A 56197-nucleotide genomic window follows, 5' to 3' on the forward strand; every position below is an offset into this window, starting at 1 on the left:
CGGGGTCGGCCGCGATGCTCGTCGTCCTCCCGGTGGCGCTCCGAATCGGCGGCGAAATCGGACTGAACCGACTGTTCCTCGCGCTCGCCGTCGTCCTCGTCGTCGGTTCGACGACCGTCTTCCCGTTCAACACGACGGCGGTGCTGGTGTCGATGGAGGAGGGTCCCCTCGACGGATTCGACGTGCTGGCGTTCGGCCTCGTGACGATGTTGTATTCCTTGGTCGTCGTCGCCGTCGCGTGGGCCGTCTACTGGCCGGCCGTGACCGCGGCTCTCGGGTGACTCAGGAGGGAAATGACCGGTGTAGAGTGCGTTCGATGACGGATCGCATCTCCCCGGAGAGACCCGAGATAGCGGCGATAGCAATCCGGCTAGTCGCTGGAGCGCGCGGGTAGCGTCACTCGGAAGAACCGGTGCCCGGCGACGCCGAACTATCGTACATCTCTTCGAACTCCTGCTCGCCGCGGATGAGCTCGTCGACGCCCTCGGTGAGCGTCACGTCTCCGAAGACGGTCGCTCGGTAGTACGTGTGCAAGCCGTCTTGACCTCGGTCGGTCCGCTGGCGTTTCTCGACGAGACCGACCTCGACGAGTTTGTTGAGGTGGTAGTGGAGGGTGCTATCGTCGATGCCTATCGCTTCCTCCAGTTCTTTGGGACTCATGTCCCCGCTATGGACGAGTCGGTAGAGAATCTCGTACCGCGTCCGATGCCCCACAGCGGCGTGCATAGCGAGATACTCGTCGAGACCGAGGACGCTCTCCTCCGAGAGCAGATCCCGCGGGTCCTCCGGCGGGTTGCCCTCGGCCGACTGGGGGTCGTTCGTCGCCATTGTAGGCTATGATAGGGACGGGTGATTCTTAGGTGTTCTCGAGCCGAGGGTTCTAAAAAACTCCCTCTTTTAAGTTCCCGGTAGAGATAGATGATCTATGACCGCGGTGATCACGCGCGACTTGATCGTCGACCGATTGGGGAACGTCCCGTATGACCGGTTTCTCTGCTATCTGATGGGTCCGTACAAGTCGTTTAATCTCGAGTACGTCCTCAGCGAAGAGGAGCGACGGGATATCGACGTCGAGGAACTCCCGGGTCCATTGCGACGACTCTTTCAGAGCAAGGACGACATCGATGCGGCGCAGGCGCTCTTGCGTCGCGTACAGGGCGAACTTCGCGTCGATCCGGGGGTGAACGCGTTTTTAGCTCTCGACGTCGACGTGGACACCGACGACGTAGACGCGGCGACGCAGAGCGTCGAGTACACGAGATGCAGTAACGCGACAGCCTTCGTGCTACCGTTTCTCGGGCATAACTTCGGCGTCGGCGAGGAAGCCGGGAGTATCCTCGAATCACTCTCGGAGACGCACGGCGAGCGGTTGCTCTTCGTACGCGAGCGTGACGTCACGAGTGCGATGATTCGGTCGGCAAACACACGCTGGGACCTCCGTATCGAAACGTACGACACGGAAGCGGAGCTCGTCGAGAAACTCCGACTGTTCGTCGGTGGTATTATGCATCGAGAACGACGGGGCGAACTCGGTCGGTTGGACTAACTCTACTTGTTCGCCGTCGCAAACGTGTGAGGAGAGCTTGACCGGACAGCTATCGAGTCAGTTTCGACCGCGTTCCGAAGCCACTGTCGAGTGGAAACGGCGGTGACGGATACCAGACATATCAGATATCGAGTACCGAGAACGGAGAATCCAGTTGGCGTACACCCCCGGTTTCCCCGGAGTGTGGCTTGCTACGTAAGGTGTAGCGGGAATCTCGAGCAATCTCCAAGCGCTATCTCTCCTCGACTGGAAATTGAGGTCGTCTATTCCTAATACTGTCGTTTCAGTGTCTGTCTCGGGTACTGTCGGTGGTCGACGAACGACGCGCAGCAAGCAGTGAGTGCCAACTGGGGTTTTTCCAGACTACGATTCGGTCGATACACCCCGATTTTGATGGGGTGTATCGGGATTTCAGTGTTCGCAGAGTGCCGGTCTTCCGTCGCGGCGCCGGTTGGAGGGCTGGAAGACGATCGGACACGTAGTCCGTAGACGGACCACAGAGGGTTGAATTCGGCCGATCTTGGAAGTTCCACGAAGCGAGAGCCGACCGTCGAATCGAGCGACTAGCTCCAAGGGTTCTACACCCCCTCCACGCCCACTACTTGCGGGGAGCGGTGTCAGTGTACTGTGTCGAAAACGCGTTACAGGCGCCTCGTACCGCTGAAACGCTCGTTCGACGGGGTGTACGGCTATCCCACCGCGAAAAAATGACAGCTTCAGTATCTAACTCTCGATGTGAGCCACACGGCGATGTTGCCGACCTACCGGCGAAGACGAGCGACCGTTCCCGAGGGGAAGAAAATCGGTATTAGATACCGACCGTCTACCACTGCCACTCCTCGCGCGGGTCGACGCTGTCCTCCGCGCGGTCGAACACGTGTTCGCCGTCCACGAAGACGTGCTGGGCGCTCGTGTCGAACTGGTGGAATGGACCGTCCCAGACGACGATATCGGCGTCGGTTCCCTCTTCGAGTGTGCCGACGCGGTCCTCGATACCCAGAATTTCCGCGGGGTTGCGCGTGACCACGTCCAAGGCGGCTTCTTCGGGCAGACCCTCGCGGACGGCGAGGCCGACGCAGACGTCGAGATGTCGCTGGGGGACGACCGGCGCGTCGGTCTGAACGGCCACTTTCACGCCCGCCTCGTGGAGGATGCCCGGCGTCTCGAACGTGATGTTCCGGAGTTCGTACTTCGCGCCGGAGTACAGCGACGGGCCGCAGACGGCGGGGACGCCGTGCGTGACGAACTCCTCGGCGACGAGGTGACCCTCCGTCGCGTGCTCGATAGAGAGGTCGTCGATACCGAACTCCTCGGCAATGCGGAAGACCGTCACGATGTCGTCGGCGCGGTGGGCGTGGACGCGCAGGGGGAGGTCGCCCTCCACGACGCGGGCGAGGTTCTCCATACCCAAGTCGCGGTCGAACGGGTCGCCCTCTTCGGCGGCCTTCGAGCGCTTGTCGACGTAGTCCTCGGCGTTCATCAGCGCCTGTCTGAGCGTCGCGGCGACGCCCGGTCGGGTCGAGGGCTGGCGGTCCTTCCGTTCGCCGTGGAAGCGCTTGGGGTTCTCCCCCATGGCGGCTTTCATCCCGTCCTCGCGGATGAGCATCCGGTCGGCGATATCGCCGTACGTCTTCATCGAGCAGATGACGCCGCCGACGACGTTCCCCGACCCCATCCGCGCGGAGACGCTGGTGACGCCGTTCTGGAAGGCGTACTTCAGTTCCTCGTCGCGCGGGTGGAAGCCGTCGAGGGCGTTGACGTGCGGCGTGACCGGGTCGGTCCCCTCGTTGTAGTCGCCGTCCTCGGGTTCGCCCCATTCGGCCATCCCGGCGTGACTGTGCGCGTCGACGAGGCCGGGGGTGACCGGCGCGCCGTCGACGTCCAACTCGGTTGCCTCGTCGGGTGCGTCCACGTCGCCAACAGCGGCTATCTTCCCGCCTTCGACGAGTAAGTCCCCTTCGACCGTTCCCCGGTCCGTCGCCGTGTGGAGCGTCGCGTTGCGAATGATGTGCATACGGCCCGGTCGCGGGGGGTGTACAATACGTTTCGGTTCGAAATACGCCGGTCGATCAGCCACTGCCTCGAAGTACGGGAAGCTGCATTCCCGTATTTACACGTGGATCAAAACAACTTGATAACGAGACAGAGGCCTGTGTTCGGTTACAAATGAAGTTCAGCGGCGTATAGAGTCGAATATCGATATTTGGTAGTGGTTCATCTGTTGTATATCTACTTTTCCTTACTGAGAATACGTATCCTAGTTTTTCGTAACTAGATACCGTCGTATTCCCCGTACTGGTCGTACGCTGACTCTATCGATTTCGCCAACGGGCGAGCCGCGTATAACGGCTGTGTAGCTGTAACGCCGGAGAGAATCAGTCGACCGACGAAGACAGGTGCATCCGCGAGGCGAGCCCTTCGTCTGCGAAGACCCCGTTAGACAGAGGCGCTCGAAGGGGTTGATCGGCGTTCCCACAGAGAACGGCCTATCGCTCCGGTCGCCCCTGTTCGGCACCGAACCCGACGACCTCGGGTTTCACCCCTCCCATGATAGAGAGCGGATGAACGATAAATCCACCATGGAGAGCACGAACCACCTCGGCCCGGACGGAACGATAGACTCAACGTACGCGGTCCGACCGGTCGTCATCGGCCGCACGGGCGGTGACGAGTCCGGCCGAGGAGAGAGCGACGGCGACTCCGAAGAACGCTGGCGCTCTGACGGTAAGCCGGGTCTGCCTGACGCCATCGAGGTATGGAGTGTGAGGAACAGTACAAAAGAGGACCGCCGAACGAACCCGTCCAGTAAGGGGGAAAACGGCGAAGTGGTCGGCCCCCCGTCTTCGGGAATTCGCGCTCGTGGCCTCCTGATTACCTGCGTCACGGGACGAAGTCGAGCACGCGCTCGACCGTCGCCGCGGCGTCGGTCGACGGCGAGTACTCGAGGCCGACGTAGCCGTCGTAGCCGGCGTCATCCAGCGCCTCGAAGATTCGCGCGTAGTTGAGTTCGCCCGTTCCGGGTTCGCGTCGTCCCGGCACGTCGGCGACGTGGACGTACCCGACGAACTCGACGTGTTCGGTCAGGTTCTGGATGACGTTGCCTTCGGTTATCTGCTGGTGGTAGACGTCGAAGAGGACTGAAACTGCGGAGCTGTCCACCGCGTCGACGATTTCGTACGCCTCGTAGGAGGAGTCGAGATAGTACCCGGGGTGGTCGACCGGATTGTTGAGCGGTTCGACGACGAGGTCGATACCCGCCGCCTCCGCGGCGGGCGCGGCGTCCCGGAGGGCGTTGACGACGGCGCGGTGTTCGGCGCCCGGCGGCAGGTCGTCCCGCTCGGGGCCGACCGTGACCACCAAGGCGTCGACGCCGACCGCCTCGCCCAGTTCGACCGAGCGTTCGAGGTCCGAGACCCCCTCCTCGTGCAGCGAGGGGTCCGTGAGGCCGGGTCCCTCCCCCTGCGTGTTGGCCGCGACGCCGACGCACGTCGACGCCGACACGGAGACGCCGTGTTCGTCGCAGCGGTCGCGGAGGGTTTCGGCGTCGACGTCCTCGATACCCCAGAACTCGACCGCTTCGAGTCCGAGGTCGGCGACTTCCGCGACGGCGTCCACCGGGTCGTCGACTCCGAACACCATGTTGGCGTTCGCGCTGACGGTGAAGCTCATTCGGCCACCCGCTGTGATTCGCCCGTCTCCAGGGCGCGCTCGACCGCGAGGGTCGTCTCGAACGTCTTCCGCGCGTCCTCGTACGGCGACCGCAGGAGCGACTCGTCCCGCGTCTCGACCGCCTCGACGAACGCCCGCATCTCGGTGTCGTACGGGTCGCCGTCGCCCTCGAAGGCTACCTCCTCGCCGTCGACGGTGCCGACGAGGGTGTCGGCGCCGATGTCGAGTTCGAGCGAGAAGCCCTCGCCGGTCAGACTGATCCCGTGGGAGAACCGCGCGGAGGTGGACGTGGCCGAGACGTGGCTGATCGCGCCCGTCTCGTGTCGCATCGACGCCGAGGTGGAGTCCTCGAAGTCGAGTTCCTCGTCGTGCACTTCCTCGCCGCCGACGGCCGACACGGACTCGACGTCGCCGGCGAAGTACCGGACCGCGTCGTAGGTGTGTGTCGCCTGCTCGACGACCTGCCCGCCCGAGAGGTCCTTCTTCCGCCACCAGTGGTCCGCATCGCCCGGGATGCCGCACCACCAGTGCCCGTCAACGAGCGCGACGGTTCGCTCGCCGACGAGTTCCGTCGCGCGCTGAACCAAGTCGACGTATCGGACCATGTGACCGACCTGCGCGAGGCGGTCGGACTCGGCGACGGCCGCGGCGTTCTCGCGGACGGTCTCGCTGTCCAGCGCGAGCGGTTTCTCGACGAACAGGTCGGCTCCGTGCTCGACCGCGAGCCGCTCTTGATCCTCGTGTGCGAACGGGGGAATCCCGACGACGACGGCGTCGAAGTCCGCTTCCGCGTACATCTCGCGGTGGTCGGTGAACGCCGCCGCGCCGTGCGTCTCCGCGGCGGCCGTCGCCCGTTCGTCGTCGATGTCGCAGACCGCGACGACGTCGGCCCGCTCGTTCGATTCGAGGTTGTCGAGGTGGACGGACGCGATACCACCCGCACCGATAAACGCCAGTTGAACGGTCATCGACTCTCACTATCCGATGACGTGTTATCAAGTTACTGTATCTCACGCGCCGACTGGTCCACTCCGGCCTCCCCGTTCCTCGCGACTCCGATGGTCCGCTCCTGACCGCCGCGCACGGTGCGAGGAGCCTTCGCAGGACCGCCTCCATCGAGTGCTCGTCAGGCGCGTTCGTCGCTGCGCCTGTCGGATACGTCGGCTACCTCGTCTGGTATCGTTCCGGCGCCTGGGCTGACGGTCGGCGCCTCGACGGACCCGTCGTACGGAATAGGCGCGAACAACGAACCCCTCGGGCACCCCGTTCTCAGTCGGGATGAGCGCCGACCAGTCGAAAGAGCGCTCTGCCACGGGATGCGGCGGCAGCGTCACTGGCTTCGAACCCGTCGGCGTTGTCTAAAAGACGGTCCGAAAAAGCGTCCGGTTCCGGTATTACCGGATAGGTGTGTTGGTCCCCGTTTGGGACTCGCCCGAAAACATCGACTCTTCGAAGATTACTTTCAGGCGTCTCCGAGCGGTCTCCCCAGTCTGACCGTCGCGAACCTTTCCACCGACGACTATCGTTCGACTTCCTCTATCAGTCGGTGCGAATCGAACCGGCGAGTGCGGAGGTGTTTCGCGTTTCCGACGATACCGAAAGAACCTCTGACCATCGAGAACAACACCGATGTCGAGAACCGAGCGACGGACACGAGGCAGGAGAGTTCTCTCGAAGTCGAGGAGCGCCGTCGAGAATCCGTCGGCCCCCGAGATGGGCATCGTTACGCTCTTATTACTGTAACGACGCTGCCGAGGCGGAACTGCGGGATCCCGCCGGACGCGACGATTCGAATGCATCGGGAGATCAACCCCGCGACGTTCGGTACGGTTCGAAGCGCGCTTACGTTCGCGACCGTAGACCGGCGCGATCACTTCGGACTCGCGCCGCCAGCGACGCCGAATCCGGGGCGGCGGTGACCGCTCCTCCGAAGGGAGATATCTCGACGACGGTTCGGTGGAGCTAACAAGTGGCGGCGAATTTCCGAACGTTTCGGTATGAAACTACGCTCGATGAGCTCACAAGCAGAAAAGGCGGAAATATACTAAAAGATTTGAGTCTATCTCTCCCGAGAGGGGTCTCTCGAACGGAGTCGTCTCGACGAAGACCATACAGTCCGTCGATACAGGTGGCAACGGAGTGCTCGCGACGTCTCCAGCGACCTATGCTCCGCGAACGCATCTCGCGAGCGCTCGGTGACGTGACGTCGCGGCTAACCCTTACAATGAAAGCCGGCCATTTTAGGGGTGTCAGGTCGATGTTTTCGCCGTATGTCCGATAACCGCGGGAGACGGCGTTTCGAGAAACCGGTCGAGAGCTCCGGACGCTTCGGCCGAACTTCGAGACACGGCGATTTGGTGACTATTAGCCGTCGTTCGGGCGGCGGCCGGAATCACGAGGCGAGTGGGGGGAGAGAGTATGACTGAAATGCGGCGGACCGCGGTCGCACCGCTCTCCGGGGGCGGACGAAACCGCTCTCTGGCGCCCTACCTGCGAAATCGGCGACGGCGCCTAGCCGTTTCAGCCGTCGACGCGGCCGGCGGGTCGATGGAGTTGAGCGCACTCGCTCGATGGGTTACGGGGGTCGAAAAGGGCGTTCCTACCACCGTGGTGTGCGAGGAGACGGCGCGAGAGGTGTGTCTATCCCTCTACAACAACCACCTGCCCGCTCTCTGCGCACCCGCCGTCCTCGACATCCGTCCGCGGGAGTCCGTCGTCGTCGCCGGAGAGCGGTTCGCGGAGGCCGTGGGCTACCTCCGGCAATCGCGGTAGATTCGGTAGTAGGCCACGGTTACACGAACGTATTTTCATATCTCCGAGCGTAATTCCTTCTCGCGACGGTTCGGAATTATAATAGAGGGATATGAGAAATACTGCACTGATGTGGCATCTGTATCTCCAAGAATCGCAGATCCGGGCACATCCGCGGCATCACCTCCGAAGAGAAAGAGTCGGACCGGAGTTACAATATTAGCTATGTAATGCCACGACGCCCGTTTCTAAATGGTACGCTTCGGCTCGGCTATCCTCAATATATCCGACGATATCGGATAGTTGCGTTCGGTCGAGATCACTCGCTGAGGTAGCCGCCGTCGACGGCGACGGACTCGCCCGTCATCCACGCGCCCTCTTCGGAGAGGAGGAGGACGACGACGTGTCCGACCTCCTCCGGTCGCCCCATCCGGTCGAGGACGTGGTCGTCGAGGGCGTCGGTGAGGACCTCTTCGCGGGTCCTCTCGGACTGTTCGGCGTGTTCGTCGAGCCACTGTTCGACCATCGGCGTCTCGACGGTCCCCGGTTTGACGGCGTTGACGGTGATTCCGTGGTCGCTCAGTTCCTTCGCCAGTACGGTCGTGAACGCCAGTACGGCGGCCTTCGAGGCGCCGTACGCGCCCTGTCCGGGGAACGGGCGCTCCGCGCCCACCGAGGAGACGTTCACGATGCTTCCGGCGACGCCGCGGTCGACCATCGAGGCTGCGACGGCCTTCGAGACGAGGAACGTTCCCTTGGCGTTCACGTCGAAGTGCGCGTCCCACTCCGCTTCGCTCGTCTCCAGGAGCGGAGTCGCTCGCTGGATGCCCGCGTTGTTGACGAGGCCGCGTATCGGGCCGAGTTCGTCCGTCGCCGACCCGACGGCGGCCTCGACGGCCGACGCGTCCGTCACGTCGACCTCGTACACCGCCGCCTCGGACCCCGTTTCGCGGACGAGCGAGGCCGTCTCCTCGGCGACGTCCGGTTGCGTGTCGAAGACGGTCACGTCCGCGCCGGCGCGGGCGCAGCGAACCGCGATTCCGCGTCCGATACCCTGCGCGCCGCCGGTCACGACCACGTGTCTGTCGCTCAGACGGTCGTCTGTCTGCGTCGTCATAGTACCACTATCGAGAGCGACTATAAATAGATGCGCGGGTCGCCCCGCTTCTCCTTACTCCCGTTCGGCGACGACGGGATTCGTCAGCGTCCCGATTCCCTCGACCTCGATTTCGACGGTGTCGCCGGGTTCGAGCAGTTCGGGCGGGTCGCGGAAGATGCCGACGCCGCCGGGCGTCCCCGTCGAGATGACGTCGCCGGGTCGCAGCGTCGTGATGCCGCTGATGTACTCGACGACCTCTCCGACGTCGAAGATGAACTCCTCGGTGTTCGACTCCTGCTTCGTCTCGCCGTTGACCCGGCAGGCCACGTCGAGTTCGTTCGGGTTCAGTTCGCCCTCGGGGACGAGCGTCGGCCCCATGGGGGCGAACGTGTCGTAGCTCTTCCCGCGGAAGAACTGCTCGTCCTCGAACTGGGCGTCGCGTGCGCTCACGTCGTTGACGGCGGTGTAACCGGCGAGGTACTCGGAAGCATCCTCCGCGGAGACGTCTTTGGCCGTCCGGCCCACGACGATGCCCAACTCGACTTCGTAGTCGACCTGGTCGACGTCGGCGGGGTGGACGATGGGGTCTTCGGGGTTCGTCACCGACGTGTCGGACTTCCCGAACAGGAGCGGTCGCTCGGGTATCTCCTCGTCCTGCTCCTCGGCGTGGTCGTGGTAGTTGAGGCCGACGCAGACGATCTTCCCCGGACGCGGGACCGGCGCGAGGAGCTTCGCTTCGGACGTCGGAATCGCCTCGTCCTCGGCGGCTTCGACGGCGTCCTCGACGAGGCGGAGGAAGCCGGGGCTGGTGAGGTTCTCGTAGGAGACGTCCTCTCGGAGTCCGGCCAGCGGTACGATGTCGTCGTCGCGGCGCACGCCCCACTGCGGACCGCCGCCGTTCGTGTATCGGGTGAACTGCATCGTGCGTGAGTGACACCGCGCGGTACCTAACTGTTGTGCTCCCGGTCGAATCCGGGGCTACGAGTAGGTGAGGTTCACCTCGACGACGTTGGCGCTCCGGAGTATCTGCTCGGGGACCTCCTCGGTGAAGCGCTCTTCGCGCATTCGGCTCTTGGGGCCGGAGACGCTGACGGCCGCGATGGCGTACCCGTCCTCGTCCGTTATCGGCGCGGCGACGCAGCGCATCCCCTTGACTCGCTCCTCGTCGTCGTAGGCGTACCCGCGCGCTCGGACTTCCTCCAAAACGTCGAACAGTTCGTCCCTGTCGGTTATCGTGCTGTCGGTCACCTGCGGCAGACCGTGTCTGTCGAGTATCGCCTCCACCTCCTCGCGCGGCCGGTTGGCCATGATGGTCTTCCCGAGCGCCGTCGTCTGGAGGGGGACGCGCATCCCCGCGTGCGTATCTAGCTGAACGGCGTCCGGACCGCGGGAGCGGTAGAGGAACACGCCCATGCCGTGCTCTTCTATCATCAGATTCGCGTGCTCGCCGGAGATCTGCGCGAGTTGGTTTATCTCCGGACGCGCTATCTTGAACACCTTCTTCCGGGAGCGCGCCTGGTCGCCCAACTGGAGGAAGCGCGTGCTCACGTGGTAGGTGTCCCCCTCCTTGATGAGGTACTCCTCCTGTTCGAGCGTGCGGAGGTGGTCGTGCACGGTGCTCGTCGGCTTGTCGAGCCGCTGTGCGACCTCCGAGACGCCCGCCCCGTCGAGCTCCCGCAGGAGTTCGATGAGCTCGAAGGAGACTTTGACCGCCTTGATTGGTGCCGTGCCTGCCGTGGTCTCTATCACGATTGTTTCGATAAATCGTTCCGTCATCGTCGGACAAGTAGGAGAGACGGAACCAGAATATTAATCGGGGAGGTACTCGAAATCGAAATAAGCATGACAGATTCCGGCGGACGCGTGGAAGAGCTGGTCGACGCGCTCACGCGCGAGGAGAAGGTGAGCTTAGTTCACGGCGCCGTGGACCCAGAACGAACCGCGACGGGATACCTACCGGGCGTCGAACGGCTCGACATCCCCGAACTGAAACTGGCCGACGGACCCCTCGGCGTTCGCGTTCCCGGCCAGACCGCGACGGCCTTTCCGGCCTCCATCGCCCTCGCGGCGACGTTCGATTCCGAACTCGCCGGACGCCAGGGCGTCGCGATGGGCCGCGAGGCGAAGGCGCGGGGGCAGGATTCGATACTCGGACCCGGTCTGAACCTGGTTCGCGTTCCCCACTGCGGGAGGAACTTCGAGTACTACTCGGAGGACCCCGTGCTGACCGCCGACTTCGCCGCGGCCGCGGTGGAGGGCATCCAGTCCGAGGACGTCATCGCGACGCCGAAGCACTACGTCGCCAACAATCAGGAGACGAAGCGACTGCGCGTCAGCGCCGAGATGAGCGAGCGGACGCTTCGGGAACTCTACCTCCCCGGCTTCCGGGCGGCCGTCGAGGCGGGCGCGGGGTCGGTGATGACGTCGTACAACCGCGTCAACGGGACGCACATGAGCGACCACCGACGCCTGCTCACGGACGTGCTGAAAGACGAGTGGGGCTTCGACGGCTACGTCGTCTCCGATTGGTTCGGGACGAACAGCGTCGCCGGGTCGGCGAACGCCGGTCTCGACCTAGAGATGCCGGGTATCACCTTCGAGGAGTTGAAGGACGCCTTCCAGATGGACTCCGACACCGACCTGTTCGAGGACGCCGACGGCGAGGCGCTTCCGGGCCCCGACGCGAAGGCGGGACTGTTCGCCGCTTCGTTGGCAGAGGCCGTCGAGTCGGGCGAGGTGCCGGAGTCACGGCTCGACGACATGGTGACGCGCGTCCTCCGACAGATGGAGCGCGTCGGCCTGCTTGACGGTGAACGCGACGATGGCGCCGTCGACACGCCCGAGCACCGGGAACTCGCCGAGACCATCGCTGCGCGGGCGACCGTCCTCTTGGAGAACGATGGCGTCCTCCCCCTCGACGCCGACGCGGACGTGGCGGTTCTGGGCCCCGGCGCCGAGGACGCGATGCTCGGCGGCGGCGGGTCCTCGGAGGTCGAGTCGGCGCACGAGACGCCGACGCTGGACGGAATCCGAGCGCGCTCCGAAGGGATCGTGGAGTACGCGCAGGGCGTCGCGAAGATTCGGACGCCGTCGTTCTTCGACCGCGAGTCGGAAGAGGAAGCGGAGACCGGCGACGACGAACTGAGCCTCGACGAGGCCGTCGAACGCGCCGCCGCGGCGGACGTCGCCGTCGTCGTCGTCCGGGACGCGAACTCGGAGGCCGAGGACCGCGAGAATCTCCGACTGCCCGGCGAGCAGGACGAACTGGTCGAAGCGGTCGCCGAGGCGAACGACCGGACGGTCGTCCTCGTGCAGTCCGGCGGCCCCGTCGAAACGCCGTGGCGCGAGGACGTCGCCGCCGTCGCGGTGACGTGGTACCCCGGACAGGCCGACGGCGACGCCGTCGCCTCGGTGCTGTACGGCGACGCCGACGCCGCAGGTCGCCTGCCGGTCACGTTCGCGCCGGAGGGGTCGTACCCGGCGAACACCGAAGAGCGGTTCCCGGGCGTCGACTACGAAGCAGAGTACGACGAGGGCGTGTTCGTCGGCTACCGCCACTTCGACGCCGCCGAGGAGGAACCGACGTACCCGTTCGGCCACGGCCTCTCCTACGCCGAGTTCGCGTACGGCAGCGCCGAGATGGCCGACGAATCGACGGTCGACGTCGAGGTGGAGAACACCTCGAACCGCGACGGCCGCGAAGTCGTGCAGGCGTACATCTCGGCGCCGGCCGTCGACGGCGTCGAGCGACCGACGCGCGAACTCGCGGGCTACGCCTCCGTAGAACTCTCCGCGGGTGAAACGGCAATAGTGAGCGTCTCGCTGGGCGAACTGGCATTCCAGCGGTACGACGAAGACGACGGGTGGACGACCGACGAGGGCGAGTACGCCGTCGAAGTCGGACGGTCGTCGCGGGACATACAGGCGGAGACGAGCGTTTCGCGGTAGTAGGACCGCGTCGGCGACGAATCCTCCTTCGTCCTCGTCCGCATCGAAGCGGAGAACCGAAACCGGACGGCGAGAAGCCGTCCGAACCGAACGAGCGGGAAAAGCGAAAATCGAGACGACGGGCTACCGGTCGACGGGGAACGCGTGCGACCCGGCTCCGACGTTGAGGAGCGACGTCCCACACCTTTCCGAGTCGACGGACACCGGAGACGTAGTTGCAGATGCAGTGGTCGATCGGGACGATCGAATCCTCGAACGGACAGACCGGCAGGCGTTTCCGTCGTCCCGTGGTGCCGAGGAGCGATGTCGCGGGCGCCGTTCTCGCGGATGACGGAGAACCCGAGCACGGATCGCAACTCCTCTCGGAACGTCGCCCGCCACGCGTCGAACGCTGATCCAGTCTCGCCGTCGTAGCCGAGGGGTCGGTCGTGGGTCCGGAGGACGCGGGCCGTCCACCGGTCGTGGTCGTAATCGAACGGTCGGTCTGTCATGCAAATCTCGCTCTCCATCGACAGTGGCGAGTCGAACTATTAGTCGCTATCGCTCGACCGGTGGGGTCGAAGGGCGGAGCGAAGCGAAGCAAATCGGGAACCGGAGGACGCGCGGTCACGCATCCGACGGCGGCCGCCTCCTTCGCGCCTCTTCAGCCCTCGACCAGCCATCCGATGGCGTTGCGGAGGAGGCGACGGTACGCCTCGTTCTCGAACGCCTCCTCCGTGTGTCCGAGCGAGGCGTAGCAGACGCGGCCGTCGCCGTACGGGCGGACCCAGACGACCGGGTAGTCGTCGAGGTCGGGGTGGTCCATCCGGGCGAGGACGGTCACGTCGTCGTCCGCGGTCACTTGGTAGGGTTCGTCGAACACCTCGAAGTCCGTAACGCCGTCGACGACGGGGTGCTCGGCGACGACGTCGACGCCGAACTCGGACTGCTCGGGGTGGGTGAGAAAGTGCCCGCCGACGAGTTCGCGGAGTTCGGGGAACGGTTCGTCTCTGTGAGCCAGTTCGCCACCGCCGGCGTGCACGCTCGTGAGGTCGGCCGCGCAGTGGAGGCCGAGGTAACCGCCCCCGTCGCGGACGAAATCGAGAAGTCCCGCCAATTGGTCGTCGGTCAACTCGCTGTCGGTCAGGTAGTCGACGACTAGGTCGTACCCCGAGAGGTCGATGAGGTCGTCTCTGTCGGTCGAGCGGGTCACCTCTGCCGCGTCGCCGAGGGCCGATTCGATGTGCGGACCCATTTCTTCGAGGTCGTGGAACGGGAACGTCATCTCGCCGATCAGCAGTGCGGTCGGTCTTTCCATGGCGCCCGGTTCGCCGCCCGCCGAAAAAGTCGTTTCGATGCCGCGAACTGCGGCTCCGACGGCCACCCTTCGCGTCACCGAGTCGGGCGTCGAGTGTTACGGGACGCCGAAGCGGCCGAATCAAAGCCGCCGCCGCGGGAAAAGCTACTTGTCGCTCCCCCGTGACCCTCCGGCATGGAACCAGTATCTGTCGGTGTCGTGGGTTGCGGAGCCATCAGCGACGTCTACTTCGAGGCGTGCGAGCGGTTCGACGCCCTCGACGCCGTCGCGTGCGCGGACCTCGACGAGGACCTCGCCGAGTCGAAGGCGGAGGAGTACGGCGTGCCCCGCGTCCTCTCGACCGAGGAACTGCTCGAAGACCCCGACGTCGACGTCATCGCCGTTCTTACGCCGCCGGCGTCGCACGGCGACCTGCTGTTGGCGGCGCTCCGAGCGGGGAAGCACGCCTACACGGAGAAACCGCTGGCGGCGGCGCGCGAGCAGGGCGAAGCGGTCATCGAAGCGGCGTCCGAGCGGGAACTGACCGTCGGCGTCGCGCCGGACACCGTGCTCGGGACGGGCATCCAGACCTGCCGGGACGTCCTCGACGACGGCGTCATCGGCGACCCGGTCGGCGCGGTGGCGTTCTGGGCGAACCACGGCCACGAGAGCTGGCACCCGAATCCGGACGGCTTCTACCGTGAGGGCGGCGGCCCGCTGTTCGACATGGGGCCGTACTATCTCACGTCGCTCGTGACGCTGCTCGGGCCGATTCAGTCGGTCGCGGGCACCTCGCAGACACCGTTCCCCGAGCGAGAGATAACCAGCGAACCGCGGCGCGGCGAGCGGATTCCCGTCGAGGTGCCGACGCACGAGACGGCCGTGCTGACCTTCGAGAGCGGCGCGACCGGAACGCTCCTCACGAGTTTCGACGTCTGGGGCTCCGAACTTCCGGGGTTCGAGATACATGGAACCGAAGGCACGCTGAGCGTGACGGACCCGAACCGCTTCGACGGGTCGCCGCGCGTCCACTTACGTGACGACGAGGAGGGCGAGTGGCGCGAGGTGTCCGTCGAGCGCAGCCACCCGGGCCAGCAGCGCGGACTGGGCCTCGTCGACCTCGCGCGGTCGCTGTCGTCCGACTGGGAGCACCGCACGAACGGCGAGGTGGGCTATCACGTGCTGGAGGCGATGGCGGGCATCCGCGACTCGGCCGGCGAGGGGGAGTACGTCGACCTGTCGGCGGGGTGTGACAGACCGGCGCCCGTCCCGGACGGGTTTCCGAGGGTCGATTCGACGTCGAGTGTGGGCGGACGTCGGGAGTAGCGGGGCCCGTTGAACGGGGCTACGCCGCCAACAGCGGTTCGAGTCGGGCGGCGAGCGCCTCGCCGATTCGAATCATCGCGTCGTCGCCGGGGTGAACGAGGTCCGTCGTCATCCCCGCGGCCGTCGGGAGCAGGTCCGGTCCCTCGACGAGGTGAACGTTCTCGTGGCCGCAGTCCGCGACGGCGTCTCGGAGCGTCTCGCGGAACTCCTCGGCCAGCGCCGCCTCCCCGTCGTCGGCGAGATAGTCCCGCGCGTGGGGGAACAACGTGATGCAGGCGACGGGCGTCTCGGGGTGCGCCGCGGCGACGGTGTCTATCATCGACGCGGCGCGCGCTCGGAACTCCTCGACGGAGAATCGGCCGACCATGTTCACCGATAGCGACAGCGTCGCCACGTCCCAGTCGTCGCGGGCGGCGATGTGCTCGGCCATCGCCGGGTCGCAGTACGCCGTTCCGCAGGAGCCGAGGTTCACCGCGTCGGCGCCGAGGCGGCGCGCGGTCTGGTTGACGTACGTCAGCGTCTCGGCCGACGGCGCCTCCCCTTCGGTGATGGACGTTCCGTACGCGAGATACCGGCGGTCCGGCACCTCCTCGGCCGTCGGCGGGCGCGCGTCGCCCTCGACGCCGTGGAAGTAGACGTGACCGCCGCGGTGGTCGCCGGGGAGAACGAGTCGGCAGACGTTCGGCGCGAACCGGAGACCCTCTTCGACCGCCGGGCGCAGGTTCGAGAGTTTCTCGGGCGGAGACAGCGTCACCGTTTGCGGACCCTCACCTATCACCACCTCCTCGCCCGCCGCTTGGAAGTCGCCCCAGAACGGTCGGACGAGACTGTCGCGGACGTCCGAGGAGAGCGTCACCTCGACCGGACCCTCGGGGACGAATCGGAGTTCCGCGCCCGCCGGGTGACACATCCGCGTCCGCGCGCCCTCGTTCAGTTCCGTCCGGACCGACTCGGGGACCCGTTGGAGCCGACGGCCCTCGCGCGATTCGACCCGTTCGAGCGCCGCCACGTTGTGAAACCGGATGCCGTCTGCCTTCATCGGAGTCACGTTCCCGGCCGGAGCACTTAGCGGTACCTCCGGGGAGGCCGAGGCGCGGACTCTGGCGTCAGTCGCGGAGCGACGGCGCCGCGAACTGCCCCTCGTCGAACTCGATTGGCGACGCCTCCTCGACGACGCGCAGGTCCTCGCGCTCTCGCGCCTCCTCGACGAGCGCCGTCGAGGCGTACACTCGGTGGAGGTGCATTGTGTCGGCCGCGCGGACGACGCGGACCGTCTCGGGGTCGACGACGCCGATGGTCGACAGCGACGCCACCAGACCCGCGCGGTCCGTCGCGACCACCGGCGGGAGTCGCACACCCCGAATCGTCGAGGCGGTGAGCGCGTTGATGAGCGTCGTCTGCGCGTCCAGTTCCGCGGCGATGTCCTCGTGAATCACGTCAGCCGACCCGACGCCCATCGCGTTCCCGTGCGTCTTCTCGGTCAGCCCCCGGGTGTAGATGCGCTTGATGTCCGGGCTCTCCGGCGCGGGTTCGTTGATGGCGAAGGGGCGACGGCCGATGACGTTCGTGTCCATCCCCTGCCCGCTTATCTCCTTGCCCTGCCGGTCGAACACCACGACGTCGAGTTCGTCGAACGGCAGTTTCGGCATGAGGTCGTAGGCGAGTTCCAGCAGTTCCCGCTCGCGGTCGAGAAAGCCCGACGGCGGGACGCCCTCTACCAGCGTGGTGTCGTCGTGTTGGTCCTCGACGACGGCGACGCCGCCGACGATAGGTAGGGAATCGAGGAGTTGCTCGGTTATCTCCGGAATCATGTTCCGGAGCGACCAGTCGACGGCCCACTTGTGGGCTATCTGCGCGCCGCGCTGTTTGCCCATGCCGATGACGAGCATCTTCGAGAGACCGCTCTCCACCTCGCCGTCGAAGTCCGTGTGGGGCTTGACTCGATTGATGGGGATTATCGCGTCCGCGTCGGCGGCGTTGGCGTCGGCGACGACAGGCACGTCGCGGTCCGGCGTTCGCCCCACCTCCACCACGTCCATGCTGGAGCGAATCTCGCAGCCGATACGCTCCTCGGTCACGCCAAGTTCGTTCAGCATCCCCCGCTGTCCCTCGCCGGTCGCGCCGCCGTGACTCCCCATGGCGGGGAAGACGAACGGCTCGTACCCGGCGTCCGAGACGGCTTCGACGACGCCCGCGACGATTTCCGGGAGGTTCGCGATGCCGCGGCTGCCGGCGCCGAGAGCGACTTCCCCTCCCTCGGGAACGTCCGCGAAGGAGAGCGATTCGACGGCGGCCGCGGCCGCCGCGGCCACCTCGTCCGACGGAATCGGGTCCGTCTCCCACTGCTGTTCGATAACCCCCATCTCGGGGAGGGGCGGGTCGCCGCACGCCTCGACGATGACGTCCTCCGGGACCGACAGCCACTCGCTCGGGTTCGCGTCGTCTGTGTTCATGCTAGGCGCGACGGTCGAGTTCGACATAAAACTGCGGGAGGGGCGCGGGGCGGGCGCGAGCGGGGTCGTCCGCGGGCCGCACCGCGCGGACGCGTTCAGTCAACGTTCAGTCGAGGTCGAACACGTCGAGACCGGTTCGCTCGTCCAACTGGTGCGTCAGCGGCGTCTCGCCTCTCGTGAGCACCATCTCGAACGTCCCCGAGACGCGCGCACCCGAGCAGTGCCCGCCGAGCGACTCGAACTCGCGGTCGGCGACCTGGATGTGCGTGTGAATCTTGTCCGGGCCGACGTTGCCGAGGAAACTCGTCACCTCGAACTGCCCGGTGAACTCCTCCTCGGCGTACTCCTGTTCGTCCACGTCGTAGTGGCCGAGCGTGACGGTGTCGACGGCGCCGATACCGGTCAGAAAGGCGTTCTCGATATCGAGTTCCTCGCGGACGGTCGCCAGCGAGTCGAGCACCCGTTCGCCCGGGTCGAGTCGCACGACGACGCGGTCACCTTCTTCGACGTAGTCCATGCGGTCTCCTCTCGCGGGTCTGCATAAAGTGTTTTGCCGGCGACGAGTCCGAAAGTCGGTCGCCGTCCTCGCGTTCGAAGCCGTTCGGGCGGGACCACGGGAGCGTTTTCCGAAAGGCCTTCGTCGGACAAGTCGACCCAGTATCGTCGTAGCGAAGTTCGATTACACCACTACGCCTGTAACGAGTGCGGAAATACGATTATCTCGGATTTTTGGTCACGCGCCGACCGACGTTCCGGGAGGCCGAACGCTCCGTGGGTCTCGTTCCCACAGTATTATACTGGTGGCACGCGACCGTAGTCGTATGACGGCAGAAGAGGGGTCGAAGTACGACGCAATCGTCGTCGGCGTGGGAGGCGTCGGGAGCGCGGTGGTCTACGAACTCGCGAGGAGAGGGAAGAACGTGCTCGGACTCGAACGGTACGACATCCCGCACTCGCGGGGGTCTTCGCACGGTCAGACGCGAATTATCCGGCGGGCCTACCACGAGCATCCCCAGTACATGGCGATGATCGACCGGGCATACGACTACTGGGAGCGACTCGAGGACGAGTGCGGCGAGCAACTGCTGTTCAAGACCGGGTCGGTCGCCGCCGGCCCCGCGGCGAGCGACCTGGTGTCGGGGGCGCGGCGGACCTGCGAGGTGCACTCGATTCCGCACGAGCGAATCGGCGGCGCGGAGGCCTCCGAACGGTTCCCCGGATTCACGCTCCCGGAGGAGTACGAAGTCGTCTACCAGGCCGACGGAGGGTTCGTGCGGCCCGAGGCGGCGACCGTCGCGCACGTCAGACTGGCGCGGGAACTCGGAGCGACCGTCGAAACCGAGACGGAAGTCACCGACTGGCGGTCGACGCGGAACGGCGTGCAGGTGACGACGGAGAACGGACGGTACGAGGCGGACCGCCTCGTCGTCGCGGCGGGTCCGTGGCTCGGGAAGGTGGTCGACTCGCTGGCGTCGGCGGTCAGTCCGGAGCGGCAGGTCCTCAGTTGGTTCCGACCGAAGCGAGCCGAGGATTTCGCCCCGGAGACCCACCCCGTGTTTCTCGTCTCCGACGGCGAGGACATCCACTACGGCTTTCCGACCTACGGCAGGCCCGGCGTGAAGTTCGGTCGCCACTACCACCTCCGCGAGCGAATCGACCCCGACGGGATGGACCGGGAGGCCACGGCGCACGACGAGGCGATACTCGCGGAGGCGGCGGGGCGATATCTCGCCGTGGACGCCGACGAACCGCTGGGCTTCGAGACGTGCATCTACACGAACACCGCCGACCGGGACTTCATCGTCGACACGCTTCCGAACCACTCCGACGTCGTCGTCTTGGGCGGGTTCTCCGGGCACGGGTACAAGTTCGCCGGCGTCCTCGGCGAACTCGGTGCGGAACTCGCGAGCGGCGAGGAACCGTCTCTCGATATCGGTCCGTTCGCCATCGGTCGGTGACCGGCGGGTGCGGTCTCCGTTGTCGGTAGGTGGCTCAGGGATAGGAATTTGAAACAATACCTTGCATAGAAGGGCTTTATTCGTGGATTTAGCCGAATTGGGGAAGGAAGTGTGTTCCAGTTCCCGCTCTGATAGTCGGGTTGTTCTCCGAATCCAGCTAGCCTTGGTAGACTCCGAGTGTCAGGAGAGACCTGTTGCTCACCACCGGACAGACGTCGAAATGAGGAGGTAGTCTATCCAATTCTTGTCCGTGTGATTGAGTGGAGTCCTGTCACGTCGTGAAATCTCCGTGAAACCAATCGTCGAAAGCTCCCGATATCGCGCTGGCGTCAGGTGACCCATTCTCGCTTGGCCCCCAGAATAATGGTTACAGCATCAACCTTGGTGTAGTTATCGTACTCGCTTTTGATACCGCAGTCTCAACTAAGAGTCTATTCCGGTTTGTTTGGATGTTAGTTATAAATACCTCGAACGGATATGGAGAGGTTGCGGTATTGTTCGCAACAATTTGAACAGGCACAGTCTGCTTCGATGGGGCGTCTGAACAACACCAACGCAACCCGCAGTCAAGAGAACGGGAGTGAGTACGACTGCACTAGTTTTCAGCGCTCACATTACGTTGATCTCTCATCTTGGCTAACTAAGCTATTGGTTCTGCCATACAATGTATATTTGACACTACTGAGCAAGCACAAACTCGTCTACTGAAGTTCTTCGACGAGCCTTGATACTGCCTCATCGACGATACCATCTCGGAGCCGACCCTGCCAGAAGTCGATGTCCTCGTAGCTAATCGACTGGATGCCCCACGGGACGATTCGACTCTCCTCGGGCATCCCACCATACACCCAACTCTCGGCGGGAACGTCGAGTAGCCCGTCAATCCACGACTTCGTCGTGAGCGTCAGTGCGATGTACTGCTCGCCGTAGAACGGGCGTCCTTCGTGGTTTGACAGGATAAGCCAGGGTCGAGAATTCTCTGCGCCTTTGAACGGGTCGTCACCGTGGACGACGTCGCCCCGCTCGAAGACCGGTTTCGGCTCTTCGTCGGTCACGACTCGTCCTCGACGCTCGGGTGTGGTTCCTGCGGTGCATGCTCGCGCCAGGATTCTGTATCCTCCGCACCCAGTTGCTCGTTGAACAGAGCCGTTGCTCGTTCGTACCCGCTATATCCGGCGAGGCGCTCAGCGTCGTCGGTCACTGCCCAGTACGTCGCCTTGTGTTCGACCAGACCACGATCCTTCAATCGTGAGAGGGCTGTACTGACGGCCCCTTCGTCGAGTTCGAGTTGGGAGGCAATCTCGCGTGCCTTGAACGCGCGGTCTTCGTGTGCGGCGAGGAACCCGAGAACGTGGTCAGGAGTGGAGAGGTCCTTTAGCTCGTCTTCGGAGGCGTTCTCGAACGTTTCTCGGTCGATGGACATGGTCACTCGTAACTGGGCGTTCGAGTGATATAGGAGTTCGGTATGAAAACACTGAAAATACCGTAATATATGAGACTGAGTGGGTGCTGCTAACCGCTATTGGATAGCTTTTGCGCTTCGATTCGAGTCCGCACGCATTGAGAACCGCAGTCTCAACTACTGCTCAGAGAGAGACCGAACGCGGCCCGCTCTCGTCACGACCCGGAGGTGAGGGCGATGCCGACGAGGACGACGACGCCGCCGGCGACGGTGAGTTCCGTCGGCACCTCGCCGAGGAGGACGAACGCCAGCACGGTGCTCCCGATGGGTTCCGCGAGGAGCGAGACGCTGACCACGCTGGAGTCGACGTGCGCCAGCGCCCAGTTCAGGACGGTGTGACCGAAGACGCCGGGGCCGACGGCCATCGCGAGGAACAGCAGCCACTCGTGCGGGGGATAATCGACCACGGGAGTGCCGGTGGCGACGACGAGTGCGAGTAGTACGACCACGCAGACGGAGTAGACCAAGACGGCGTACGGGAGGAGGGGAACGCGCTGGCGGAGGGAGCGCCCGGTGAGGAGGTAGCCGGCCATGCAGACGGCGGCGGCCAGCGCCAGGGCGTTGCCGTAGAGCGGCGCTCGTCCGGTGACTGCCACGCCGGCGACCGCATCCCCCAGCGACATCACCGCGATACCGCAGAGCGCGAAACCGACGCCGAGCACGGTCCCGCGCGTGACGCGTTCGGAGAGGAAGACCGCCGCGCCGGCGGCGACGAAGAGGACCTGGGCCTGGACGATGGTGACCGAGGCTGCGACGCTGGTCCACGCCAGACTCTCGAACCACGAGGCGAAGTGGAGAGCGAGGGCGACACCGGCGGCGCTCGCCGCGAGCCAGTCCGTACCCGAGAGGCGACGAAAGGCGCCTCGATGCCGCCGAACCGCGAACGGAACCAGTAGAACGGTCGTAAATAGGACGCGGTAGAGCGCGACGACGAGGCTCGGGGCCGAGCTGTACCGAACGAGAATCGCGCTGGTGCTGACCGCGAGAACCGCGAGTGCGATCATCGGAATCGGCGGAAGCCTGTCCGCGAGTCCGGAGACGGCACCAGTGCGCACGGGCGTAGGAACGGCGACCCGGCGCATAAGCGTGTGGATACCGTCCGGCGCTCTCGACCCGATGGACGGTCCGGGGTGGCGTTCGAAACCGGCGTTGGGATTCAAACGGCATTTGAGCACGTATTCGCACGATATATGTCTGTACATTCCAGGTATGAGCGCACTTTTAGAGAATATACTACCACTTCACCGACCGTTCTCTGCGGGCCTATCGCTCGGCGCTCCGTCGAGTCGGCACGGTCCGCTCGAAGAACGGATTCGAGGGGTCAGCGAAAGGTGTTATGTCGCTCGACCGCCGAGGACCGCTATGCAGCGGTACCACTCGTGCGCGGAATCGCCCCGAACGACGGGCGAGAGGGCCCGGAATTCGGGCGAGGAGGAGGCGTCGTGACCGACGGACGCCTCCCGGCCGAATATCTCTCACCGCTCGCCGTGCGCGTCGACGACGTCCTCGCGGGCGTCGGTTACGAGATGGCGGCCGCTACGGAGGTCATCGACGGCGCCGTTCCCGGCTACGGCGGCCTCTTCGAACCGTCGACCGAACCGACCGAGTTGCGGCGGGCGCTCGAAGAACTGTCGGCGTCGGAACTCGCCCGGCCGCCCGCCGCCGAACCGGCAGGCGACGCCTTCGTTCTCTACGTCGACGGCGGGTCGCGCGGCAACCCAGGGCCCGCGGGGGCGGGAGCCGTCATCGTGGACTCCCAGGACACCCAACTCGCCCGCCTCGGTCGGCCGGCCGGCTCTCGAACCGGGAACAACGTCGCCGAGTACGTCGCTCTCCGACTCGGACTCTCCGAACTGCTGGCCCGCTACGAACCGCGCAGCCTGGAGGTGCGCATCGACTCGATGACGGTCATCCGGGACGTCTGGGGCGGCGACGACCCGACGGAGTCGGGCGTCGAGGAGTACAGCGAGGCCATCGCGGCGGCGCTGTCGGACGTTCCCGACCACCGCTACACGCACTTGGCGGACAGCGACCCCAACCCGGCCGACGCGCTGGCGACGGTGGGCGCCGACATCGCCGCGCTCGGCCCCGGATAGCCCCTCGGTCGCACCCCGCGCGAGGCGAACGCTTATCTACGGTTTCGGTCGAGACGGGTCGCTAATCCGAGGTCCAACGTTTCGACGCCGTCGAGAATCAGGTCGGCCATCCGGCGGGCGCCGGCCCCGCTGAAGTGCGTGTCGTCGATCACGCCGTCGGGGTAGTTCGGATGGTCGCCCGGCGGGAGGTGGTTGTAGAGAGATTTCGACGCCTCGGGGCCCAGTTCGCGCAGGAGGGACCGACTCCGCTCGTCCGCGTCGACGAGCGGTACGTCGTGCTGCCTCGCGACCCCTCGGGTGAGTTCCGAGTAGACTCGGTGCGTGTCTTTCAGGTCACCCCCTTCGTCGAAGTGACGCCGCGCGATGGGCGTGAGGAGCACCGCCTCCGCCCCTCGGTCGCGCGTCTCTCTGACGAACCGTTCGAGGTTGGCCTCGAACTCTTCCTCGGGCGTGTACTGCTCCTTCGAGGGGACCTCGTCGTTGTGTCCGAACTGGACGAACACGTAATCGCCCGCCTCCAGCGCGTTTACGACGGGCCGCCAGCGTCCCTCTTCGAGAAAGGTGCGGGTACTGCGCCCGTTGCGGGCGTGGTTCTCCACTGTCACCGAGTCGTCGACGCGCTCCGAGAACGGCGTTCCCCACCCCGTCTCGGGACGCTCGCTCGCCGCCTTCTCGGCCGCGGTGGAGTCTCCGATCAGATGGACGGTTATCGGCTCGGACGTCATTTCGGTAGCGATACGCGAGGCGGGGCATAGAGGCATCGGTGCCGACGAGAATCAGGGTTCGACCCGAGCGACCGGCTCGGAGCCCGGGATTTCGCTCCGATGGTACTCGGCTAGCCCCGCTCTCGGTGACTCACTATACGTCTAGATGGAGCTGTTAGGCGACGAGCCGCGAATCCCGAAGTATGTCCGTACTCTACGCGGTAGCCACGATGGCCGTGCTCAGCGTCGCACCGGCGGTCCTGTTCCTCGCCCTCCTCGCCGGTCTCCGGCGGCGGCAGCGAACGTCGATGATGGCGGTCTACGGCGCGCAGGCCGGCGTCGAGATACAGGAAGTAACGCTCCGGGACGCCGTTCGAGGGTCGTTCGGCCTGCAGTCGGACTACACCGAACGGCCGTCGGAGGACGGCTACCGATTCTGACCGTCGTCTCCGTTCCGGCTTCCGGGGTGTAGTCCACGGAATCGACGGCCACCGCCGCCGGTTCAGTCACCTCCATGTGCGTGGGGCCGCGGTATCCTCGTATCCGAATGACCGAGAACCGCGGCGTTTCGACCGAATCCTACGCGTTGCTCGCACTCGCCACGCTCGGCTACTTCCTGTACACCTTCTCGTGGTTCTCGCTCGCGGCGTATCTCGTCCCCGTCATCGACGCGCTCGGCTTATCGGGAACCGAAGCCGGCATCGTCACCGGCGCCGTCCAACTCAGCTACATTCCGCTGGCGCTCGTCTCCGGACTCGTCATCGACCGCCTCGGCTCGCGGGTCTCGCTCGGCGTCGGACTGCTCGTGGTCGGCGTCGCCCACGTCCTCCGAGGGTCCGCCACCGGGTTCGCGACGCTCGTCGCGCCGACGCTCCTCCTCGGCGTCGGCGGGACCGCCGTCACGTTCGGCCTCCCCAAACTCGTCTCCGAACTGTTCCCCGCCGAGCGCGCCGGCACGATGTCCTCGGTGTACACCATCGGCTCGACGCTGGGGAGCGCGACCGTGTTCGCGGTCGCACAGCCGCTCGTCGACCCGCTGGTGACCGGATGGCGACAGTTCTTCACCTACACCGGCGCGTCCGTCGTCGCCTTCGCGCTGCTCTGGTTCGCTGTCTCGTGGGGTCTCTGGGACCGCGTCGAGCGATTCGGCGACGACGACGGGCGGACGTTCGCGCTGGCCTCCGTCACCGGCGACCTCGCGCGCGTGCTGACCCACCGCGGCCTGTTGCTGCTCGTCGTCGTGGGGACGGTACAGTTGTTCATCAGCCACGGGCTGTCGAACTGGCTCGTGGCGATACTCCGGGCGCGCGGGATGGCGCCCGCGCTGGCGGGGACGCTGGCGAGCCTGTTCGTCTTCGTCCGGATACTGGGAATCGTCGGCGTTCCCGCGCTCTCCGACCGATTCTCGACCCGCCGACTCCCGATAATCGCGTGCGGCGTCGCCGGTACGGTCGGGATGGTCGGACTGCTCGCCGGCGGTTCCGTCTGGACGCTGTCGGCCTCGCTCGCGCTGGTCGGCGTGTTCGCCATCGGCGGACTCGCGCCGCTCGTCCGCGCGATTCCCATCGAGATGGACGGTATCGGCCCGGGCCTCACCGCCGTCGCGACGGGCCTCATCTTCACCGTCGGAGAGGTCGGGGGGTTCCTCGGTCCGTTCACGGTCGGCGTCGTCTACGACCGCACGGGGACGTTCGCCCCGGCGCTGGTCGCGCTGGCGGCCGCGAGCCTCCTCACGGCGGTCGCCGGGTACGTCATGGAGGAACCGGCGCGAGCGGGCGCGTCCGACCGGTCCGGCGAGGCTTCGGGCGACTGACCGAAGCTATCTCCGAGGCCGACGCCCCGCCCGGCCACCCCTCAGCGGTGAATACCACAGGTTATATTGTTCGCACTAACTATTACCAAGGCGAGTACTCAATGACAGCGAACGACGACCGAATCCGCACGACGCACATCGGAAGCCTCCCACGGCCCCCGGAACTGCTCGACCTCCTAAAGAAGCGCCAAGACGGCGAGGAGGTCGACGACGAGGAGTGGGAGGAAACCGTCGCGGACGCCACGCGTCGCGTCGTCGAGCGACAGGCCGACGTCGGCATCGACGCCGCCAACAACGGCGAGCAGTCCCGCGTCTCCTTCAACTGGTACGTCGCGGACCGACTCAGCGGCATCGAGGGCAAGCGCGAACAGGAGCTCTGGGCCGACCTGCAGGAGTTCCCCGACTACGCCGAGGAGACGTTCAAGACGGACATCATCGACCTCTCGATGCACCCCGTCGTCGCCGACGCCGTCGAGTACACCGGCCACGACGAGGCTGAGGCCGAACTCGCCGCGTTCGACGACGCCCTCGACGCCGTCGGCGCCGACTTCGAGGATACGTTCGTTACCTCGGCGTCGCCCAGCGTCGTCACCGCCACCCACGTCAACGACTACTACGACTCCTACGAGGAGTTCCTCTTCGCCGTCGCGGACGCGATGGCCGAGGAGTACGAACTCGTCGCCGACACGGGGATGACTCTCCAGATAGACGCCCCCGAACTACTCACCGTCGGCCAGACGGCGGCGTACGCCGACGAATCCCTCGAAGACATCAAGGGCGCCACGCGCCTCCACGTCGAGGCGCTCAACGAGGCGCTGTCGAACGTCCCCGAGGAGCAGGTTCGGCTCCACACCTGCTGGGGAAGCTACGAGGGCCCCGGCCACCTCGACACGGACTTAGTCGAGATGCTCCCGGAGATATACGAGGCGGATATCACCGGCCTCAGCGTCGAGCAGGCCAACCACCGCCATCAACACGAGTACCGCGCGTTCGCCGAGCACCCGGTCCCCGACGGGTGGACGCTCATCCCCGGCGTCGTCGACGTGAAGACGAACATCATCGACCACCCCGAGACCATCGCGGACCGACTGGAACGGGTCGCCGACGCCGTCGACGACGGGACGCCGCTGGTGGCCGCGCCGGACTGCGGGTTCGGCACGCAGGCCGGCATCGGGATGGTCGACCCCGAAATCGCGTGGGCGAAACTGGAGGCCCTCGTCGAGGGCGCCGAAATCGCGACCGAACGGGTGTACTAACCGTTCGGCGAGTAGAACTATCCGAGGGTCGTTTGTACCGTGTCGTGCGAGGGGGAATCTGCCTGTCCCGGTTCGCCTCACACCCCTCGAGCCGCTCGAATCCGCGCGGAGTTCTCGCCTCGCTGTCGTGTGATTTGCACTCGAACACCGCGCCGTCGGCAACAATCTTTACCCACCGGTGGCGGCTTGGAAGAAAGAGAATGGCTACGGTTGCAACAATCGGACAGCTAGCTGCCGGCCTGGGGCTGTTGCTGGGCAACGGGTATTTCGTCACGGTCGAATTCGCGATGACCCGCGTCCGGCAGTTCGAGGAGTCGGAGTTCCAAGGCTCCCGGGGGCTCGAACGTGCCTGGGAGATGACAGAGCGGCTGGAAGTATTCCTCTCCGGCTGTCAGCTCGGAATCACTATCTGCAGCGTCGGGCTCGGCGTCATCGCCGAACCCGCGCTCGCGGCGCTGCTCGACCCGGCGCTCGCGGCGCTGGGAATCGGGGGACTGCTCGGACCGGGGAGCGGCGGTCACACCGCGCTCGCGGCGCTGACGGCGCTGGCGATAATCAACCTGCTCCACCTGACGGTGGGCGAGCAAGCGCCGACGTACCTCGGCATCGAGCGCTCAAAACAGATCGCGAAGTACGGCGCGCCCATCCTCTACTGGTGGACGCGCGTCTTCTCGCCGGTCATCCGACTGGCCGACTGGATGGCGAAGGCCATCCTCTCGGCGTTCGGCGTCGAGATGACCCGCTCGTGGGCCGAAGAGGAACGCGAGGACGGAGAGGTAGAAGCGACCTCCCGGGGCGAACTCATGAACCGGATGGGCAGCGTTCTGGGTAACCTCGACGTCTCCGAGGAGCGACGCGAGGAGATAATCAACGCCATCGCCATCGACCGGATTCAGACGTCTGACGTCATGATCGACCGCGACGATATCGTCGCGCTCTCGACCGAGAAGTCGGTCGCCGAGAACGTCGAAACGATTCGATCCAGCCCCCTCACACGGTTCCCGCTCGTCGGGGGGAGCCTCGACGACGTCGTCGGCGTCGTCTACCTCCCGGCGTTCGTCCGCTCGCAGGACGCCCTCGAATCGGGGGACGCCGACTTCACCGACATCTCCTCGCCCGCGCTGACCGTCGCGCCGGACCTCCCGATCAGCGACCTGATCGACGAACTCCAGGAGAGCGACCAGGAACTGGCCGTCGTCACGGAGGACGAGCGGACGGTCGGGTTGATCACCGCGACGGACGCGTTCGAGGCCATCGCGGGCCAGTTGGAGGACCCCTTAGACTCGAAGTCGGAGTCGCAAGCCGTCCGCAAACGGCCGTAGCAACCGTCGGCGGCGACGCCCGACCCCGCGGTCCGGCGTTCACCCGCCGAGGAACTGCCGGCGCACCTCCTCGTCGTCGAGCAAGTCGTCGCCGGAGCCCTCGTAGCGGTTCTCGCCGTTGGCGAGGACGTAGCCGCGGTCGGAGCGCCTGAGCGCCTCTTTGGCGTTCTGTTCGACCATCAGTATCGCGGTGCCGGCCTCGTTGACGGCGTCGACGCGGTCGAACATCTCGGTGACGAGGTCCGGCGAGAGGCCGGCGGACGGTTCGTCCAACAGGAGCAGGTCCGGGTCGAGCATCAGCGCACACCCCATCGCGAGCATCTGCTGCTGACCGCCCGACAGCGTCCCCGCGTTGGCGTCGAGTTTGTCGCGGAGGACGGGGAAGCGCTCGAAGACGGCCTCGCGGCGCGCCTCCGGTTGCTCGTCGAGGATGTAGGCCCCGAGCCGCAGGTTCTCCGCGACGGTCAGCGAGGGGAACACGTTGTCGACCTGCGGGACGTAGCTCAGACCCTCCCGGATGACTGACTCGGGCGGGCGGTCCGTGATGTCCGTCCCGTCGAAAGTGATGGTGCCGCCCTGTCGGTCGGCGAGGCCGAAGACGGCCTTCATCGCCGTCGACTTGCCCGCGCCGTTCGGACCGACGATGGCGACGTACTCACCGGGGTCGACGTGCAAATCCACGTCGTCGAGCACCCGCAGGTCGCCGTAGCCGGCGTCCAACCCGGAGACGTCGAGAATCGTCACGTACGACCCTCCGAACTCGCGGGTTCGTCCTCGCGTCCGTCTCGTCGTGTCGTCTCTCTCATCTCATTCTCCCAGGTAGGCCTCGATGACGCGTTCGTCCGACAGGACGGCCTCCGGGTCGCCCTCGACGAGCAGCGACCCCTGCTGAAGGACGACCAGTCGGTCGACCAGTTCGGTCAGCGTCTCCAGTTCGTGTTCGATGACGACGACGGTCATCCCCTCGTCGTTGAGCGCGCGGATGCGCTCGGCTATCTTGCGGGTGAGCGTCGGGTTGACGCCCGCGAACGGTTCGTCCAGCAGGAGCAGGTCCGGGTCGAGCATCAGCACGCGGGCGAGTTCGAGCAGTTTGCGCTGCCCGCCCGAGAGGCTCCCGCTGTACTCGTCGGCGAGGTGGTCGAGTTCGAACGTCTCGACGAGTCCGTCCGCCCGCTCTCGAACCGCGCGCTCTCGGTCGCGCATCGACTCCGTTCGGAAGAGCGCGGAGAGAGTGCGCTCGCCGGGTTGGTCCGGCGCCGCGAGACGCACGTTGTCGCGGACGGTCATCGTCTCTAGCTCTCTCGTGTGCTGGAACGTCCGGACCATGCCGGTTCGGGCCAGCGACTCCGGCGACTCGCCGGTCACGTCCGTACCGTTCAGGAGGACGCGGCCTCCATCGGGAGCGACGACGCCGCTGACGCAGTTGAAGAACGTCGACTTGCCGGCGCCGTTCGGTCCCATCACGCCGACCAGTTCGCCGCGGTCGACCGAGACGGAGAGGTCGTCGAGGGCGCGGAGGCCGCCGAACGTCTTGGTCAGGTCCTCGACGGCGAGGAGGCTCACGTGTCCACCCCCAACTCCTCGGCGTCGCCCCAGATGCCGGCCGGCCGGTAGCGGATGACGGCGACCAGTATCAGACCGACGACGACGAGGCGGACCGACGCGAACGCGTCGGCTGATATCGGCGTCACGCCGAGGGCGAACCGCGAGAGCAGGCGCAGCCCCATGATGACGGCGAGGCCGGCCAGCACCCCGCGGTGGTTGGCGGCGCCGCCGAGCAGCATTCCGATCCAGACGGTCACCGTCACCTGAATCGTGAAGTAGCCCGGAGCGACCGCGCCCGTGTAGAGGGCGAACAGCCCCCCTGCCAGCCCCGCGAGTGCGGCGCCGTACACGAACGACTGCATCTTGTAGGTGATGACCGACTTGCCGACCGACCGCGTGACGAGTTCGTCCGCCCGAATCGCCCGTAGAACGCGCCCGTAAGGCGCCTCGGTCAGCCGCGTCACCGCCGCGAGCGTGACGAGCGTGACGCCCCCGAACAGGAGGAGAGTCGCCAGCATCGCGGTGTCGGCGTCGCCCGCGAGGTCCGAGACGGGTTGCGGGACGCCGCCGATGCCGACGTTGCCGCCGAAGATACCCTCGAAGCTGACGAACAGCGAGTGGACGATTTCGGCGGTCGCCAGCGTGGCGACGGCGAGGAAGTCGTCGCGGAGCCGAATCGAGGTGGCGCCGACGGCGGCGCCCAAGAGTGCGGCGACGACGACGCCGCCGAGGAGGGCCACGGGCCACGGGAGGCCGAGGCTGACGCCCGCGAAACTGTCCTGCGCGGACAGCATCGCGACGGCGTACGCGCCGACGGCGAAGAACGCGACGTGCCCGAAGTTCACGAGGCCGGTGTGGCCGTACTGGAGGTCCAGTCCGAGCACCAACACGCCGTAGAGGGCGAAGAGGATGCCCACCTCGAAGAACACGTACAGCGACCCCGGGAGCGAGACGACCAGCGGCGTCAGCGCGAACACCGCCGCGAGGAGCACGCAGACGGCGCCGAGGACGAGCGCGCCGTTTCCCTCGACGTCTCCGAGCGGGAGTCTGTCGGCGACGCTCACGCCTCGCGCACCTCCCGCGCGGCGAGTCCGCTCGGCTTCACGAGGAGGACGACGACGAGGATGAGAAACGCCATCGCCGAGGAGAGTTCGGCCATCCCGCCGGGGAGAAACGCCGTCGAGAGCGACAGCACCAGTCCGATGATGTACGACCCCGCGATGGCGCCGTAGGGGCTTCCGGCGCCGCCGAGGATGGCGGCCGCGAGAATCTGCAGGATGTGGCTGTAGCCCGTCCCGGCGCTGACGTTCGTCTGAATCGCGATGAGCACGCCCGCCAGTCCGGCCAGAACGCCGGCCAGCACCCAGACGCTGTCGCGAATCCACTGCGTGTCGACGCCGCGGACGCGCGCGAGGTCCTCGTCGTCGCCCATCGCCCGCATGGCGATGCCCACGTCCGTCCGGGTCAGGAGACCGTGGAGGAGGAGGAAGACGGCCACCGCACAGCCGACGACGACGAGGTGCTCGGAGGTGACGAAGAAGTCGCCGAGCAGGTCGAACGGTCCGACCGGCACGTCGGGAACGCCCGTGAGTCGGAACGTCGCCGTCTCGGTGTCGAAGTAGCGGGCGTTCCGCCCGGCGGCGAGTCGGATGAGGTTGCGGAGGGCGATGCCCAGTCCGATGGAGGTCAGAAGCATCGGCACCGGGCCGGTGTGGTTGATGGGCGTGAAGAACAGGCGCGCGAGCACGAGGCTGGCGACGCCGCCGCCGACCATCGCCACCAGCACCGCGACGGGAAGCGGCAGGGGGAGCGTCACCGCGGTGAGCAGCCCCACGAACGCGCCGACGGTGAGGTATTCGCCGTACGCGAAGTTGATCATGTTCACGATGCCGTAGATGAGCGTGAACCCGATGGCGGCGATAGCGATGTACGACCCCGTCACGAGGCCGAAGATGACGTTCTGGAGGAGTCCCATCGCTCAGTACTCACCCTCCTCGACGAACCCGCGAACCTCCTCGGCCGGGATGACCTCCGCTTCGGTGAACGCGCCGTTCTCGGCGACGCTGATGGTCACCGAACCGAAGACGTTGCCGTGCTGGGTGAAGTTCGTCGGGGTGGCCGCGCCTTCGAAGTTGACCTCCTCCCCGTTCGCCAAGGCCTCCTTCCCCTCCGCGAACGTCGACACGGCGGTTCCCTCCCCACTACTTACGGGTCCGAGGTTCCGCTCGATGGCCTCCGGCGTCGCCTCGCCGGCGCGTTCGATGGCGAGGGCGACGACGTGCATCGCGTCCCACGCCGGCGGCGACCACGCGTTGACCTCCGCGTCGCCCGCGTTCTGGAACGCCTGCTCGAACGTGTCGTAGTTCGGCCCCGACTGACCCGGCGAGGCGGCCCACGCGCCGTTCAGCGCGTCGCCCACTTGGTCGATGACCGCCTGCGTGCCGAGCGTGTCCGAGAGGACTGGTTGGCCGCCGTAGCCGCCGTCGGCCCAGTCGCTCAGCATCGTGATGGCGGACTCCTGCGGGAGGCTGACGAGGAACGCGTCGAAGTCGGCTCCGAACAGGCGTTCGAGCGCGGACTGGTAGCTCGACTCCCCGAGACCGACCTCCACACGTTGGGCGACGCTGCCCCCCTCCGCCTCGTACGGCGCGAGGAACCCCTCGACGTAACTCCGCTCTCCCTCCGTGTTGCCGTTGATGACGCCGATGGTCTCGTAGCCCTCGTCCAGCGTCCGCTTTGCGTTCCCGGCAGTGTGGACGGTGTCACCGACGACGGTCCGCCACACCCACTCGTCGTCGTCCAGATTCTCGGGCGTCCCCTTGTCGCCGCCGCGCGTGTCGAGGAACGTCGACCCCGGCCACGGCGTGACGACGGGCGTCTGCTGCTCCTGTAAGAAGTCCCAGAGCGGATTGATTTCGCTCGAAAAGAGCCCCAGGATGGCCGACGCACCGTCGTTCTCCACGAGTTGGGTGACCACCGTCCGGGCCTCCTGCGGGTTGACGCCGGTGTCGCGGCGCACGAGTTCGACTTCGGTGTCCAGCGGACCGCCGGCGTCGTTGATGTTTTGCAGCGCGGCGTCGGTCGCCTGCGAGACGCCCGGTTGCAGGAAGTCCCACTGACCAGTCTGCGCGGCGGGTTGCCCGAAGGCGATGCTGTCCGGCGAACCGCCCCCGCCCCCCGTCCCCCCGCTCGCGTCCGTGCTTCCGCCGCTTCCCTCCGTCCCGCCGTTGCCACTCCCGCCGTCTTCGACCCCGAGACATCCCGCTAGTCCCGCGATGCCGCCCGCACCCACTCCTTTCAGAACTGCTCTCCGCGTCGCATTGCTGTTACCACTCGCCATGAGTGAGTGTCACACATCCGCAGGAGGTCGTATAACCCACCCCGACCATGGACGCCCGGATGTCACTCAGGTGAATGCTCGTCGGTGATTATCGTCGGATTCGTTCGATACGCTCACGACGATGCCTCGAATCGATCATACGTCCGAAAATGTGTCATGTACGATGTCGTCGCCCCGGTTCGGAGACGTTCGAGAGCGGTCCGGCGACGGACGGCGGCGTCCCGAGCGGCTCTCGTCGACCACGTCCTTGTATGCGAGAGTAGGTCTCTATTTTCAGAAGTGAATCCCCTTGTACGTGTTTTGATATCTCTAAGTCTATTTGAGATTCATATCGTATACTGTGTTTCCATAGTGACCAAAAAAGAATCTAAGTCGGGACGTCTGACGATGCTACACGGACTTGGTGGCTCTACCGACCGCTCGGTGTCGCCATCCGCTGGGCCGGTTCCGTGAACTACGCCGTCTGTACTCTCGACTTCCGAATCGCCTGCCCGCCGAAGCCCAAGATGAGGGCGCCGATGCCGACCACGATGGCGAGGAACTGCGTCGGCGTGCCGTCGAGCACGCTGAACCACGGGTGATAGAGCACCCACAGCAGGGCGCAGAGGCCGACGGTCGCGCCGATACCGACCCACTCCCAGGGTTTCACCTCGACCGGTTCGCCGTCCACCTCGGGGAAGGTGATGAGGATGTTGAACCAGCCGAGGAATCCGCCGAAGACACCCGCGAGGCTGATCCAGACCCAGCGAATCCACGGATTGACGAGCCACGCGAGGTCGCCGGAGACCAGCGGACCGCCGCCGGTGCCGGGACCGCCGACGATGCCCGCGAAGTAGAGGACGAGGAACATCGACAGCCCGTTGAAGTACGCGAGGCTCTTGTCCATCCCGTTCGGAATCCGGGTGAGCAGGTACGTCGCCGCGGCGACCATGACGAACAGCAGGACCGCCGAGGACGCGACGAGGTTGACGCCCATCACGTCGACGACATAGTTGTTGACGGTCCCGAAGACCGCCATCGTGAACGCCCCCAAGGGGAACAGCCCGTAGATCCACTTCAACTGCCCCGGCGAGGAGCCGAAAGTGAAGTACTCGGCCCACGCGATGAACGAGGCCCAGACGGGGATGCTGTACACCCCGAGAAGCGTTCCGAAGGGGACTGAGACGAACGCGGTTATCGCGACCGCGAGCCAGAGCGGGACGCGAGGGGTCTCTTCAGGCATCGGACTCACCTCCCACAGCGGCGGAGTCGGGGTCGCCCGCCCCGACGAACTGCTCGACGCGTTCGGCCAGCGCCAGCGCGAACGACTCGTCGTTGATGGCGGCGTCCATCTCGACGAGGTCGACGTCCGAGTCGAGGCTCTCTCGAAGCGCGTCGAAGAGGGCCTCGTCGGCCTCGGGGTCGTGGAAATCCTCGCCCTCGACGTCGATCTGCGAGACCCCTCGGAGCGGGAGGAACACCGCGACGGGACCGCCCGCGTCGTTGAGTTTGCCGGCGATTATTTCGCCGATTTCGCGGTTCTCCTCGGAAGTCGTCCGCATCAGCGTCACCTGCGGGTTGTGGTGGTGGAAGGTGCGGCCGTCGAACTTCTCGGGGACCGAGTCGGGCGGTCCGAAGTTCACCATGTCGAGGGCGCCGACCGAGACGACGTGCGGGATACCCATCTCGCCGGGGGCGTCCAGGCGGTCCGGCCCGGCGCCGAACACGCCGCCGACGTGCTCGTCGGCCCACTCGGTCGTCGTCACGTCGAGCACGCAGTCGACGATGCCCTGCCTGACCAACTCCTCCATCGCCCGGCCGCCGGTGCCGGTCGCGTGGAAGACGATGGTCTCGAAACCGCGCTCTTCGAGGTACTCGCGCGCGGTCCGGACGCACGGCGTCGTGACGCCGAACATGGTGATGCCGACGGTCGGTTTCTCCTCGGTCTCGAAGTCCGCCTCATTGGCGACCATGCCCACCGTCGCGAGCGCGGCGTTCGCGATGATACGCCGCGAGAGCTGATTCAGCCCCTCGATGTCGGCCACCGAGTACATCATCGCGATGTCCGTGGCGTCGACGTACGGTTCGGTGTCGCCCGAGGCGACCGTCGAGACCATGAACTTGGGAACGCCGACCGGCAGCGCTCGCATGGCGGCCGTCGCGACGGAGGTGTTGCCCGACCCGCCGAGTCCGAGGACGCCGTCGAGAACGCCGTCGTCGTGGAGCCGCGAGGCCACCTCGGCCGCCCCGCGTCCCATCGCGTCCATCGCCGCGCCCCGGTCGCCGTCCTCCCGAAGGCGCTCTAAGTCTTCCCCCGCGGCCTCGGCGACGGCGGCGGCCGGGGTGTCCGGTTCGAACTCGGGGTCACCCATCACGCCCACGTCGACGACGTGGACGCCGACGCCGCGGCCCTCGATGATTTCCTTTGCGAACTGTATCTCCTCGCCCTTCGTATCGAGCGTTCCGATCAGTACGATAGTATTCTGAGACATCGTCTCATTCCGTCGCGTCCTCGGTCTCTCTCTCGGCGGGGACCTCGCCCGCGGGGACGACGGTGCAGTCGGGGTCTTCCCGCAGTTCCGACTCGGGTCCTGGCGGCGCGTAGACGGCCAGAAGCGTCATCGGCTCCCACCCGGTGTTGACCGTCCCGTGCTCGACTCCCTCGGGAACGTACACCACGTCGCCCGCGGCTATCTCCCGCGACTCGTCGGCGACCTCCTGTTCTCCCTCCCCTCGGATGACGTAGAGTATCTCGTCGCTGTCGGGGTGGGTGTGGCGTTCGTGGCCCTTGCCGGGTTCGAGCTTCACGACCCCGGCGCTGAAGCGGTCGCCGCCGGTGACCTCGGGCGTGCTCATCCACTTGAGCGCACCCCAGTCCATGGAGAGGGTCTCGACGCTGTCGGGTTCGACGAAGTACGGTGATTCCGTCATCGGCTCACCCGAGGTCGATGTCCTTGAACTCCGCCGCCTGCCGTTCGATGGCCTCCTCCGTGGGGAGGCGTTCGATGCTGGAGGCGCCGAAGAAGCCGACGACGCCCTCGGTGTTTTCGAGGACGTAGGCGGCGTCGTCGGGCCACGCGATGGGGCCGCCGTGACAGATGACCATCGTCTCCTCGTCGACCTCCGCGACGGCGTCGCGAATCGACTGGACGCGGTCCGACGCCTCGTCGAGGTCCATCGCGGTTTCGGCGCCGATATCGCCGGACGTCGTCAACCCCATGTGCGCGACGACGACGTCGGCCCCGGCCTCGGTCATCCGGCGCGCCTGGTCGGGGTCGAAGACGTACGGACAGGTCAGCATCCCCTGTTCGCTGGCCTCACGTATCATCTCGACCTCCTCGTCGTACCCCATGCCGGTCTCTTCGAGGTTCTGCCTGAACTCGCTGTCCTCGTCGATGAGGCCGACCGTCGGGAAGTTCTGGACGCCGCTGAACCCCCGGCGCTTGAGGTCCTCGATGAACACGTCCATCTGGCGGAACGGGTCGGTGCCGTTCACGCCGGCGAGCACCGGCGTGTCCTCGACGACCGGGAGCACCTCGTGACCCATCTCCACGACTATCTCGTTGGCGTCGCCGTACGGGAGCATTCCCGCGAGCGACCCCCGTCCGTTCATCCGGTACCGACCGGAGTTGTAGATGATGAGGAGGTCGACGCCGCCCCGTTCGGCGAACTTCGCGGAGATGCCGGTGCCGGCGCCGGCGCCGATGATCGGTTCGTCCTGTGCCGCCGTCTCGGAGAGTCGTCTGAGCGACTCTTCGCGATCTATCTTCATCGCTGTACGCCTCGTTCTAACGCGTGGCACATAAGTGTCACTATCGTTCCTTCGAGACTGTCCGGAAGCGTCGTCAACGTCCACGTCGGAGCGAGATTCCGACCCCGTCCGAACGCTCAGATTGCCCGAGGCCGCTTCGTGAGCCCGATTCGGGTGAACGCCTCGGCGCCGAGTTGCCCGAGGAGGCCCGCGGCTTCGAGGTCCGCCTCGTCGAACGCGTTCACGACGACGTCCCCGGCGCTCAGGACGCCGTGGCTCCCGACGGGGACGTACAGCCCCGAGCGGAGTTCGCCGCGGTCGTAGTCGTCCTCGGTCGCCCGGTGGTCGGTGTGGAGTTCGGGGTCGCCGGTTCGGTACGTCCGCGCGGCCGGCGTGGCCTCGCTTATCGGGTAGCTTGGGCGCTCGCCCGCCCGTTCGACGCACTCCTCGGTCGCAACGACGGGGCGGAGCGTGTTGTCGCGTCGGTCCACCAGTCTGACCGTCGTGTTGACGAGTCCGAGGATGTTCTTCGAGGCGTCGGCTAAGATGTCGGCGACGCCTTGCCGGGAGTCGGCCTCCTTCAGTCGCTTGCTCGTCCGACGGAGAACCTCGATGCGTCGCTCCGTGCGAACCTCGTCCGTGATGTCCTCGACGACGCCGTAGAGCGCGACACCCCCCTCGCCCGTCTCGCGGGGCTCACAGCGCAGGCGTATCGTCCGCCGGGTCGACCCCTCGCGGGCCAGTTCGGCTTCCACCTCGAACGGGCCGTCCCCCTCGGCCGCGCCCGTCACCCAGTCCTCGACGGCCGACCGGTCGGTCCTCGTGTGCCGGTCGACCAGACCCGCGACGGTCGGGTGCGTCCGCCCGATGCCGCAGATTTCCCGCGCGCGCTCGCTCCACCGGGTCTCGTCGGTCGCCGGGTCGTGACACCAGACGCCGACGCCCGCGAGCCGTTGAACGCTAGCCACGAACTCCCGGTGCCCCGTCGGCGCTTCGAGGCCGTCGAACGGCGTTTCGACCCCTCGCTCGCGTTCGGTCTCTCGGGTCATCACTGATAGTAAATGACAGTCGAGGCGTAGTAAAGCTTCTGTGCCGTCGAATCCCGAACTGGGTGTCGCCCGTTCTCTCCTCTCGACACCGATTCGAACCGTGGACCGAGAGAAGCCAGCGAGCAGGAGACCTCCGTTCGCATTATGCAAACATCTATTGTGTCGCTCCGATTACGAGTCGACATGAAAGACGAGAGCACGGGTCGAATCCTGAAGACGTCTCGAACGTCGCTGCGGGTGTTCGAGTTGGTTCTCGAACGCGATGGACTCACGCTCGCCGACCTGGACCGACTGGTCGACAAGCCCAAGAGCACGCTCCACAGCCACCTACAGACCCTCCTAGACGGTCGGTACCTGGTTCGCGAGGGCGACCGTTACAGGGTGAGTTTCAGAGTGGCGCTGTTCGGCGACGTGGTCGCCGACCGGTTCCCCGACTACGACCGCATCCGTGCGGCGGTCGAGGGGTTAGCCGAGGAGACGGGCGAGGAGGCGAACTTCACCGTACTCGAACACGGGCGACTCCTGTTCGCGCACGGGGCCGCGGGCGACTCGGCGGCCGCCGAGAAGGACGCGAACTTCAGGACCGACTACCACCTCCAGAACACGGCCGCGGGCCGGGCCATACTCGCGGAGATGGACGGAGACAGAGTCGAGCGAATCCTCGACCGGTGGCCGGTATCCGAGGAGTCGGAGGGCACCGTCACCGACCGCGACCGATTCTTCGAGTCGCTCGACGAGACGTCGGACCGCGGGTACGGCGTCTTCGACGACGAGTCGGCGCTGGGACTGGTCGCCGTCGGCGTCCCCGTGCACCGGAACGGTGGCATTCTCGGTGGTTTGAGCGTCGGCGGGCCGAAGTACCGAATCGACTCCGACCGCTTGCACGGCGAACTCGCGGACACGTTGGTCGAGGCGGCCGCGGCGTTGGAGCGGAGTTTCTGACTCGGTCGTTCACATTATGCGGACGAACGTGGTCCGCCCCTCTCGGAGATAGACGAACAGTCGAGGACGGATAGGAGCATCATCCGTTCTTACCCCAGAGGCATCCGGAGTGCGTTCACAATCTGCGAATCCGTCCGTTCGGGCGACGCGGGCGCACACTTCGGTGTTACACACGTAACTCTGTAATGTCAATGAGTCTCTCGGGGCGTTCTCGAATCCCCTTCCGATTTCGCGTCGGCGATAGCGGCGAGGGAACCGATTCGAGGGCGTCTCGGCAGTTCGACGGGACCCGAGTCGATATCGACCCGCCGTAGAAACGTGTCTGGAGAAATTTACGAACGGTATTCATCTCGTCTCCCTTCTCTATCGAATCGCGAATATGTCTGCGAAAATGTGAGTTTCGATACGTAAGTATTACACTCTGTTCGAGCCCCAGCCCCACCGTTTGACCTATTCAACGAATATAATCGAGTGGCTATCTGACTATAGGCAAATTACGGAGAGAAAAGCCGCAGATTTCCGCGCGTTCTAGCGGTCGATAGTCTCTAGTTCCGCAATCTGTTCGTCGGACCAGTCGTAGTAGGGTTCGTCGACCTCTCGCAGCGTCCGGACGCACTCGTTGTACCGCTCTCGGGCGTCGGCCGCGTAGGGGTCGTTCGGGTGGGCCCGAATCCACTCTCGGAGGTCGGCCAGCGCGCGCGGGGAGTAGCTGTCGACGCTCCCCTGCGCCCTGAGCAGTTCGAGCTTCCGCTCTTCGGTCCGGAGCGACCTGACGAGAACGACGCTCGCGACGCCGGGGAGCACGAGCACCGAGAGGAGCATCGTCACCCAGGCGACGGTCGAGAGCGCCATCTCAGTCACCCCCCTTCGAGGCGGGGTCCGGTGAATCGCCGACGCCGTCGAGAGCGCCCATGAGGGCCGTGCTCGCGGCGACGAGCGCGACCATGAGCGCGACGCCGACGACCATCAGCGTCTGGTTCTCCGTTCCGATGCTCGTGACGACGCCGTAGCCGACGATGAACACCATCACGACGGGGACGACGTACTTGACGACCGGACTCCACCACTGACCGATGTAGACGCCGGTGTTGCGGTTGAGGTCGATGACGCGCGCGCGCTCCGGGCCGAGCTTCCACCCGACGAGCGCGATGATGGACAGCGTCGCCAGCGGGAGTCCGAAGCTCCCGATGATGAAGTCCATCTGGCCGAGGAAGGACGACGAGTAGGCGCTCGGAAGCCCGAACAGCCAGATGGCTCCGCAGACCGCGAGCACCGCTCCGGTCCGGGAGAGCCTCGTCTCCTCGGAGACGGTCGTCACGCCGACTTCGGTGATGCCGAGACCGGAGGTGAACGTCGCGAAGAAGAACGAGACGAAGAACACGACGGCCCACAGCGCACCGCCGGGGAGCTCCGGGAACACCTGAACGAGCGAGATGAAAAGCAGGTTGGACCCGGCGCTGGGTTCGAGTCCGAACGCGAAGACGACGGGGAACGTCGCGAACACCGCGAGCAGTCCGATGCTGGTGTTCCCGATGGCGGTGAACAGACCGCCGCCGAGCGGAACGTCGTCGTAGCGGCCGAGGTAGCTCCCGTACGTGAGCGCGATACCCCAGCCCAGCCCCGTCGAGAACAGCGCCTGACTGAGCGCCGCGACCCAGGTGCTCCCGCGGGTGAGGTACGTCCAGTCCGGTGTGAAGACGAACGCCAGCCCCTCCGCCCCGCCGGGGAGCGTGACGCCGCGCGCCGCGACGGCGACCAGCGCGAAGACGAGCAGCGGAATCATCCACTTCACCACTCGTTCGATGCCGCGACGGATGCCGAAGACGAGGACGCCCGCGAGGCCGGCCATCGTCACCGTGTGCATCCCGACGACCAGCGCCGGATTGGAGATGAAGCCGTCCCAGAACGCCTCCGGTCGGAAGCCCGATTGAGTGAACGTCGCGAGCAGCGAGTGGCCCGCGTAGTAGAGCGCCCACCCGATGATCGGCGCGTAGTACGACATCAGCGCCACGTTGACGACGAGGACGACGATACCGAGTCCCCGCGCGCGCTTGCTCTCGGTGAGCCGTTTGAACGCCCCGATGACGCCGTGGTTCGTGTACCGACCCACCATCGTTTCGGCCATGAGACCGGGCACCGCGATGACGTACAACAGGAGAATGTAGGCGACCAGAAACGCCCCGCCGCCGTTCTGTCCGGTCGTGAACGGCATGCGCCAGATGTTCCCGGCACCCACCATTGCCCCGAGCATCGCCATAAGGAAGCCGAATCGGCTCCCCCACTCTTCTCTCGCCGTTCTCGCCTCGGAGTCTGCCATGATATTTCAACCCATGCTATTCGAGAGAGCCGGTTATATCGGCGCCCTCCCATGGGAGGGAACTCACAGATATCGGACACTATTCCCGTGGATAACGTGTCTGACGCCTCCCATCTCCGGAGGGGCCGTGACCGTCGAACGTCACCCCCTGTCCCCGACTACGGCCGATTGCAGGTACGCGTAGTGCGGACGGCACGGTTGCCTCCTCCACTCCCGACGCCGTGTTCGACTGCGAGCGCTACGGAACCATGACGTGGGAGTTCCCGTAGAGGCCGGCTAGCAGGTCGACATCCGTCCCTTTGTCGGTGACTCGTACGTCGGTAGACGAGCGAACCGGGAGAGCGCGAGTTCGACGTCTCCGTCGAGGGCCAGCAGGTGCTCTCGAACTACGACCCCGTCGCGGACGTCGGCCACGCCACCGGGACGACGAAGGCGTTCACCGCGACCGACGAGGGCGAGGCACCGTCACGGTGACGTTCGAGCAGAGCGCGGTCGACAATCCACCGGTCAACGCCACCGAGGTTCTCGGCCCGAGCGAAACCGCGACGGACGGGTAGCAGTTCGACGACCGACAGTCCGATGGCGGAGCAGGGTGTCGATACCCCGTTTTAGCTGGCCACAGATTCGCTATCCCGGAGCCCGAGCATCGGGTAGCAGAGACGGGTCGAACCGGAGCGTTCGGGATTCGACTCACTCTCGGCGTCGGGACGGATCGAAGCGTATCAACTATCGATGCTCGCGCCGAGTTCGCGCACCGCGTCCCGGACGTTCACGACTCGGGTCGAAAGCTCCTCGTTGTCGCCGGCGAGCGCCCGCACCTCGTCGGCGACGACGTCGACGCCGTCGACCGTCGCGTTGAGCATGCTCACCACCTCTTCCGCGCTGCCGGCCTGCTCGTCGGTCGCTCGGGCTATCTCGTCGACGCTCGTGGAAGTCACCTGGACGGTCTCTCTGATTTCGCTCTGGTTGTCGCTCAGCGACTCGACGCGGTCGACCGCCCGTTCGACGCGGTCCGTCGTCTCCGCGACGCTCTCCGTCGTCTCGGTGGTGTTCTCCGTGACGCGGGCGACGACCGTCTCCACGTCTTTGACCTCCGTCTTCGACCGGTCGGCGAGGCGTTTTATCTCGTCGGCGACGACGGCGAAGCCGTTCCCCTCGACGTCGGCGCGGGCGGCCTCGATGGAGGCGTTCAGCGCGAGCAGGTTGATCTGACCGACGATGGAGTCGATGACGTCGACGATGGAGTCGATGTCGTCCACCCACGACCGGAGTTCCTCGTGGTCCTCGCTCATCGCGCGACTCGCCGCGGCCACCTCGCGCATCAGGTCCAACACCTCTTCGGCGGCGTCCTCGGACGCCTCGGCGCGGTCGCCGGCGGTCTGGACCCGGCGGCTGACCTCCTCGGCGCTGGAGGCTATCTCCTCGACCGTCGCGCTGAGCGACTCGACCTCGGCCTGAACCGCCCCTAGGTGGTCGGCCTGCTCGTCGGCCGCGGCGTCTATCTCCCTGCTTCGGTCGGCCACGCGGCGAGAGGTCGAGAGCAGTTCCTCGACGCTGCCTTCGACCTCCTCTTCGATCCGCCGCCCGACCCGTTCGACCTCCTCGCGCTGTTCGACCAGCGCCGTCACGCGGCTGACGAACTCGAAGGCGCCGACGACGGCGCCGTCGGTCGCGGTCAGCGGTTGGCCCGCGGCCCGGACGTGCCACGGCGCGCCGTCGGCGTCGGTGCCGGAGCGGACCTCGTCCTCGCGGATGACTTGGCCGGTCCGAACGACCGTCTCGGCCAGAATCTCCTCGACGCCGTCGGTGCCGATGACCTCGCCGGAAGGTTCGCCGACGACGTCCGCCGCCGACCGGCCGATGAGTTCGGCCATCGGGTCGTTCCAGTGGGTGAGGTCGCCGCGACCGTCGACGACCATGGCGGGTTCGGGAAAGCGGTCGACGAGTTGGTCGAACTGGTGTCGCCAGAAGTCACGCTCGTGGCGGAGTCGCTCGACTTCCGTCGCGCCGGCCGGCGGCGCGTACAGCGCGTCGGACCCGGTCGGGCGCTCGTCCCGCGGTGCCGTCTTGCTCATACGCTCCGAGCGAACGAATCCCTAATGAATGTACGGTTTCGATTATCACTCCTGAATATGTCGGTCGGATGGAGTACCGGGGACGAGCCGTCAGCCGCGAGCCCGAATCACGAATTCGGATTGTTCCGCAGAAATACGCGTTTTCTAAGCTCTTTCGTCGGTTTTCTGTGATTTGATGCCGAGATACCTTTCACGCCAACAAAGTGTAGTATATCGAACGTGTGTGGCGAGTCTCGTTCCGGTGTGTGATATCGACAGAGAAGCTCCTCGGACGCCGTTCGATTTCGTAACACCTCTAAAACTGTAACGCAGAGGGGCAGAAAGAGTTGAATACAGATGTGTATACAACTCGCATCAACCTATATCTTCACTATTTGTAGTTAACGTTCGGCGTCGGTCGTCGGACGCCGCGGCGGTTGGAAGAAGGTGAAATCGGTCGAAGTCACTCCGCGAGCGATCGAGACCGGAGGAAGATGCGACGGGGAGATAGCCGTCTGTCGTATACGAAGTTGTAAACGTTGAATCCTCGGGAGCGAAATCCGGTTCCTCGGGTTGGAGAACGCGAGCGGTCTGCGCGGAACACGAATTATTAATAATTCGGACCTCGTGGAGTATACCGAATGGAGTACAGCGGCCCCACACAGTTGTACGTAGACGGACAGTGGACTGACGCGGCGTCCGGCGAGACGATTCGAACGGTCGACCCGGCGACCGAGACGGAGTACGCCACCGTGGCGACGGCGGACGCCGAGGACGTCAACCGCGCCGTCGACGCCGCCTCACGCGCGGCGGCGCGGGGGAGCGAGTGGCGCGAGATGGACCCCGGCGACCGGGGGGCGGCCCTGCGGCGGATGGCCGACGCCATCGAGGAGCGCAAAGACGAGATATCGCTCGTCGAGTCCCACGACAACGGCAAGACGCCGTTCGAGGCGGGCATCGAGGTGCAGATGGTCATCGATACGTTCCGGTACTTCGCCGGATGGACCGACAAACTGACCGGCGAGCACAACCCCGTGCCCGGCGAGCGCCTGAACTACACCACGCGGGAACCGCTGGGCGTGACGGGACACATCGTCCCGTGGAACTACCCGTTCCAACTCGCCGGTCGCTCCCTCGCGCCGGCCCTCGCGTGCGGCAACACCGCCGTGATGAAGCCGTCGAGCGAGACGCCGCTGTCGGCGCTGTACTACGCGGTGGCCGCCGAAGAGGCCGGCCTCCCCGACGGCGTCGTGAACGTCCTCCCCGGGTCGGGGTCGGGCGCGGGCGCGACGCTCGCCCAGCACCCCGACGTAGCGCACATCGCCTTTACCGGAAGCACCGAGATAGGCAAGGGCGTCATGGCCGACGCGGCGCAGAACGTGACGGGCGTGACGCTCGAACTCGGCGGGAAGGGCCCGCAACTCGTCTTCCCCGACGCGGACCTCGACGCCGCCGCCAAGGGCGTCCACTACGGCATCTTCATGAACGCCGGGCAGATGTGCTGGGCCGGGTCGCGACTGCTCGTCCACGAGGATATCGCCGACGGGGTGGTCGAACGCGTCGTGCAGGGCGCGGAGTCGACGCCGCTCGGGTCCGGTATCGACGACGACGGCCGCATGGGTCCGATGGTCAGCGCGGACCAGCGAGAGACGGTGCTCGACTACATCGAGACGGGGAAGGAGGAGGGCGCCACGGTCGCCTGCGGCGGCGGCGTCCCCGAGGACAAGGAAACGGGCTACTTCGTCGAACCGACCGTCCTCACCGACGTGACGAACGATATGGCCGTCGCCCGCGAGGAGATATTCGGCCCCGTCCTCGTCGTCATCGAGTTCTCCGACGAGGAGGAAGCCCTGGAGATAGCCAACGACTCCCCGTACGGCCTGCTGTCGGGTATCTGGACGAACGACCTCTCGCGCGCCCACCGCGTCGCGGACCTACTCGACTACGGGATGGTCAGCGTCAACGAGTACCCCGTGACGTTCCCGCAGACGCCGTTCGGCGGAACGAAGGAGAGCGGCCACGGCCGCGAGCAGGGCCTCGAAGCCGTCGGCGAGTACACGCAGACGAAGAACGTCAACGTCAAACTCGAATAGCGGGCGGCCTCGGTCCAGACCGGCCGCGCTCCGACCAACGTTTTGTACCGTCTCCCCGTACCCGACGCCATGCGAATCGAAGACACGGACGGCGTGCGCCGTCTCACGTTCGACCAGCCGGAGGTAAAGAACGCGCTCACCGCGGATGCCGCCCGCGAACTCGCCGCGGCCGTCGAGGAACTGGAACCGGAGACGCACGACGCGGCGGTTCTGACGGGGGCCGGCGACGCGTTCTGCGCCGGCGGCGACATCGAAGCGATGGCCGAGCGCGACGAGACGGCCCACGAGGCCTACGAGCGCGTCCGGGAGACGCTGGGGCGCGTGGCCGAAGCCCTCCTCACCGCGCCGGTGCCCGTCGTCGCGCGCGTGAACGGCGACGCCACCGGCGCGGGACTGTCGCTCGTCGCCGCCTGCGACTTCGCCTACGCGGCCGAAGACGCCCGGTTCGCCGCCTCCTTCGTCAACGTCGGCCTCGTGCCGGATTTGGGAGGAACGGTGACGCTCTCCCGACTCGTCGGCCTCCGCGCGGCGAAGGAACTCGCTTTTACGGGAAAACTGATATCGGCCGACGAAGCCGCGGAACTCGGTCTGCTCAACGGCGTCGTCCCCGCCGACGAACTCGACGCCGCCGTCGGCGAGACGGTCGAAACGCTCGCGAAGCGCCCGACCGAGAGCATCGGGTTGGCGAAGGAGGTCATCCACGCGAACCTCGGCCGGCCGTGGCGCGACGGCCTCGAACGCGAGGCGCAGGCGCAGACGCTCGCCTACGACACCGACGCGCACGAGGAGGGGGTGAACGCCTTCTTGGAGAACCGACGGCCCGAGTTCGAGTGAAGCAGGGAGTCGGGTCGACGGCCTACCGCCCGCGCCACTCGGGGTCGCGGTCCTCGAAGAACGCGTCGATGCCCTCGTCTTTGTCCTCGGAGGCGAACAGTTGGACGAACAGGTTCGCCTCGTAGTCGAGGCCCTCGTCCATGCCGAGGCGACTGCTCGCCTTGACAGCCTCCTTCCCGAGTTCGAGCGCGAGCGGCGATTTGTCGGCGATGGAAGCGGCGAGTTCGTTCACGCGCCCGTCGAACTCCTCGTCCGAACAGACGACGTCGACGAGGCCGATGTCGGCCGCCTCGTGGGCGTCGACGAGTTCGCCGGTCAGAATCAGGCGCATCGCCTGCCCCTCGCCGACGAGGCGCGGCAGTCGTTGGGTGCCGCCGCCACCGGGGATGAGCCCCAGGTTTATCTCGGGCTGACCGAGTTTCGCACGCTCGTGGGCGATTCGGATGTCACAGGCGAGGGCGAGTTCGCACCCGCCGCCGAGGGCGTGCCCGTTGAGGCGGGCGACGACCGGTTGGGGGAGGTCCGCGACGGCCTCGTACACGCGGGGGCGACGGCTCGCTTCGCGCTGTTCGAACGTGTCGCGCTCTCGGAGTTCGGAGACGTCCGCGCCGGCGACGAACGCCTTCGCCTCGTCGGACCCGGTGAGGACGACGACGCGGGCGTCGCTATCGGCGATGCGCTCGACCACTCGCTTCAGTTCTGTGCGGACCTGCGCGTTCAGCGCGTTCCGCGCGTCGGGTCTGTCGATGGTGACGGTGACGACGTGACCGTCGACTGAGGCGCGGACGAACTCGCAGTCGTCGGCGTGCGGCGCCGTCATGGCTCGCCTCCCTCGCCGTCGGCGGGCCGGACCGCCTCGCCGTCCTCCCACACGTAGAACCCCTCGCCGCTCTTCTTCCCGAGGTTGCCCGCGCGCACCTTCCGCTTGAGCACCTGCGGCGGGCGGAACCGCTCTCCGAGTTCCTCGCGGAGATACTCCAGGATGTCGAGGCGGACGTCGAGTCCGACCACGTCCGTCAGTTCGAGCGGCCCCATCGGATGCCGGTAGCCGAGTTCCATCGCCGCGTCGATGTCTTCGACCGACGCCACGCCCGTCTCGACCATCCGCATCGCCTCGCATCCGAGCGCGACGCCCAGTCGGGAGGAGGCGAACCCGGGCGAATCTGTCACCTCGACGGCCGTCTTGTCGATGTCGGCGACGAACTCGCGGGCGAACTCGCTCGTCGTCTCGTCGGTCTGTTCGGCGACGACTATCTCCACGAGCCCCATGATGTGGACCGGGTTGAAGAAGTGCAGTCCGACCGCCCGCGAGGGGTCCGAGAGAACGCTCGCCACCTCCGTGACCGACAGCGACGACGTGTTCGAGGCGATGACCGTCTCCTCCGAGACGTGCGCCTCTACGTCCTCGAACGTCTCCTGTTTGATGTCCATATCCTCGGGGACGGCCTCTATCACGAGGGCCGCGCCCGACACCGCCTCGCCGAGGTCGGTGTAGCCCTCGATGCGGTCGAACGCCGCGTCGGCCTCCTCGGCCGTCAGTTTCTCCCGTTCGACGCCGCCGTCGAGGTTCGAGCGGATCGCGTCGAGTCCGTCGTCGACGAACTCCCGTTCGACGTCCCGAAGGCGCACGTCGTGTCCCGCCGTCGCCGTCACCTGCGCGATGCCGTGACCCATGGTCCCGGCACCGAGTACGCACACGTTCATCGTCTCTCGATACGGTCGGACAGCGGTAAAAAACCCTACTCCTCGGCTGCTCCCGAAGGAATCGCCCCGGTTACTCGACCGGCGCGAACTTCGCGCCGTACCGCGGGACGCCCTCCTGCACGTAGATGCGCCGGACCGTCCGCCGGACCGCGTCGCCCACGGCGACCGACTCCGGGTCGCAGTCGGTCAACTGCGCCGGCATGAGCGCCGACCCGTCCCCGTCGGCGGCGTCGACGCGGACGAGGACGGCGCCGTACGCCCCCTCGCGCTCTTGGAGTTCGACGAACTCCGGCGGCGCGCCGCCCTGCCCGATGACGGTCCGCGCCGCGACGGTCCCTTCGGAAGAGAGCGGCGCCCGCTCGAAGTCGACCCGCTCGAAGCAGTCGTCGCACGCCCCCTCGCCGGGGAACGACAGCGCGCCGCACGCCGGGCACCGACCCGCCGTCAGCGCGTATCTACTGTCGAGCGTCCGCCGCCACGTCGGCAGCGAGACGTTCGCGCCGCCGCCCGCCACGTCGCCGTCGACGACGCGGCCCCGCTTTCTGAGCGAGGCGACGTAGCTCACCGCCTCGCCGCCGTCGACCGCCGCAGCCTCGTCGCCGTCGAGTCGCCCGGAGAAGGCGAACGCGACGGCGCTCCCGCCGCTTCCGAAGAACGCTGCGAGGACGGGCCCGTCGGTGTCGGACTCCAAGGCGGCGACCAGGCCTATCGGGACCGTCGCCGCCCCGGCGTCGCCGATGCGGTCGACCACGATGCCCTCGGCGACGGCCTCGTTCGAGACGACGCCCTCGCCGGCGATGCGGTACGGCATCGACCCGTTCGGCTGGTGGAGCGACGCGGCCCCGATGTCGTCGGCGGCGAGGTCGAGCCCCGAGATGGCGCTCCGCGTCGTCTCCCGCACGGCCGCCCGCTCGTAGCCCGTGACGTCGAGCGACGTCACCTCGTCGCTGTCGGCCTCGCGGAAGCGGACGCCCGGCGACTCGTCCGTCGCCGCGGCGACGCCGTCGAACGAGACCGGAGCGTCGTCGGCGACGAGGAACGCCGCGGCGCCCGCGCCGAGAGCGTGGTCGTCGCCCGCGAGGTCGCCGCTGGGCGCGTCCGCGGCGACGGCCAGGACGGTTCCCTCGGCGTTCAGCGCCGTCTCCAGGGCGTCCGCGCCGGCGGCGGCGCTCTGGCCGTGGTGCCACGCGCGCGTCTCTCGGGGAAGTCCGAGCGCGCGGACGAGTCGGGGGACGAGTTCCTCCTCGGCCAGCGGCGGCGTGGTCGTGGCGAGGGCGACGGCGTCGACGGACGCGGGGTCCGCGCCGGCGTCGTCGAGAGCGCGCCGCGCGGCGGCGACGGCCATCGTCACCGCGTCCTCGTCGCCCGCCGGGACGGCCGTCGACTCGATTCCCCGGCCGTCGAACGTCCCCCACGCCTCGGCCACCTCGTCGGCGCTCACGCGGCCGCGCGGGACGTAGACGCCCGCCGCCGCGATGCCGCGGTCGCTCACGACTCCACCTCCGAACTCCGCTCGAACACGTGGACGGTGACGCCGCCGCCCGACCCGCCGACGTTGTGGGTCAGCCCCCGAACGGGGTCGTTCGTCTGCACCGACGCCTTCCCGCGGAGTTGCTTGAACGCCTCGACGACCTGGCCCGTTCCGGTCGCGCCGATGGGGTGGCCTTTCGACTTCAGGCCGCCCGAGGTGTTCACGGGCAACTCGCCGTCCGGGTCCGTCCGTCCCTCGCGGAGCAGTTGCCCGGCCTCGCCGGGTTCGCAGAAACCGAGGTCCTCGTACGCGAGCAGTTCCGCGATGGCGAAGCAGTCGTGCACCTCCGCGAAGTCGAGGTCGTCGGGGCCGACGCCCGCCATCTCGTAGGCTCGCTCCGCGGCCGTCCGCGTGGCCGGGATGGAGGTGAGCGAGGGTCGCTGGAACAGGCCGACGCGCCCGCTGGCGGCGCCGACGCCCGCGACGCGAATCGGGTCGTCCGTCAGGTCGAACGCGGCCTCCTCGCTGGCGACGAGCACCGCGCTCGCGCCGTCGGTCGTCGGACAGCAGTGATAGAGGTTGAGGGGGTCGGCCACCTCCGGCGCGTTCACCGCGTCTTCGAGCGAACACTCGAAGCCGAGGTGCGCGTCGGGGTTCTTCGCGCCGTTGGCGTGGTTCTTCACGGCGACGCGCGAGAGGTCCTCGACCGTCGTGCCGTGTTCGTCCATGTGGGCCGACGCCATCTGCGCGTAGACGCCCGCGAACGTCGTCCCCGAGAGACGCTCCCACTCCGTCTCGCCGCTGACGCCGAGCCACCACTTCGTGTTGTCCGAACTCGTGTCGGTCATCACCTCGTAGCCGCCGGCGAGGACGAGGTCCGCCATCCCCGCGCGGACCGTCGCCACCGCGTTCCTGAGCGCGTACCCGCTCGACGCGCAGGCGTTCTCGACGCGCGTCGTCGGGATGCCGTGCAGTCCCACGTGTTCGGTGACGGCCGGTCCGCTCAGTCCGATCTGTCGGCCGCCGACGCCGAGCGTTCCGAGGAACGCCTCCTCGATGTCCTCGGCGTCGACGCCGCCGTCGACGCTCGAAAGCGTCCGGTCGAACGCGGTGTCGAACAGCGAACGGTACGTCTCCTCCGGAAAGGACCCGAACGGCGACTGTCCGGCCCCGACGATGTACGCCTCACTCATCGTTACTCGTCCCTCGAGTCCTCCATAGAAAAGGATGTGGGACGCCGGCCGCACCCCGCGAGAACTGCGTCCCGGCCTCCGACGCGTCCCAGTTCGCCGGACGGCTCACCGGAAGCTATAGGTGTATTCTCTCGCATCAATCGTGTGGTTGACTACCGATGAACATACAGGCCGCGGTCACGCACGAGGAGGGCGGCGCGTTCGAAATAGAGGAAGTGAGCCTCGAGGAACCCCAGGCCGACGAGGTGCTCGTCCGCGTCGTCGGGGCGGGCGTCTGTCACACGGATATGATCGTCCGCGACCAGATGTATCCGACGCCGCTGCCGGCGGTGCTCGGCCACGAGGGGTCGGGCGTCGTCGAGAAAGTCGGCGCGGACGTGACGCGGGTCGAACCGGGCGACCACGTCGTCATGAGCTTCGACTACGACACGACCTGTCCGAGTTGCCGGGACGGGCATCCCGCGTACTGTTCGGAGTTCTTCGCGCACAACTTCGGCGGCTCTCGGCCGCACGACGAGACGTCCCCCATCTCGCAGGACGGCGAGCGAGTCAGCGGTCGCTTCTTCGGCCAGTCGTCGTTCGCGACGCACTCGATAGCGACCGAACGGAACGTCGTTCCCGTCGACGAGGACGTACCGCTGGAACTGCTCGGACCGCTCGGCTGCGGTATCCAGACGGGCGCGGGCGGCGTCATCAACACCCTGGACCCGCAGGCCGGGTCGTCCATCGCCGTCTTCGGCGCCGGTTCCGTCGGCCTCTCGGCCGTCATGGCCGCCGGTATCAAGGGTTGCACCGAGATACTGTCGGTCGACCTCAAACCGAACCGACTCGAGAAGGCGTCGGAACTCGGCGCGACGGCGACGGTGAATCCCGAGGAGGTGGACGACGTCGTCGAGGCGGTGCGGGAGGCGAGCGACGGCGGCGTCGACTACGCCCTCGAGACGACGGGCGTCCCCGCCGTCGCAGAGCAGGCGACGGAGACGCTCGCACAGCGGGGAACGCTCGGTATCATCGGCGCGCCGGCACTCGGGACGGAGGCCAGCTACGACGTGAACAACCTCATCCTCGGCGGCCGCAGCATCACCGGCATCGTGGAGGGCGACTCCGACCCCCAGCAGTTCATCCCGGACCTCGTCGAACTGTATCGACAAGGAAAGTTCCCGTTCGACGAGTTGGTCACCTACTACGACTTCGAGGACATCGAACGGGCCGTCGAGGACTCCGAGAGCGGCGATACCATCAAGCCCGTCCTCCGGATGAGCGACGCCTGAGGGCATCTCCGACTCCGGCCGCACCCCAAATCCTCCACGACGCGCGCACGAGAAAACGTTATAACAGTGGACAGTCGTTAACGAACTATGTTAGCAGTATCGGACCTCCGGAAGGAGTTCGGCGGGTTGGTCGCCGTCGACGACGTGACGTTCGAGATAGGCGAGGGCGAGATAGTGGGGCTCATCGGGCCGAACGGCGCCGGCAAGACCACTCTGTTCAACAGCATCACCGGCGTCCTCACGCCGGAGGACGGGAGCGGCGTCGAGTTCGACGGCACCGATATCGTCGCCCTGGAGACGCACGACATCGCCCGGAGAGGCCTCGTTCGGACGTTTCAGATCGTCCGCGTGTTCGACGAGATGACCGTCCTCGAAAACGTGCTGACGGGCGCGCTGTTCGGCACCGACGAGGACCTCTCCCGCGAGGAGGCCGAAGAGCGCGCTCGCGACGCGCTGACGTTCATCGGCCTCGCCGACAAGGCCGACCTGTCGACGGGCAACCTCCCCATCGCGCAGAAGAAACAGCTCGAACTGGCGCGGGCGCTGGCGTCCCGCCCCCGGCTCCTCCTGTTGGACGAGATAGCGAGCGGGCTCACGCCGGGCGAGATAGACGACCTCACCGACACGATTCGCCGTCTCCGGGACGACCGAGACATCTCCGTCTTCTGGATCGAACACATCATGGACGCCGTGATGAGCGTCGCCGACCGCGTCATCGTGTTGAACAGCGGCCGGAAACTGGCCGAGGGGACGCCCGAGGAGATACGCAACGACGAGTCGGTCGTCGAGGCCTACCTGGGGGACGAGGCATGATAGACGTCGAGGGGATAGACGTCTCCTACGGCTCCATCCAGGTGCTGTGGGACCTCTCGTTTCACGTCTCCGAGGAGGACCGCGTCGTCTCCATCGTCGGGCCGAACGGCGCCGGGAAGTCGACGCTCCTGCGCGTCATGTCGGGACTCCACCCCGTCGACAGCGGCACCGTGACCGCGTGGGGCGCGGACGTGGCGACGCTCGACCCCTCGGAAGTCGTCGAGCGCGGGTTCGTCCACGTCTCCGAGGAGCGGAACCTCTTCGGCGACATGACCGTCCGAGAGAACCTGGAGATGGGCGCGTACACCCGCCGCGACACCCTCGACGAGACGATGCAGGAGGTGTTCGAGCTCTTCCCCATCCTCGAAGAGCGCGAGGACCAGCGCGCCGAGTCGATGAGCGGGGGCCAACAGCAGATGCTCGCCATCGGCCGCGGGCTGATGGCCAGGCCGAAGATTCTGGCCCTCGACGAACCCTCCGAGGGACTCGCCCCGCAGATAACGAATCGGGTGTTCGAGAAGATAGACGAGATAAGCGAGGAGGTGACCGTGCTGCTCGTCGAACAGCACGTCCACAAGGCGCTCCGACTGGCCGACCGCGCCTACCTCCTGGAGAACGGCGAGTTCGTCACGGAGGACACCGGCCCGGCGCTGTTGGAGTCCGAGCACGTGAAGGAAGCGTATCTGTAGGTCGTCGGTCGGCGAGTCGGTTCTTACCCGTATTTCTCGCGCTGTCGAAGGTAACGACCGGACGGAGAGAAGGGAAAGAGAGGGACGAAGCGAACGGAGGGAGGCAGCGCCGGACCGCTATCTACCCCCGTCGGCCTCGGCGTCGGTCCCGCCGCCCTCCCGGTCGCCGGTGAGGCCGGCGTCGTCGAGGGCGTCCCGGACCGAGCGCACCACCCCCCGCCGGAAGTAGAGGAACAGCACGATGAGGAGCGCACCGAAGATGGCCGACTGCCACGACTGGAGGCTCTGTGCGGAACTCAGGAACTCCTCGATGCCGACGACGATGACGGCGCCGACGATGGGGCCGAGCGTGGTCCGCAGACCGCCGACGACGAGGACGATGAGGACGACGACGTCGACGGCGAGGAACGTGAACCCGCCGGGGAGGATGTAACCGGACTCCCGGGCGAAGAACGCCCCGGTGAGGCCGATGAGGAACGCGGCGACGAACCCCGCGATGGTCTTGTAGCGAACCACGTCGATGCCGATGGATTCGGCGGCGATTTCGTCCTCGCGGATGGCGTCGAAGGCGACGCCGTACTTCGAGTGCACCAGCCTGAGGTAGACGCCGAGCGTCGCCACGAGGAGGAGCAGCACGAGGTAGTAGAGGACGAGTTTCTCCTCGACGCCGATGGCCTCTGCGACGACGCCGAGTTCGAAGTACTCGTAGGGGAAGCCGGTCGACCCGCCGGTGAGGTCGCGGGCGCCGACGAACACCTCGCTGAACACGAGTTGGAGGTTCAGCGTGAGGATGGAGATGAGCACGACAGTGAACTTCCGCTTGGCGGAGACGTAGCTGACGAGGAGGCCGATGAGGCCGCAGACGAGCGCCGCGACGGGGAGCGTCACCCACGCCGAGACGGACAGCGCATCAGCTAGAAGCGCCGTCCCGTACGCGCCGACGCCGGCCAGTCCGCCGACGAACAGGAACAGTTGGTCGGTGTGGCCGAAGACGATGTTCAACGCGACGGCGAACAGCGCGATGAGGAGCAGGTGCGCGAGCACGCTCTCGTAGTAACTGCTGCCGAGCACCGCGAGGGGAGCGACGGCGAACAGCGCCGCCACGACGGCGACGTTGCGCGCCTCCGCTCCGAGCGACGGTCGAGCGCTCATGATATCGCCTCCGGTCGCGCGAGGAGCACGACGATGGCCGTCACGAACAGGATGATGGTGGCGATGTACGACCCCACGAAGAAGTTGGCGAACTGGTTGACGAGGCCGAGGAGGACGCCGGCGGTGACGGCGCCGACGAGGCTCCTGACGCCGCCCACGATGGAGATGATGAGCGCGAACGTCGTGAACTGGAACCCGTTCGAGACGGCGACGGCCGACCCGGCCGCGAACACCAGACCGCCGAGGCCGGCGACGGCCGCCGAGAGGACGAAGATGAGCGTCCGGATGCGCCGCGGGTTGACGCCGACGAGCCGCGCGCCGGTCTCGTCTTGGAACACCGTGCGAGTGGCCTTCCCGAGGAAGGTTCCGCGGAGGAACCCGAACAGGACGGCGAGGACGACGGCGCCGACGACGAGGATGACGAGCGACCCGCCGGTGAGCGTCGCGCCGCCGACCGAGACGGTGCCGACGTTCAGCGGAAGCGTGTACCGCGACGGGAAGTAGTTGATGAGGACGCCGTCTAAGAACACCGTCAGTCCGAGCGTCGTGAAGATGCCGAGGAGGATGCGCTCTTCGCCCTCCGAGCGGTAGACCAGGGAGAGGATGGTCCGGTCGACGACCAGTCCGAACGCCGCGACGGCGACCAACGCGACCACCGCCGCGACGACGAGACCCATCCCGCTCTCGACGACCACCGTCGCCACGAGCACCGCCATCACGGCGAACGTGCCGATGGCGAGGTTGAGCACCTCTCCCAGCCCGAAGACGAGTGTGATGCCGACGCCGAGCAACGCGAGGAACACGCCGAAGGCGAGGCCGTCGACCGCGACGCCGAGGAGCGTGCTAACCGTCACCATGAGAGTCACCTGCGGCGTCGAGCGGACGGTCGGCTCCGCGGAGGAAGCCGAGCGGTGCGTCGACGGCATCCCGCGTGAGAGGCGAGGTCACTGGTCTGCGGGGAGTGCGGGCAGCGCCTCGGTTCGGAACTGCTCTTCGAAGCCGAAGTTCCCGTCCGGGTAGTACGACGGCGCCTCCGACGTCAGCTGGCTGTATATCTGCACCTGATTCTTCAGTTCGCCGTTCTCCGTGTACTCGATGGGGTTGGCGAACAGCGTGTCGAACTGGATGCTGCGGATGGCGTCGGCGATGGCCGTCGAGTCGGCGGAGCCGGCGTCCTCGATGGCCTGCGCCAGCATCTTCCCGGAGACGTAGCCGTAGGCGCTGTGCGTGTCGAACTGCTCGCCGCGCGCCTCGCCGAACCGCTGGGCGACCTCCGCGAACTCGTCGCTGTAGACGTCCGTGTTGTGGACGTGGGTGAACC

Annotated in this window: 52 protein-coding genes and 2 pseudogenes (2 of these 54 only partly in view); 19 read left to right on the forward strand and 35 right to left on the reverse strand. The window is 66.4% G+C overall.

Translation table 11 applies throughout. The annotated features are described in order from the left end of the window. Positions 1 to 281, forward strand: the end of a protein-coding gene (locus NDI79_RS14990) for an SLC13 family permease (RefSeq protein ID WP_310929380.1). The gene continues 1162 nt to the left of window position 1, outside the view; 281 of the gene's 1443 nt are visible here — the last part of the coding sequence; its start codon lies off the left edge, out of view; its stop codon occupies positions 279 to 281. Positions 282 to 396: 115 nt separating this feature from the next. Here the strand turns inward: NDI79_RS14990 and NDI79_RS14995 are convergent, their stop codons facing one another. Continuing rightward, a complete protein-coding gene (locus tag NDI79_RS14995) occupies positions 397 to 828 on the reverse strand; it encodes a winged helix-turn-helix domain-containing protein (RefSeq protein ID WP_310929381.1) in 432 nt (143 codons plus the stop codon). 97 nt (positions 829 to 925) lie between these two features. On the opposite strand from NDI79_RS14995, the gene NDI79_RS15000 reads away from it, so the two are divergent. Next, on the forward strand, positions 926 to 1546 hold the full coding sequence (locus NDI79_RS15000) for a DUF7509 family protein (protein ID WP_310929382.1): 621 nt from the start codon (positions 926 to 928) through the stop codon (positions 1544 to 1546). 823 nt (positions 1547 to 2369) lie between these two features. Here NDI79_RS15000 and NDI79_RS15005 read toward each other — a convergent pair. Further along, on the reverse strand, positions 2370 to 3560 hold the full coding sequence (locus tag NDI79_RS15005) for an amidohydrolase family protein (RefSeq protein ID WP_310929383.1): 1191 nt from the start codon (positions 3558 to 3560) through the stop codon (positions 2370 to 2372). Between the two features lie 382 nt (positions 3561 to 3942). On the opposite strand from NDI79_RS15005, the pseudogene NDI79_RS23630 reads away from it, so the two are divergent. Beyond that, positions 3943 to 4194: pseudogene (locus NDI79_RS23630) on the forward strand (rhamnogalacturonan endolyase family protein); the annotation flags it as partial. A 232-nt stretch (positions 4195 to 4426) separates the two neighbouring features. Here NDI79_RS23630 and NDI79_RS15010 read toward each other — a convergent pair. Next, the gene (locus NDI79_RS15010) at positions 4427 to 5215 is read right to left on the reverse strand and encodes a hydroxypyruvate isomerase family protein (protein WP_310929385.1); all 789 of its coding nucleotides are present in this window, start codon (positions 5213 to 5215) and stop codon (positions 4427 to 4429) included. Beyond that, positions 5212 to 6183, reverse strand: a complete 972-nt coding sequence (locus tag NDI79_RS15015) for a Gfo/Idh/MocA family protein (protein ID WP_310929386.1) — start codon at positions 6181 to 6183, stop codon at positions 5212 to 5214. The genes NDI79_RS15010 and NDI79_RS15015 overlap by 4 nt, the downstream gene beginning before the upstream one ends. Before the next feature lie 1459 nt (positions 6184 to 7642). Here NDI79_RS15015 and NDI79_RS15020 point away from each other — a divergent pair. Then, positions 7643 to 7987 (forward strand): DUF7344 domain-containing protein, encoded by a 345-nt coding sequence (locus tag NDI79_RS15020; RefSeq protein WP_425499622.1) that lies wholly within the window; start codon positions 7643 to 7645, stop codon positions 7985 to 7987. Between the two features lie 298 nt (positions 7988 to 8285). On the opposite strand, the gene NDI79_RS15025 is transcribed toward NDI79_RS15020, so the two are convergent. The 3 genes from NDI79_RS15025 to NDI79_RS15035 are packed head-to-tail and all read right to left on the reverse strand — an operon-like array spanning position 8286 to position 10841. Further along, the gene (locus NDI79_RS15025; protein ID WP_310929388.1) at positions 8286 to 9083 is read right to left on the reverse strand and encodes an SDR family NAD(P)-dependent oxidoreductase; all 798 of its coding nucleotides are present in this window, start codon (positions 9081 to 9083) and stop codon (positions 8286 to 8288) included. Between the two features lie 54 nt (positions 9084 to 9137). After that, positions 9138 to 9986: a 2,4-diketo-3-deoxy-L-rhamnonate hydrolase gene (gene rhcF, locus NDI79_RS15030; RefSeq protein WP_310929389.1), complete on the reverse strand. Its 849-nt coding sequence runs from the start codon at positions 9984 to 9986 to the stop codon at positions 9138 to 9140. A gap of 57 nt (positions 9987 to 10043) precedes the next feature. After that, entirely contained in the window at positions 10044 to 10841 is a 798-nt protein-coding gene (locus NDI79_RS15035) for an IclR family transcriptional regulator (RefSeq protein WP_310929390.1), read from the reverse strand. A gap of 66 nt (positions 10842 to 10907) precedes the next feature. Here NDI79_RS15035 and NDI79_RS15040 point away from each other — a divergent pair, with 66 nt between their 5' ends. After that, the gene (locus NDI79_RS15040; protein ID WP_310929391.1) at positions 10908 to 13013 is read left to right on the forward strand and encodes a beta-glucosidase; all 2106 of its coding nucleotides are present in this window, start codon (positions 10908 to 10910) and stop codon (positions 13011 to 13013) included. A gap of 643 nt (positions 13014 to 13656) precedes the next feature. On the opposite strand, the gene NDI79_RS15045 is transcribed toward NDI79_RS15040, so the two are convergent. Further along, a complete protein-coding gene (locus NDI79_RS15045) occupies positions 13657 to 14310 on the reverse strand; it encodes a ThuA domain-containing protein (RefSeq protein WP_310929392.1) in 654 nt (217 codons plus the stop codon). A 174-nt stretch (positions 14311 to 14484) separates the two neighbouring features. On the opposite strand from NDI79_RS15045, the gene NDI79_RS15050 reads away from it, so the two are divergent. After that, a complete protein-coding gene (locus tag NDI79_RS15050) occupies positions 14485 to 15615 on the forward strand; it encodes a Gfo/Idh/MocA family protein (protein WP_310929393.1) in 1131 nt (376 codons plus the stop codon). Positions 15616 to 15634: 19 nt separating this feature from the next. Here NDI79_RS15050 and NDI79_RS15055 read toward each other — a convergent pair whose 3' ends face one another. The 3 genes from NDI79_RS15055 to NDI79_RS15065 all read right to left on the reverse strand — a co-directional run bounded on the left by NDI79_RS15055 (position 15635) and on the right by NDI79_RS15065 (position 18585). After that, on the reverse strand, positions 15635 to 16654 hold the full coding sequence (locus NDI79_RS15055) for an SGNH/GDSL hydrolase family protein (RefSeq protein ID WP_310929394.1): 1020 nt from the start codon (positions 16652 to 16654) through the stop codon (positions 15635 to 15637). A 67-nt stretch (positions 16655 to 16721) separates the two neighbouring features. Continuing rightward, positions 16722 to 18068: a nickel pincer cofactor-dependent isomerase, group 22 gene (locus NDI79_RS15060; protein WP_484494545.1), complete on the reverse strand. Its 1347-nt coding sequence runs from the start codon at positions 18066 to 18068 to the stop codon at positions 16722 to 16724. A gap of 106 nt (positions 18069 to 18174) precedes the next feature. After that, positions 18175 to 18585: a PPC domain-containing DNA-binding protein gene (locus NDI79_RS15065; RefSeq protein WP_310929396.1), complete on the reverse strand. Its 411-nt coding sequence runs from the start codon at positions 18583 to 18585 to the stop codon at positions 18175 to 18177. A gap of 304 nt (positions 18586 to 18889) precedes the next feature. Between NDI79_RS15065 and solA the strand changes: the two genes are divergently transcribed. Continuing rightward, positions 18890 to 20026 carry an N-methyl-L-tryptophan oxidase gene (gene solA / locus NDI79_RS15070; RefSeq protein ID WP_310929397.1) on the forward strand — a complete coding sequence of 379 codons (1137 nt, stop codon included), beginning with the start codon at positions 18890 to 18892 and terminating at the stop codon, positions 20024 to 20026. 701 nt (positions 20027 to 20727) lie between these two features. On the opposite strand, the gene NDI79_RS15075 is transcribed toward solA, so the two are convergent. From NDI79_RS15075 to NDI79_RS15085, 3 genes are all read right to left on the reverse strand, one after another. After that, positions 20728 to 21081 (reverse strand): type II toxin-antitoxin system PemK/MazF family toxin, encoded by a 354-nt coding sequence (locus NDI79_RS15075; RefSeq protein ID WP_310929398.1) that lies wholly within the window; start codon positions 21079 to 21081, stop codon positions 20728 to 20730. Further along, positions 21078 to 21449 (reverse strand): MarR family transcriptional regulator, encoded by a 372-nt coding sequence (locus tag NDI79_RS15080; RefSeq protein WP_310929399.1) that lies wholly within the window; start codon positions 21447 to 21449, stop codon positions 21078 to 21080. Before NDI79_RS15080 ends, NDI79_RS15075 begins: the two co-directional genes overlap by 4 nt. A gap of 194 nt (positions 21450 to 21643) precedes the next feature. Further along, positions 21644 to 22492: a DMT family transporter gene (locus NDI79_RS15085; protein WP_310929732.1), complete on the reverse strand. Its 849-nt coding sequence runs from the start codon at positions 22490 to 22492 to the stop codon at positions 21644 to 21646. A gap of 438 nt (positions 22493 to 22930) precedes the next feature. On the opposite strand from NDI79_RS15085, the gene NDI79_RS15090 reads away from it, so the two are divergent. Further along, positions 22931 to 23584, forward strand: a complete 654-nt coding sequence (locus tag NDI79_RS15090; protein ID WP_310929400.1) for a ribonuclease HI family protein — start codon at positions 22931 to 22933, stop codon at positions 23582 to 23584. Between the two features lie 32 nt (positions 23585 to 23616). Here the strand turns inward: NDI79_RS15090 and NDI79_RS15095 are convergent, their stop codons facing one another. Next, complete coding sequence (locus NDI79_RS15095) at positions 23617 to 24309, reverse strand: rhamnogalacturonan acetylesterase (RefSeq protein ID WP_310929402.1); 693 nt, start codon at positions 24307 to 24309, stop codon at positions 23617 to 23619. A 182-nt stretch (positions 24310 to 24491) separates the two neighbouring features. On the opposite strand from NDI79_RS15095, the gene NDI79_RS15100 reads away from it, so the two are divergent. The 4 genes from NDI79_RS15100 to NDI79_RS15115 all read left to right on the forward strand — a co-directional run bounded on the left by NDI79_RS15100 (position 24492) and on the right by NDI79_RS15115 (position 28679). After that, on the forward strand, positions 24492 to 24728 hold the full coding sequence (locus NDI79_RS15100; RefSeq protein ID WP_310929403.1) for a hypothetical protein: 237 nt from the start codon (positions 24492 to 24494) through the stop codon (positions 24726 to 24728). Between the two features lie 107 nt (positions 24729 to 24835). Next, positions 24836 to 26101 carry an MFS transporter gene (locus NDI79_RS15105; RefSeq protein ID WP_310929405.1) on the forward strand — a complete coding sequence of 422 codons (1266 nt, stop codon included), beginning with the start codon at positions 24836 to 24838 and terminating at the stop codon, positions 26099 to 26101. A 101-nt stretch (positions 26102 to 26202) separates the two neighbouring features. Further along, on the forward strand, positions 26203 to 27357 hold the full coding sequence (locus tag NDI79_RS15110) for a methionine synthase (RefSeq protein WP_310929406.1): 1155 nt from the start codon (positions 26203 to 26205) through the stop codon (positions 27355 to 27357). 200 nt (positions 27358 to 27557) lie between these two features. Then, positions 27558 to 28679: a CNNM domain-containing protein gene (locus NDI79_RS15115; protein WP_310929407.1), complete on the forward strand. Its 1122-nt coding sequence runs from the start codon at positions 27558 to 27560 to the stop codon at positions 28677 to 28679. 39 nt (positions 28680 to 28718) lie between these two features. Here the strand turns inward: NDI79_RS15115 and NDI79_RS15120 are convergent, their stop codons facing one another. From NDI79_RS15120 to NDI79_RS15165, 10 genes are all read right to left on the reverse strand, one after another. Next, positions 28719 to 29423, reverse strand: coding sequence for an ABC transporter ATP-binding protein (locus NDI79_RS15120; RefSeq protein WP_310929408.1), 705 nt, complete (start codon positions 29421 to 29423; stop codon positions 28719 to 28721). Between the two features lie 63 nt (positions 29424 to 29486). Then, positions 29487 to 30242, reverse strand: a complete 756-nt coding sequence (locus tag NDI79_RS15125) for an ABC transporter ATP-binding protein (RefSeq protein ID WP_310929409.1) — start codon at positions 30240 to 30242, stop codon at positions 29487 to 29489. Next, entirely contained in the window at positions 30239 to 31288 is a 1050-nt protein-coding gene (locus NDI79_RS15130) for a branched-chain amino acid ABC transporter permease (RefSeq protein WP_310929410.1), read from the reverse strand. The genes NDI79_RS15125 and NDI79_RS15130 overlap by 4 nt, the downstream gene beginning before the upstream one ends. Beyond that, a complete protein-coding gene (locus NDI79_RS15135) occupies positions 31285 to 32199 on the reverse strand; it encodes a branched-chain amino acid ABC transporter permease (RefSeq protein ID WP_310929411.1) in 915 nt (304 codons plus the stop codon). The genes NDI79_RS15130 and NDI79_RS15135 overlap by 4 nt, the downstream gene beginning before the upstream one ends. A gap of 3 nt (positions 32200 to 32202) precedes the next feature. Next, positions 32203 to 33564, reverse strand: coding sequence for an ABC transporter substrate-binding protein (locus tag NDI79_RS15140; RefSeq protein ID WP_310929412.1), 1362 nt, complete (start codon positions 33562 to 33564; stop codon positions 32203 to 32205). 454 nt (positions 33565 to 34018) lie between these two features. Next, on the reverse strand, positions 34019 to 34786 hold the full coding sequence (locus NDI79_RS15145) for a DUF1097 domain-containing protein (RefSeq protein ID WP_310929413.1): 768 nt from the start codon (positions 34784 to 34786) through the stop codon (positions 34019 to 34021). Continuing rightward, a complete protein-coding gene (locus NDI79_RS15150) occupies positions 34779 to 36035 on the reverse strand; it encodes a Tm-1-like ATP-binding domain-containing protein (RefSeq protein ID WP_310929415.1) in 1257 nt (418 codons plus the stop codon). Before NDI79_RS15150 ends, NDI79_RS15145 begins: the two co-directional genes overlap by 8 nt. A gap of 4 nt (positions 36036 to 36039) precedes the next feature. Next, positions 36040 to 36474: a cupin domain-containing protein gene (locus tag NDI79_RS15155; protein ID WP_310929416.1), complete on the reverse strand. Its 435-nt coding sequence runs from the start codon at positions 36472 to 36474 to the stop codon at positions 36040 to 36042. Positions 36475 to 36478: 4 nt separating this feature from the next. Beyond that, positions 36479 to 37315, reverse strand: a complete 837-nt coding sequence (locus NDI79_RS15160) for a phosphoenolpyruvate hydrolase family protein (protein WP_310929417.1) — start codon at positions 37313 to 37315, stop codon at positions 36479 to 36481. A 116-nt stretch (positions 37316 to 37431) separates the two neighbouring features. Then, complete coding sequence (locus tag NDI79_RS15165) at positions 37432 to 38343, reverse strand: GAF domain-containing protein (protein WP_310929419.1); 912 nt, start codon at positions 38341 to 38343, stop codon at positions 37432 to 37434. Positions 38344 to 38526: 183 nt separating this feature from the next. Between NDI79_RS15165 and NDI79_RS15170 the strand changes: the two genes are divergently transcribed. Further along, positions 38527 to 39285, forward strand: coding sequence for an IclR family transcriptional regulator (locus tag NDI79_RS15170; RefSeq protein WP_310929421.1), 759 nt, complete (start codon positions 38527 to 38529; stop codon positions 39283 to 39285). Positions 39286 to 39813: 528 nt separating this feature from the next. On the opposite strand, the gene NDI79_RS15175 is transcribed toward NDI79_RS15170, so the two are convergent. Further along, complete coding sequence (locus NDI79_RS15175) at positions 39814 to 40137, reverse strand: DUF8026 family protein (protein ID WP_310929422.1); 324 nt, start codon at positions 40135 to 40137, stop codon at positions 39814 to 39816. A 1-nt stretch (position 40138) separates the two neighbouring features. Further along, positions 40139 to 41602, reverse strand: coding sequence for a sodium-dependent transporter (locus NDI79_RS15180; protein WP_310929423.1), 1464 nt, complete (start codon positions 41600 to 41602; stop codon positions 40139 to 40141). A gap of 339 nt (positions 41603 to 41941) precedes the next feature. Here NDI79_RS15180 and NDI79_RS15185 point away from each other — a divergent pair. Continuing rightward, positions 41942 to 42076, forward strand: a pseudogene (locus NDI79_RS15185) (hypothetical protein); the annotation flags it as partial. 248 nt (positions 42077 to 42324) lie between these two features. Here the strand turns inward: NDI79_RS15185 and NDI79_RS15190 are convergent. After that, positions 42325 to 43677 carry a methyl-accepting chemotaxis protein gene (locus tag NDI79_RS15190; protein WP_310929424.1) on the reverse strand — a complete coding sequence of 451 codons (1353 nt, stop codon included), beginning with the start codon at positions 43675 to 43677 and terminating at the stop codon, positions 42325 to 42327. 620 nt (positions 43678 to 44297) lie between these two features. Between NDI79_RS15190 and NDI79_RS15195 the strand changes: the two genes are divergently transcribed. Both NDI79_RS15195 and NDI79_RS15200 read left to right on the forward strand, forming a co-directional pair. Then, positions 44298 to 45749, forward strand: a complete 1452-nt coding sequence (locus NDI79_RS15195) for an aldehyde dehydrogenase family protein (RefSeq protein WP_310929425.1) — start codon at positions 44298 to 44300, stop codon at positions 45747 to 45749. Positions 45750 to 45818: 69 nt separating this feature from the next. After that, a complete protein-coding gene (locus NDI79_RS15200; RefSeq protein WP_310929426.1) occupies positions 45819 to 46583 on the forward strand; it encodes an enoyl-CoA hydratase/isomerase family protein in 765 nt (254 codons plus the stop codon). 22 nt (positions 46584 to 46605) lie between these two features. Here NDI79_RS15200 and NDI79_RS15205 read toward each other — a convergent pair whose 3' ends face one another. From NDI79_RS15205 to NDI79_RS15220, 4 genes are all read right to left on the reverse strand, one after another. Further along, positions 46606 to 47403, reverse strand: coding sequence for an enoyl-CoA hydratase/isomerase family protein (locus NDI79_RS15205; protein WP_310929427.1), 798 nt, complete (start codon positions 47401 to 47403; stop codon positions 46606 to 46608). Beyond that, complete coding sequence (locus tag NDI79_RS15210) at positions 47400 to 48287, reverse strand: 3-hydroxyacyl-CoA dehydrogenase family protein (protein ID WP_310929429.1); 888 nt, start codon at positions 48285 to 48287, stop codon at positions 47400 to 47402. Before NDI79_RS15210 ends, NDI79_RS15205 begins: the two co-directional genes overlap by 4 nt. A gap of 70 nt (positions 48288 to 48357) precedes the next feature. Continuing rightward, positions 48358 to 49779, reverse strand: coding sequence for a zinc ribbon domain-containing protein (locus NDI79_RS15215; protein ID WP_310929431.1), 1422 nt, complete (start codon positions 49777 to 49779; stop codon positions 48358 to 48360). After that, positions 49776 to 50951 carry a thiolase domain-containing protein gene (locus NDI79_RS15220; protein ID WP_310929433.1) on the reverse strand — a complete coding sequence of 392 codons (1176 nt, stop codon included), beginning with the start codon at positions 50949 to 50951 and terminating at the stop codon, positions 49776 to 49778. The genes NDI79_RS15215 and NDI79_RS15220 overlap by 4 nt, the downstream gene beginning before the upstream one ends. A 158-nt stretch (positions 50952 to 51109) precedes the next feature. Here NDI79_RS15220 and NDI79_RS15225 point away from each other — a divergent pair, with 158 nt between their 5' ends. From NDI79_RS15225 to NDI79_RS15235, 3 genes are all read left to right on the forward strand, one after another. Then, entirely contained in the window at positions 51110 to 52222 is a 1113-nt protein-coding gene (locus tag NDI79_RS15225) for an NAD(P)-dependent alcohol dehydrogenase (protein WP_310929434.1), read from the forward strand. An 87-nt stretch (positions 52223 to 52309) separates the two neighbouring features. Next, positions 52310 to 53035: an ABC transporter ATP-binding protein gene (locus tag NDI79_RS15230; protein WP_310929435.1), complete on the forward strand. Its 726-nt coding sequence runs from the start codon at positions 52310 to 52312 to the stop codon at positions 53033 to 53035. After that, positions 53032 to 53724, forward strand: coding sequence for an ABC transporter ATP-binding protein (locus tag NDI79_RS15235; protein ID WP_310929436.1), 693 nt, complete (start codon positions 53032 to 53034; stop codon positions 53722 to 53724). Before NDI79_RS15230 ends, NDI79_RS15235 begins: the two co-directional genes overlap by 4 nt. Before the next feature lie 117 nt (positions 53725 to 53841). Here NDI79_RS15235 and NDI79_RS15240 read toward each other — a convergent pair whose 3' ends face one another. The 3 genes from NDI79_RS15240 to NDI79_RS15250 all read right to left on the reverse strand — a co-directional run. Continuing rightward, positions 53842 to 54876: a branched-chain amino acid ABC transporter permease gene (locus NDI79_RS15240; RefSeq protein ID WP_310929438.1), complete on the reverse strand. Its 1035-nt coding sequence runs from the start codon at positions 54874 to 54876 to the stop codon at positions 53842 to 53844. Further along, the gene (locus NDI79_RS15245) at positions 54873 to 55733 is read right to left on the reverse strand and encodes a branched-chain amino acid ABC transporter permease (RefSeq protein WP_310929439.1); all 861 of its coding nucleotides are present in this window, start codon (positions 55731 to 55733) and stop codon (positions 54873 to 54875) included. Before NDI79_RS15245 ends, NDI79_RS15240 begins: the two co-directional genes overlap by 4 nt. 87 nt (positions 55734 to 55820) lie before the next feature. After that, positions 55821 to 56197, reverse strand: partial view of an ABC transporter substrate-binding protein gene (locus tag NDI79_RS15250; RefSeq protein WP_310929440.1) — the 3' portion only. The gene runs 913 nt beyond the window's last position; the window shows 377 of its 1290 coding nt (coding positions 914–1290); its start codon lies beyond the right edge, outside the window; the stop codon is at positions 55821 to 55823.

The sequence above is a fragment of the Halogeometricum sp. S3BR5-2 genome, assembly GCF_031624635.1.
Classification (GTDB): Archaea; Halobacteriota; Halobacteria; order Halobacteriales; family Haloferacaceae; genus Halogeometricum; species Halogeometricum luteum.

Bases quoted from the DNA above. Each gene is read 5' to 3' on its own strand.
- NDI79_RS14995 (WP_310929381.1), bottom strand. From the start codon at position 828: ATGGCGACGAACGACCCCCAGTCGGCCGAGGGCAACCCGCCGGAGGAC.
- NDI79_RS15000 (WP_310929382.1), top strand. From the start codon at position 926: ATGACCGCGGTGATCACGCGCGACTTGATCGTCGACCGATTGGGGAAC.
- NDI79_RS15005 (WP_310929383.1), bottom strand. From the start codon at position 3,560: ATGCACATCATTCGCAACGCGACGCTCCACACGGCGACGGACCGGGGA.
- NDI79_RS15010 (WP_310929385.1), bottom strand. From the start codon at position 5,215: ATGAGCTTCACCGTCAGCGCGAACGCCAACATGGTGTTCGGAGTCGAC.
- NDI79_RS15015 (WP_310929386.1), bottom strand. From the start codon at position 6,183: ATGACCGTTCAACTGGCGTTTATCGGTGCGGGTGGTATCGCGTCCGTC.
- NDI79_RS15020 (WP_425499622.1), top strand. From the start codon at position 7,643: ATGCGGCGGACCGCGGTCGCACCGCTCTCCGGGGGCGGACGAAACCGC.
- NDI79_RS15025 (WP_310929388.1), bottom strand. From the start codon at position 9,083: ATGACGACGCAGACAGACGACCGTCTGAGCGACAGACACGTGGTCGTG.
- rhcF (WP_310929389.1), bottom strand. From the start codon at position 9,986: ATGCAGTTCACCCGATACACGAACGGCGGCGGTCCGCAGTGGGGCGTG.
- NDI79_RS15035 (WP_310929390.1), bottom strand. From the start codon at position 10,841: ATGACGGAACGATTTATCGAAACAATCGTGATAGAGACCACGGCAGGC.
- NDI79_RS15040 (WP_310929391.1), top strand. From the start codon at position 10,908: ATGACAGATTCCGGCGGACGCGTGGAAGAGCTGGTCGACGCGCTCACG.
- NDI79_RS15045 (WP_310929392.1), bottom strand. From the start codon at position 14,310: ATGGAAAGACCGACCGCACTGCTGATCGGCGAGATGACGTTCCCGTTC.
- NDI79_RS15050 (WP_310929393.1), top strand. From the start codon at position 14,485: ATGGAACCAGTATCTGTCGGTGTCGTGGGTTGCGGAGCCATCAGCGAC.
- NDI79_RS15055 (WP_310929394.1), bottom strand. From the start codon at position 16,654: ATGAAGGCAGACGGCATCCGGTTTCACAACGTGGCGGCGCTCGAACGG.
- NDI79_RS15060 (WP_484494545.1), bottom strand. From the start codon at position 18,068: ATGAACACAGACGACGCGAACCCGAGCGAGTGGCTGTCGGTCCCGGAG.
- NDI79_RS15065 (WP_310929396.1), bottom strand. From the start codon at position 18,585: ATGGACTACGTCGAAGAAGGTGACCGCGTCGTCGTGCGACTCGACCCG.
- solA (WP_310929397.1), top strand. From the start codon at position 18,890: ATGACGGCAGAAGAGGGGTCGAAGTACGACGCAATCGTCGTCGGCGTG.
- NDI79_RS15080 (WP_310929399.1), bottom strand. From the start codon at position 21,449: ATGTCCATCGACCGAGAAACGTTCGAGAACGCCTCCGAAGACGAGCTA.
- NDI79_RS15085 (WP_310929732.1), bottom strand. From the start codon at position 22,492: ATGATCGCACTCGCGGTTCTCGCGGTCAGCACCAGCGCGATTCTCGTT.
- NDI79_RS15095 (WP_310929402.1), bottom strand. From the start codon at position 24,309: ATGACGTCCGAGCCGATAACCGTCCATCTGATCGGAGACTCCACCGCG.
- NDI79_RS15100 (WP_310929403.1), top strand. From the start codon at position 24,492: ATGTCCGTACTCTACGCGGTAGCCACGATGGCCGTGCTCAGCGTCGCA.
- NDI79_RS15105 (WP_310929405.1), top strand. From the start codon at position 24,836: ATGACCGAGAACCGCGGCGTTTCGACCGAATCCTACGCGTTGCTCGCA.
- NDI79_RS15110 (WP_310929406.1), top strand. From the start codon at position 26,203: ATGACAGCGAACGACGACCGAATCCGCACGACGCACATCGGAAGCCTC.
- NDI79_RS15115 (WP_310929407.1), top strand. From the start codon at position 27,558: ATGGCTACGGTTGCAACAATCGGACAGCTAGCTGCCGGCCTGGGGCTG.
- NDI79_RS15135 (WP_310929411.1), bottom strand. From the start codon at position 32,199: ATGGGACTCCTCCAGAACGTCATCTTCGGCCTCGTGACGGGGTCGTAC.
- NDI79_RS15140 (WP_310929412.1), bottom strand. From the start codon at position 33,564: ATGGCGAGTGGTAACAGCAATGCGACGCGGAGAGCAGTTCTGAAAGGA.
- NDI79_RS15145 (WP_310929413.1), bottom strand. From the start codon at position 34,786: ATGCCTGAAGAGACCCCTCGCGTCCCGCTCTGGCTCGCGGTCGCGATA.
- NDI79_RS15150 (WP_310929415.1), bottom strand. From the start codon at position 36,035: ATGTCTCAGAATACTATCGTACTGATCGGAACGCTCGATACGAAGGGC.
- NDI79_RS15155 (WP_310929416.1), bottom strand. From the start codon at position 36,474: ATGACGGAATCACCGTACTTCGTCGAACCCGACAGCGTCGAGACCCTC.
- NDI79_RS15160 (WP_310929417.1), bottom strand. From the start codon at position 37,315: ATGAAGATAGATCGCGAAGAGTCGCTCAGACGACTCTCCGAGACGGCG.
- NDI79_RS15165 (WP_310929419.1), bottom strand. From the start codon at position 38,343: ATGACCCGAGAGACCGAACGCGAGCGAGGGGTCGAAACGCCGTTCGAC.
- NDI79_RS15170 (WP_310929421.1), top strand. From the start codon at position 38,527: ATGAAAGACGAGAGCACGGGTCGAATCCTGAAGACGTCTCGAACGTCG.
- NDI79_RS15175 (WP_310929422.1), bottom strand. From the start codon at position 40,137: ATGGCGCTCTCGACCGTCGCCTGGGTGACGATGCTCCTCTCGGTGCTC.
- NDI79_RS15180 (WP_310929423.1), bottom strand. From the start codon at position 41,602: ATGGCAGACTCCGAGGCGAGAACGGCGAGAGAAGAGTGGGGGAGCCGA.
- NDI79_RS15190 (WP_310929424.1), bottom strand. From the start codon at position 43,677: ATGAGCAAGACGGCACCGCGGGACGAGCGCCCGACCGGGTCCGACGCG.
- NDI79_RS15195 (WP_310929425.1), top strand. From the start codon at position 44,298: ATGGAGTACAGCGGCCCCACACAGTTGTACGTAGACGGACAGTGGACT.
- NDI79_RS15200 (WP_310929426.1), top strand. From the start codon at position 45,819: ATGCGAATCGAAGACACGGACGGCGTGCGCCGTCTCACGTTCGACCAG.
- NDI79_RS15205 (WP_310929427.1), bottom strand. From the start codon at position 47,403: ATGACGGCGCCGCACGCCGACGACTGCGAGTTCGTCCGCGCCTCAGTC.
- NDI79_RS15210 (WP_310929429.1), bottom strand. From the start codon at position 48,287: ATGAACGTGTGCGTACTCGGTGCCGGGACCATGGGTCACGGCATCGCG.
- NDI79_RS15220 (WP_310929433.1), bottom strand. From the start codon at position 50,951: ATGAGTGAGGCGTACATCGTCGGGGCCGGACAGTCGCCGTTCGGGTCC.
- NDI79_RS15225 (WP_310929434.1), top strand. From the start codon at position 51,110: ATGAACATACAGGCCGCGGTCACGCACGAGGAGGGCGGCGCGTTCGAA.
- NDI79_RS15230 (WP_310929435.1), top strand. From the start codon at position 52,310: ATGTTAGCAGTATCGGACCTCCGGAAGGAGTTCGGCGGGTTGGTCGCC.
- NDI79_RS15235 (WP_310929436.1), top strand. From the start codon at position 53,032: ATGATAGACGTCGAGGGGATAGACGTCTCCTACGGCTCCATCCAGGTG.
- NDI79_RS15240 (WP_310929438.1), bottom strand. From the start codon at position 54,876: ATGAGCGCTCGACCGTCGCTCGGAGCGGAGGCGCGCAACGTCGCCGTC.
- NDI79_RS15245 (WP_310929439.1), bottom strand. From the start codon at position 55,733: ATGGTGACGGTTAGCACGCTCCTCGGCGTCGCGGTCGACGGCCTCGCC.